Source organism: Streptomyces sp. NPDC059816, assembly GCF_042732055.1.
In the GTDB taxonomy this organism is placed as follows: Bacteria; Actinomycetota; Actinomycetes; order Streptomycetales; family Streptomycetaceae; genus Streptomyces.
Genome location: NZ_JBHWIQ010000009.1, coordinates 116,846 through 173,642, shown reverse-complemented (window position 1 = coordinate 173,642; position 56,797 = coordinate 116,846). Strand labels below are relative to the sequence as shown.

The following is a 56,797-nucleotide window of genomic DNA, read 5'->3' as shown; positions in this document are numbered from 1 at the left end:
GAGCTCAGCTCGGCCGACAACATCCAGGACATCTGGGCCGCCTACCTGGAAGCCTCCAAGGTCTGACTCCGAGAGCCGCTGCGCCGCAGCAAACACGCGGTGCCCCCGTGGCCGCGGGGGCACCGCGCCACCAGCCGAGACGACAGGCCGAGGAGACGATCAGCCGGCGATGGCCACCGACACGACGAAGAGGAAGAGCACGGCGATACCGCTGTGGTTCCCCGTGCTCTTCCTGACCACGTTCACCTTCTCCACGGCCGACCGTGTGATCGCGGGCATGCTGCCCGAGGTCGCGGCCGGCCTCTCCGTCCCCGAGGCGATGGCCGGCCCACTGGTGACGGTCTTCTCCCTCACCGTCGCGGTCGTCACTCCTGTGGCCGGTCTGCTGCTGGCCTCCACCACGCGCAGGACCGTGGTGCTCGCGGCCCTCGCCGTCTTCACCGCCGCCGACCTCCGCGGGCCGCACGACAGCGGCGCCCGCCCGGGCCCGGTCCGGCGAGACGGAGCCGCCCGGTGAGCGTGCCGCCCCCCGACCCGACGCCCGCACCCACCACTCTGGGTGCCCTGCTGCGCCCCGTCCTGGGTCGGCTCGTCCTCACCGCGCTGTGCTCGGCGGTGGCCGCCGTGGCCTCGGTGGTGCCCCTGGTCTGCCTGGTGGAACTCGCCCGGATCCTGCTGCCCGGTCTCACCGAAAACCCCATCGACGAGGGCGCGGCATGGACCGCCGTGGCCGTCGCCGCCGCTGCGCTGGCCCTGCGGCTGGTGCTGCTGCTGTGCGCCTCCACCGTCTCCCACCTGGCCGACGTGCGACTGGGGTCGCTGCTCCGCCGCAGGGTCGTCGGCCACCTGAGCCGTGTTCCGCTGGGCTGGTTCACCCAGCGCAACTCCGGCCTAGTGAAGAAGGCCGTCCAGGACGATGTCGGTGCCCTGCACCACCTGGTGGCGCACTCGGTCACCGAGCTGACCACGGCGCTGGTGGTGCCGACCGTGATCGTCGGCTACCTGCTGCTGTCCGACCCGCTGATGACCGTCATCACCCTGGTCCCGGTGGCGGCCGGCATGCTCGGCCTAAGGATCGCCACCCGGGGCACCACGCACAAGCTCATCGAGTACGCGGGCTCGCAGGCACGCCTCGGAGCCGCCGCCGTGCAGTTCACCGACGGCATCACCGAGGTCAAGACGTTCGGCACCCTCGGCCGGGCGCACGACGCCTACCGGGAGGCAGCCGAGGACTTCGACGACCGCCACCGGGACTGGATGCGCTCCAGTTCCGCCGGGGCGACCTTCATGGAACTGGCCCTCTCGCCGATGACCCTGCTGCTGACCACGGTGCTCGCCGGGGGAGCTCTGGTGCACTCCGGACACCTCGACGGTCCGTCGGAGCTGCTGCCCTTCATCGTCCTGGGGCTGGCGATACCCGCGCCGGTGCTCGCCGTCGGCTTCAACTACCACGCCCTGCTCGCGGCCCGTGGCGCCGCCGCCCGGGTCCGGGAGATCCTCGCCGAGTCCGCCCTCCCCGCACCGGCCGAGCCTGCGACCGCACCCGACGCCGGCGCCGCCCTGCGCCTGGAGGCCGTGGACTTCGACTACGGCGGCCACGCCGCCCTGCGCGGTGTCGACCTGACGCTCCGCCCCGGAACCGTGACCGCCCTCGTCGGTGCCTCCGGGTCGGGCAAGTCGACCCTCGCCAAGCTGGCCGCCCGCTTCCACGACCCGTCCGCGGGACGGATCACCCTGGGCGGCACCGACCTGCGCGCACTCTCCTTCGAAGACCTCTACGCCCACATCGGCTTCGTCTTCCAGGACACCACGCCGCTGCGCATCTCCGTCCGGGACAACATCCGGCTGGCCCGCCCCGGCGCCGACGACACCGAGGTCCTGCGCGCAGCCTCCGCGGCACGGCTCACCGAGGTGATCGAACGTCTCCCCCGGGGCCTGGACTCCGTCATCGGCGACGACGCCGTCCTGTCCGGCGGCGAGTGCCAGCGCATCGCCATCGCCCGTGCCATCCTCGCGGACCGGCCGCTGCTCGTCCTCGACGAGGCCACCTCGGCGGTGGACCCCGACAGCGAGGCGGCCATCCAGCAGGCGCTCAGTGCGCTCAGCTCGGGCCGGACCCTCCTGGTGATCGCCCACCGGCTGCACACGGTACGCGGTGCCGACACCATCGCGGTGCTCGACGGCGGTCGCATCGTCGAACAGGGCACCCACGAGGAGCTCCTGGAGAACGGCGCCCACTACGGGGCCCTGTGGGCCGCCCACCAGGGCGGCGAAGAGCCCCGGCGGCCCGACGACACCACCGAAAGCGAGCTGTCGAACCGATGATCCGCTCCCTGTTCGCCCTGCTCGACCCGGCGGGCCGCCGCCAGCTGCGCGCCCTGCTGATCCGCGTCGGCGTGGCGGCCGTCCTCCAGGGACTTGCCGGCTGCACCCTCATCCCGCTGCTCGGCGCACTGTTCACCGATGACCGGGACGGGGTGTGGACCTGGGCCGCGGTTCTGGCCGGCCTGGTGCTGGCCCACCACACGGTGATGCTGCGCAACCACCGCCACGCCGGTGAGCTCTCCAGCTCCCTGCTGCGGCTGCTCCACGCCCGGCTGGGCGAAGCGCTGACCCGCATCCCGCTGGGATGGTTCGCCGAAGGACGCGCGGCGACCGTCAACCGGCTGGCCACCAAGACCGCCGTCGACGTGGCCACCGCCCCCGCCCACCTGGTGGCCCCGGTGGTGGCGGCGGTGGCCACCCCGGCGACCATCATCGCCGTCACCCTGGCCGTGCAATGGCAGATCGGGCTCGCCCTGCTGCTCGGCACCCCGCTGCCGCTGCTCGCCTACCGTCTCTACCTCCAGGTCATCGAGCGCGTCGAAGACACCTGGGAGGCCGGCACCAACCGCGCCTCCGAGCGGGTCCTGGAGTACGCGCGACAGCAGCCGGTGCTACGAGCCTACGGTGGCGGCGGTGCTCCCCTGGACCGGGCCCTCACCGACCAGGACGCGGGTGCCCGGAGCATGGTCCTGGGCAACTCGGCGGCCACCGCGCCGCTCTTCCTGGCCCTCCAGACGGTGCTCACCGCGGTGCTGGCCCTCACCGTCATGCTCGCCCTCGACGGCGGAGATGACATCGCGGTGCTGATCGCCGTGATGGTGCTGGCCGTGCGTTTCGTGGAGCCGCTGACGGCCGTGGCCGAGGTCGCCGGCGGCCTGCGCATCGCCACCGTGGGGCTGCGGCGCTTCCGCGAGGTACTGGACGTCCCGCCGCTGCCGGAGCCCGGCTCGCCCGCGGCCTCCGGGCCGCCGTCCGTGGAATTCCGTGAGGTGAGCTTCGGCTACGCCCCGGGCCGCCCGGTCCTGCACACGCTGTCCTTCCGCGCCGAGCCCGGCACGCTGACCGCGCTGGTCGGGCCCTCGGGCGCCGGGAAGTCCACCGTGCTCTCCCTGATCGCCCGCTTCCACGACCCGGACAGCGGCACCGTACTCGTCGGCGCCCGGGACGTACGCGAGCTGGGCACCGAGCAGCTGCTGAGCCAGATCGCCCTGGTCTCCCAGCACCCGTACCTCTTCGAGGAGTCCATCGCCGAGAACATCCTGCGTGCCCGGCCCGGTGCCGGCCCCGATGAGCTGGACCGGGTGGTCCGGCTGGCCCGCGTCGACGAGATCGCCGCCCGGCTACCGAACGGCCTCGGCACCCGCGTCGGAGAGGGTGGGGCCACGCTCTCCGGGGGCGAGCGGCAGCGGGTCTCGATCGCCCGTGCCCTGCTCAAGGACGCCCCGATCGTGCTGCTGGACGAGGTCACCTCCTCACTCGACGCCGTGAACGAGCGGCTGGTCCAGCAGGCCGTCACCCGGCTTGCCGCCGATCGCACGGTGCTGGTGGTCGCCCACCGGCTGGAGACCGTCGAGGGCGCCGACCGGATTCTGGTGCTGGACGAGGGCCGCGTCACCGAGTCCGGCTCCCACCAGGAACTCCTGCGGCTCGGCGGCGTCTACAGCCGCTTCGTCGACCGCCGCCGCCAGGCCGCCGCCTGGCATCTCACCGGCACCGGATGAACACCAACCCCCACGGAACGACGAAGCTCCTGGTGGCCCGGGCTCTCGACCGCGATCGCCCGTAGCCACCAGGAGCTTCGTGCGCTGGCACATCCGTCGTCGGTCGACCCGGCGAGTCGCTCTCTGCGGCGTCCGACCGGACGGCTCGCTGTCCGGCGCGAGGGGATCGGGACGCGGTGGTGACGTCTACGCTCGACTCGCCGCCGGACTGCGCGACCGTTGCGCCACCGTCGGAGTGCCGGTGGCCTGCGCCGCGGGGCCCGGCGGAATGACCATCCGACAGCACGGCGTGCCGGCGGGCTTCCGCGGGCCCGGAGTCGAGCCGGCCGGACGCGGCTGCTGCGGCTCGGGACGCGGTCGCCGGCCGGTCAGGCCATGTGCTCCTCGTAGAGCTCGCGGAGTCCGGCCAAGGCCACTTCCCGCACGGCCTCGGGCGGGAAGATCACCTCGACGTCCGTGCCGAACTGGAGCAGTTGGCAGACGGCGGCGGGAACCGGGTAGTCCAGCTCGGCCGTCAGCCACTCGTCGCCGTCGAGCCGCCTTCTGCCCACCCGCACCACCACCCGCAGCCCCGAGCTGCGGTGCTCCACCTCGCGCCGCTGCTCCTCCCACACCCGGGCCAGCTCCACGCCGTCGCGACGGCGCACCGGCTCGGCCGTGACGACGGCGTCCGAGATCCGGTTGGTGCGGAAGAGTCGGGGCCTGCCTCCGCGGTCGGCGACGAGATACCAGGCGCCCGCCTTGGAGACGAGTCCGTACGGATCGAGCGGACCTGGCTGCACATCCTGCCCGTTGCGGTCTTCGCGTCCCTGCAAACCATGGCGCTGCGCGCCCACTTGCGCGTCCGCTGACCCGTACGCCGTCCTCGCGTGTGCCCCGCGGCACCGGCAGCCGGCTGACGTCAACCGGCTACCGGACCGTGTGGTCCCCACGAGACCGCTTCCCCTTGTCCAGCCGCGATTCCGCGCGAGCGTCTCAATCCGTCCCGGGATCGCCACTCATCCGAGCGCCTGTCAAGGCATCAGGGCTACCAGGGCCCGTCCCTTCGGGGGGCAACCGCCGACTGGCCCGCGCACTGCTGACGGTCCGGCCGGTGTGGACCCACTACTGAAGAACGGTCCAGCCCACAAGGTTCTTGCCCTGGCCGGGACCGATTCCGCTCCGCATGGGCGGGCGGACACGGAGTGCAGGAGATTCCAGCGCTCTGCGTACAGTGCAGCCCCAAGACTACGCGGGCGAACCAAGGGGAGAGAACGAACCGGCACCAAGAAAGCGGCTCGCCACATCCACGGTTCCAACTGGCCAGCCGCTAGTCCAGCGCGCCCCCACCGCCCCATCCGCTGCCTGGCACTCCCACAAAGGGGTCTGACTTCATGAGCCGAGATGCGACTAGCCAACAGTCAACAAACGGCAGAACCCCTCTGAAACCCCAGGTCAAAAAGGGTGCTTCCCGCGCGAGCGGGGGTTGGGGCGCCTCCCTTCACTGGGCAGGCGCTCGACAACGCTCGTGCAAGAGAACCGCCGCAGGAACGCGGAAGCGTTACTGGTGCGCGGATGGGGCTTGCCGTCGGGAGAGGGCCAGCCTGCGTCGCTCTCGGTCGATCTCGGTGACGACGACCATGACCTCGTCGCCGGCCTGGACGACCTCCGACGGAGTTTGCACGGGCGTCCAGGTGAGCTCTTGCAGGTGGACCAGTCCCTCGATTCCGTCGGCGACCTGGACGAACACGCCGAACGGGACCAGCTTGGTGACCTGTCCGTGCAGTTTCTGCCCCACCGCGATGCCGTCGGCGAATGCCTGGAAGGGATCCGGCTGCGTCGCCCGCAAGGACAGTCTGGCCTCTAGGTTCCAGGTGTCGAACTGGAGGAAATCGCATGAGACCCGCTGTCCGACCTGCACGACGTCAAAGGCGCTTTCGATGCGCCGCCAGGACAGTTCGTGGACCGTGATGAACCCGACGCCGGGGAAGACAGGGTGGTCAGGGCCTTCGTCCAGGGCTACGAACACGCCGAACCGCTCGATCGCCGTGACGGTGCCGGAAAGGAGTTCACCGCAGTGCAGTGATTCCAGGAACATCCACAATTCTGGGTTCTCAGACCGTCCGCCCATCATGCTCCCAGCCTTTCACGAGGAGCCGTGCCGGACGGGAGGTGCGGTCACGCTGCGGTCTTGAGGGGGCGCCCGCCCCAGCGGACGTTCCTCTCGCTGCGGATGCGGGCGCGTTCCTTGCGTTCGGCGGCCAGGACGTCGCGGTGGCGGGCGTTGGCGTTTCGCCAGTGCAGGTAGGCGTGCAGGGCCTGGGTCTGCACGGTGTGGTGGGGATGGTTCGAGCCCCGCCTGCGTCGGCGCTTCGCGTTCGCGTCCTGGGGACTGGCGGTGCCCGCAGACCTGGAGTCGTGCGCCGCCCTCGGCGCGGCGATGTGGATGCTGTCGCCCGGGGAGGCGTTCTCGTACCTGACCGCGCTGCTCTACTTCGGCTGCGCCGCGATGATGGCCAAGGGCGCTTTCACCTCCGTGAGGCGGGTCCGTGCCGCCCGGCGGGGGACAACCCGGCACGCCACAGCGCTCGCCGACTCCGCTCGCGGGGGCGGCGCTGCGGCGCCGTGCGGATGAGTTGGAGCGGTGGATAACCGGCTCCCGTTCGGCACTGGGGTACCGCATTCTCCCGGCCCCGGCCCGGGAGCTCGGTCGGCAGGTGGTCCGGGAGGCCGAGAGCACCGGCCTCACGCCCACGACCCTGAACCAGGTCACGGCTCTCGTGCGCGCCGTCGCCCCCACCGTCCCGTAGCCCGGTGGCTTCATCGAAGGGCTGAGGCGGGCGGAGCTGTGGTTCAGTCCACGCCGCTGCGTTCGGCGAGGCCGCGTAGTTCCGTCGAGGTGGGTCCAGAAGCCCGCAGGCTGACGCACGCCGGAGCGGCGTTCGAGGCTGGGCAGCGCGTCCAGGGGGATCGTGGAGGCTGCGGCGAGCGCGGTCGGAGGGTCTCCGGCATGAACTTCGGCGCTGACGCGGTGAAGTTGAACGGTGTGGGGGGTGAAGCCGCCGCCGTGGTCCCGCCCTGAAACCCGTCACCAACCTCCATGGACAGAACACCCAGGGCGGGCGTGCCCGGCACGAGCAACCCGTGGAGGAAGCACAGACCACCGGCTCCTCCAAGAGCGTGGGACACACATGGCGGGCACGGGCCGTGTCTCGCACCATGGTGCCGCGCCCTCCGGTGAAACCAGTGGCGGGAATGCGCCCAGGGCTACTGGACGAAGGCGGATCTCAGGTTCACCCGCTTCCCGTCCGCAAAAAAGAGTTGACAGTCACTCACCGGACGTTCCGGTCGTCGAAACATTCCGGTAGCAGCCATGAGGCACGCGAAATCCCCACCCTTGGACGGGGAAGAGATCAGCCAACCTTCGCACCACGACACACAACTTTCCCTTCGGCCACGACGAGCGGAACCAAGGCGTCCGCGCTGAGGGGCCCTTTTCCGCTATGCCGGATTCCCTCGATGTCACCCCCTCTTTCGGCATCCACTTCCGGCAACGATCCGTCGCGACCCGCGTCGGGATGGTGAGTATTGTCGGGAAATATGTGACCGTTACATGTCTATTGTGCGCTGGCTTCACGCCCGGAGACAACACACCTCCGGGATGCGCTAGGACGATCACGTGTGCGAGCCGTGAAAGCGGCGAGCGATCGACAGGTCCCCACGAGAAGCAAGAGGGAATGGTTCAGGCCACCCAAATAGACCCTGTTGTTCCGAGATGAACGGGCACTTATGTTCGGCCAGGACATCGCCGGGGATAATCACGGAAGCGAGACCCCGGCGAGTCAACCACCCATTCCCGAAAGGTGGTTGCATATGCGAACACCACCTTTCCCGTCGGAAGGCTGTGTCATGCGTATCAGAAAGACAGTACTGGCGGGTGCCGTCGCCCTCGCGGGCCTGGGTACCGCATTGTCCACCACCGGTACGGCGCACGCCGGCAGCTCGGGGAGCGCCGCCGTGGAGTGCGCCTCGGGCTATGCGTGCCTGTACTACAACAGCAACTCCTCCGGCGCCATCTACCGGCAGTTGATCTCCGTCCCCGACTACGCCGGTTACACCTTCGTTGCCAGCTCCAAGGGCAACGCCGGCGCCGGTTTGCCGGTGAAGAACAACGCGGCGTCGGTGGACAACTGGGACTTCGCCAATGGCATCCGCATCTACTACAACAGCAACTACGGCGGTGTTTACCAGTCGATCGGCGCCGGAGGAACGGCCAACCTGAACGCCAGCCTGAAGAACCAGAACGCGTCGGGCCGCTTCTACTAGCCGACTCCGCTTCACCCGTGCAACCTGAAACAGGTCCGCACGGATGAGCCCCGAACCAGGTCTGTTCCCCCTCGGAACGGGGTGTGCTGCCCAATGCAGCTGGGCAGCACACCCCTCCGCGCAGTCTAGCCAGTGGCTGTTCCGCCAGAGAGACCCCACGGCACCTCAAGGATGAACATCACCATGCGCAGGCGTCACCCTTCCCTGTCCCTGATCGCCTCCGGTTGCGTCGCCACGGTGCTGGCCGTGACCGGCTGCGAATCCTCCTCCGGCGCGAACGGGTCCGACGGCTCCGGGAGCGAGTCGGTGCCCAGCGCCGCCGCCGCGCCCGAACTGACCTCCTCGACGGACCAGTCGCTGCCCGTCGAGGCGTACATGTACACCAAGGACCAGTCCGACCGGCTGTCCAGCGCACGGACGACGCTCCGCACCCGGTGCATGCGGCGCTTCGGATTCACCTACGAGGACCCAAAGGCCGAGGAGTCGTTCCAGCCCAAGAGCATCGCGCAGTTCCGGTACGGCGTGACCGACGCGGGCGACGCCGCCGTGCACGGCTACAAGCCGGCCGGATCCGAACGCAAGGCCGTCAAGCCCAGTCCGGTACCGCTGGCGCCCGCCGCGAACACCGCGCTCACCGGCACCACCGACACGAACACCAAGCCGGGCTCGGCCGACGCCAAGGGCGGTCAGGACATCAACGGCCAGAAGGTTCCGGCCGGAGGGTGCATCGGTGAGGCCGATCGCAAGCTCGGGGCCGCCTCCGGGCAGGACTTCGCGGACGCGCCGAGCGTGGTGAAGGTCAACAGCGAGAGTTGGGCCAAGTCGTACGACGACAAGCGGGTCCGGGCGGTGTTCACCGAGTGGTCGGCCTGCATGAATGAGAAGGGCTACACCTACGCCGACCCGATGAAGGCCAACGACGACCCCCAGTGGCAGCAGTCCGCCACCGCCACGCGGAGGGAGCAGCAGGTCGCCGCCGCCGACGTCGCCTGCAAGCACAAGTACAACGTCCTCGGTGTCTGGTACTCCGTCGACGTCGCCTACCAGAAGCAGATGATCGAGCAGAACGCCGAGGCGCTGACCGAGGTGAAGAAGCAGATCGACAAGCGTCTGAAACTGGCGGCCGATCTCGCGTAACGCGACGGTCGCTCCGCGGCGTCGAGCGAGAGTGACGAACCGGAGCGCACCCGACCGGCAGGCGGCCGTCACCGGCAGGCGGCGACGGACGAACAGAGCCTATGTGTAAGGGACTTGGCTGTACGGACCCTCGCCGTACAGACACGTGGGCGACAGCAGTCCGGGCATCGGATCGGCCGCACGGGCCCGCTCGGCCGACCGGGGACCGCCCGGTCACGCGGATCCGCCCCGCCCCACCCCAGCCAGTGCAACCGTTCCACCGCTCCACCGCCCTGAGACGACAAGTGCCGGGCGTCACCGACCTGGAGAGACCTGATGATCGAATCCGATGCCCTCGGCAGGCGCGGCGACCCCGAGGAGTACGCCGGTGCCGAGGAGTCCGGCGAGGGCAAGGGGGCCGGCGAGGGTGAGGGGGCGGGTGATCGGACCCCTCTCGGGAGACGCGGCGGGCGACGGCGGGGCGGGACCGGAGGCGGCGACCGGCGGGACGGGGCCCCCGGGTTGGGGCGGCGGCGCCGGGTCGTGGCCCTGGTCGCGGGCGGTGCGCTGGTACTGACCGGGGCCGGCGTCGCCGCCTCCGTGGTGGTCAAGTCCCCCGCCCAGGTGGCGGCCGAGGCCGACGCACCCGAGCAGGGTGTGCTGACCGCGCCGGTGGAGAAGCGGGTGCTGAAGGAATCGGTCGTACTGCGCGGCACGGTGGTCGCCGGGCAGTCCGTGGACGTCACGGTGTCGGCGGCGGGCACCACGGGCGTGAGCCGTGCCGTCGTCACCAAGGCGCCCGAGCCGGTCGGCGCCAAGGTCACGGCGGGGCAGGTGATCGCCGAGGTATCCGGGCGTCCGGTGTTCGCACTCAAAGGACGGGTGCCGGTGTACCGCGACCTGAAGTCCGGGACGAGCGGCGACGACGTGAAGCAACTCCAGGACGCCTTGGACAAGTTGGGGCACGCCTCCAGCCCCGACATGCGCGGCGTGTTCGGCGCCGGTACCCGCCGCGCCCTGGCCGCCTTCTACGCCTCCATCGGCTACGACCCGGTCTCCTCGCAGCCCGACGGAGCCACCGCCGTGCAGGACGCACAGGACGCCGTGACCGCCGCGGAGCGGACGGCGCAGGACGCCGAGGACGCCCTCGACGCTCGTGCGACGCCGGAGACCCGGCGGGCCGCGGAGCGCGCGGATCAGGACCTGGAGCGGGCCCGCACCCGGCTGAGCCAGGCGCAGGCGGAGGCAGGCCCGATGCTCCCGGCCTCGGAGGTGGTGTACCTGTCGGCGTTCCCTGCGCGGGTGGACAGCGTGTCCGCGGTGCTGGGCTCGACCGTCACGGGCACGGTGATGACGGTCTCCGCAGGGCGCCTCGCCGTGGACGGCTATCTCCAGGAGGGCCAGAAGGGCCTGGTGAGGGCGGAGCAGCGGGCGGAGATCCTCCAGGAGCAGACCGGCAAGGTGACCCGGGCGCGGGTACGGTCGGTGGCGAACGCCCCCGCGGCGGCCGGGCAGCCCGCCGACGCCTCGTCGGGCGGCGCCGAGGGCGACGCCCCGGCCTCCGGGCAGCAGCCCGCGGCGCAGGGCTACCGGATGGTCGTGGTGCCCGACACCCCGCTCGCCTCGGGCACCGTGGGCCAGGACGTACGGCTCACCGTCGAGGCGGCGTCCACCGACGGCAAGGCACTCGTCGTCCCGGTCGCCGCCGTCTCCGCCGCGTCGGACGGCGGCACGGTCGTCACCGTCGTCGGTGCTGGGGGCAAGCAGCGCAGGGTCGCGGTCCGCACCGGTACCACGGGCGACGGCCATGTGGAGGTCACGGCGGTGGGCGGCGCGGCCCTCGCCGAGGGCGACCAGGTCGTCACCGGTGTCCGGGCCGGTGCGGGGGACGCCGCGTGAGCGGCGGCGAAGGTGAGGCACGGCCACCCGTCATCGAGTTCCGGCAGGTCGCCCTCACCTATCCGGGGCCGCCGCCGGTACCCGCCCTGCTTCCCTGCGAACTTCGCATCGAACAAGGAGAGTTCGTGACCGTGGTCGGCCCGTCGGGGTCCGGCAAGTCGACGTTCCTGAACATTGCGGGACTGCTCGACGCGCCGACCGGGGGACGGTACCTGCTCGACGGCATCGACACCGCGGCACTGCGCGACGGCGACCGCACCGCGCTGCGCGGACGCCGCATCGGCTTCGTCTTCCAGTCCTTCCATCTGCTGCCGCACCGCAGCGCACGGGAGAACGTCGAACTGGCCATGGTCTACAACGACACCCCGCGCGCCGTACGCGCGGACCGTGCCCGCCAGGCACTGGAGCAGGTGGGGCTCGGCCACCGCCTGGACGCGGTGCCGACCCGGTTGTCCGGTGGCGAACGCCAGCGGGTGGCCATCGCCCGTGCTCTGGTGTCGCGGCCCTCGCTGCTGCTGTGCGACGAACCGACCGGAAACCTCGACAGCAGGAACGCGGAGTCGGTACTCGTCCTCCTGGAGGAGCTGCACCGCTCGGGGATGACGGTCCTCGTCATCACCCACGACCCGGCGGTGGCCGCGCGCGGCGCCCGTACGGTGACCATCCGCGACGGCGTCCTCGACGAACGGCGGGACGAGCCGGTGGACGAGCAGGACGAGCAGGTGACGGTATGAGCCGGCATCGCGACACCGGTACCGGCGGACGCCCGGCCAGGCTGCGCCGGGTCCTGCGGCGTGCCGTTCCTCGGTGGCCGGGTCGGGGCCGCCGAGGAACGGCCGTCGAGCCCTCCGTGCTCACCGCCCGTGATCTGCTCGGCGAGTCCCTGGCCGGGGTGCTCCAGCGCCCGGCCCGCTCCGTCCTCACCGCGCTCGGCACCGTTCTCGGAGTCGGTACGTTCGTGGCGATCCTCGGCCTCACGGCAACGACGTCCTCGCAGATCGACTCCCGGTTCAACGCGCTGACCGCGACCGAGGTCAACATCGAGGACGTGGCCCTTGAACAGAACGAGTTCGTCCGCCTCGCCTTCCCCGATGACGCCGACGCGCGGGTGGAACGGCTCGCCGGAGTCGAACACGCGGGCGTGTACTGGACGGTGGACACCCGCGGCACCGACGCCACCGTCCGCTCCTCGCCGGTCGGCGACGCGGCGGACGGGGAACGGGCGGGCATCACCGCCGCCTCACCGGGGGCCGTCGAGGCGGCGGTGCCGCACATGGCCGAGGGCCGGATCTACGACGCGTACGCGGAGCGCACCGCCCAGCCCGTCGTCCTGATCGGCGCCGGGATGGCCCGGCGGCTCGGCATCACCACCCTGGAGACCAGGCCCGCGCTGTTCATCGGCGACCAGCCGTTCACCGTCGTCGGCATCATCGACGACGTCGAGCGCAAAGCGGACCTGCTGCTCTCGGTCGTCGTCCCGCTCTCCACCGCGCTGAAGACTTGGGGCGAGCCGAAGTCCGGCGGCGCCAGGATGCTCGTCGCCACGGAGATGGGCGCGGCCCGCCAGGTCGCCCGCCTAGCCGCGACGGCCCTGCGCCCCGACCACCCCGAGTACTTCAAGTCGGTCCCACCGCCCGATCCGCGTACCCTACGCGGGAACGTGACCGACGACCTCCAGCAACTGTTCCTGCTGCTCGCCGCGATCTGCCTGGTCATCGGCGCCGTGGGCATCGCCAACACCACCCTGGTGGCGGTGCTGGAGCGCACCGGGGAGATCGGGCTGCGCCGTGCGCTCGGAGCCCGCGGCGGGCACATCACGGCGCAGTTCCTCGCCGAGTCCGGGGCGATGGGGGCGCTGGGCGGGCTCATCGGAACGAGTCTCGGCACCCTGACCGTAGTAGGGGTCGCCATCGCCCGGGACTGGACGCCCGTACTGCACACCTCGACCGTGGCGGCGGCGCCGCTCATCGGTCTGGCGACCGGAGTGGTGGCGGGCCTGTACCCGGCGTGGCGGGCGGCTCGTATCCAGCCCGCGGAGGCGCTGCGCCGCTGAACCCGCACCGGGCGGCAACCCTCGCACTCGGGGCCTTCGGACCAGCCGCGGTCCGAAGGCCCCGAGTGCGTCCGCGTACGCCAGGCGTCGGACGACCGTGGCCGGTGGTGACTGACGGACGTCACGGTCAGCGGTCGATCGGGAACACCTGGTCCAGGCCAGTCTCGCGAAGGACCTGCTGGACGGTGTCGTCGAGGGTGCTGGCCGCGTCGACTCCGTCCCCAGTGTGTCGAGCAGCAATCCTTCTTCCGGAACCAGTCGCTGCGACGGTCGGGAGTGACGTGCTGGAGATACTCGGAATCGGCTTTCGTCGCGTGCCGGCACCGTTCCCGATCCTCCTGGCGGAGCTGCGAGTGGCGGGGCTCTTGGAGATGGACGATGCGGCCGTCGACGGCTCCCATGTCAGAGCCCTCAAAGGGGGGGCTCACACCGGACCTTCGCAGGTCGACCGCGCACGTCCGGGCAGCAAGCACCACCTGATCACCGACCAGCACGGCACCCTCTTGGCCGTCTCGCTGACCGGTGGAAACAGGCATGACGTCACCCAGCTGATTCCCCTACAGCGGACCGCGTTGAAGAAGGCGTGGGCGAAGGGGTGGGGCCCGGTCGTCAACCGGCACTGGGCGACACGCGGGATACGGACGCCCCGGCTCTGAACGGGGCGTGGGAGCTTGAGAGGTGGCATGAACCCCGTACCGGGCAGAAGCATGGTTCGGTCCAGGCCGCTCCGCTTGGCGAGGCCACTCTGCCAGGGCGTGGGGCGGCAGGCCGGAGCGCAGAACCTCGGTGTTCGGGCCGAGCATCAGGGTGCTGCCGACCGTGAGGACCGCGTCGCGGCCGTCAGACCGGGCGGTGCGAAATTCGTGACTGAGAGGCACACCCAAGTACATGGTGGCGCAGCCGTCGGGGAGCGCCGGATCGGCGACGTTCCCGTTGTCGGTGAGGCACCAGGCGTGCTCGATCGCGGCGGTGGGCCAGGTGCCGGGGACCAGTGCGTAGCCCTCGACGTACGTCCAGCCCGTGCGGTCGGCCCAGGTGTGGGCGGCTTCGACGCAGCGGCGCCGGGGTGTGCTTCCACGGGTGTGCGCTGGGCCAGGGGGCGGGCGCGTACTGGCCCTGCGCGGTCTGGGGCTGAAGACGCTCGATCCGTATCTCGCCGGGTGGCGCCGTCGGGTGGTCCCGGCGCTCGGGCACTTCCCCGTACGGATGATCAGCAACGGCGCTGTCGACCGCACCGTTCACGGCTGGATCGCCGACGCAGGCGTCCCCGCCCACCTCAACCCCGTCCGCGCACCCCTCAGCCTGGCCGCCCAGCCCGTCCCCGGAAGGCGCCGCTAGACCGCGTGGTCCCCAAGTCAGCCACATACGTCCTGATGCTCGTCTGCGACGGCCTGAAGGGCCTGCCGGACGCGGTCGGGACGGTCTGGCCTCGAACTGTCGTTCAGACCTGCATCGTTCACTTGATCCGCAACAGCATCCGCTACGTCGCCCGCCCGGACTGGGACAAGGTCGCCAAGGACCTCCGTCCTGTCTACACCGCGCCGAGCGAGGCCGCCGCGACCGTGAACGCCCGCATCCGCAAGGCCGTGCGGGCCCGCGGCCACTTCCCGTCCGAGAATGCCGCCCTGAAGTGCGTCTACATAGCGCTGATGAGCCTCGACCCGACCGGCAAGGGCCGGCACCCCTGAACGCCGCCCAGATCGCCTTTGAAGGCCGCCTCACCCCCACCACCAGCCACTGAACCTCAACAACCAAGATCAGCCGTTGATTGGACACTCCCCTACGACAAGACGACTTCAAGGTCAGTAGCAGTGGGCCGATCGACTGATCTCTAGCAATCGCGGGTTGAGATTCCAACCGCGGGTAGGTCCCGGTCGAGCGGCGTGGCCGACTTCCGCTCCGCTAAAGGCGATCAACTCCCTTACTCTGCACGGTAGTCTCGGCGGGGTGAATGGTCTCGCACCCATTGGTCCACCGGAGATCCTCGCTTCGCTCGGGGTGTCCTTCCGATTGCACGAGCACTCTGACGTGACCAGCCCGGTGGAGGTCTGCGCCGCGTTGGGCGTTCCGCTGGGGCGGACGGTCAAGACCTTGGCATTCGTCACTCCCGAGGACCGTCTCCTGCTGGCGGCGTTGCCCGGCCATGCACGGCTGCGGTATGGCGCCCTCGCCCGCGCAGCCGGGGTCCGCCGAGGCGACCTCTCTCCTGCCGATGCCCGGCGGCTGGCGCGGGCGGGGATGCAGCCGGGCGGGGTGTGTCCTGTGTCCGCGGACCGGGCTGCGATGGTGGTGTTCGACAGATCGGTCAGCAGCCTGGGGCGTGTGCACTGCGGCAGCGGTCGGGCCGACAGCAGCATAGAAATCGAGGCGGCAGAGCTCATGGCAGCCGTCCCGGGGGCCGCTACGGCGTCGATCGCCGATCTCTCGGCAGACGAGCCGGCATGACGACCATCCGTGACGCCACGCCCTCGGACGCCGATGACATCTACCGTCTGCTGAGCGGGTTCGTGACGAGCTATCGGCCCGACCGAGTGGTCTTCGACGGCGCCACGTTCCCCCAGATCATCGAGGCCGCCTCGGATGGCAACGCTGAGTTCCTGGTCGCCGAGCAGGACTCGTGCGTGGTCGGGTACCTGCTCGCGGTGTGCATGCCCCCACCCTGTTCGCCGGCGGAACGATCCTCGAACTGCTCGAACTCACCCTGGCCCAGCCGATGCGGGGCCGTGGTACGGGTTCCGCGCTGATCCGGGCCGCACAGGCAAAGGCCCGAAAGGCGAAGGACGTCGAAGTGACCGTGCCGACCCGCAGAGCGGCCGACCTCTATCATGCTCTTGGGTTCCACGAGACCGCTGTTCATCTCAAATGGTCCAGTACATGATCGGGAATCTGTCGACCAATCGGCCAGGAAGCGATCGCCGAGCGGGCTTTCGCCGCAGCCACTCAGAGTGGAGGAGGCCGACGACCGGACGATCGGCCATGAGGTGGAGCCCGTCACCAACTCCTTTGGGCGTAGCCAAGGGTGATGACCGATCAAGCAACTTGTGTGCCAGCCAGCGTCAGGACCGACCTTCTATGCAGGTGGCAACCGGCGACATCCCAGGAATCCGGGGGGCACGCCAACCTCAGCCCTATGGTTAGGAGATGACCTCATTCCGTGACAGGGGACGCCGGATGCTGGGAGAGATCGACGATCTGGCGGCAGCGAAGTTACCTCTGGAACAGTTCTTCCGGCAGCTCCTCACCGTCCTCAGGCCCGCTCTCGGGTGTGAAGCGGGCTGTCTGCACGGGGCCGATCCGGTCACCGGCTTCCTGACCTCCACCGTTGCCGAGGGCCTGCAGCCGACCCCCTTCGAGCACGCCATCTGGTTGGAGATGTGGTCCGAAGACACCACTCGGTTCGTCGACATCCGGGCCGCCGGCCGCATCGTGGAGACCGTCCACCGCGCCACCGGTGGCCGCCCTGAACGCAGCGTGCGCTACCGGGAGTTGCTTGCCGAATACGGGCTCGGCGACGAGCTGCGGATGAACTTCGATGTCGGCGGCGGGTTATGGGGAGCCGCCGCAATGATGCGCGAGGCCGGATCGGCGCCCTTCGGCGTGAGCGAGCAGAGACTGGCCGAACGGGCCGCCCGGGCTGTGGCCGCCGCCCTGCGCGACTATGCGCGGCCCACCGCAGGCACCCCTCACGGGCAGAACCTCAGAGCGGACCCGCAGCACGGACCGTACTGGATGGGGGTCGCCGTCATCGGCCCCACCGGTCGGCTCACCTCCGCGGACTCCGGGGCCCGGCAACTGTTCGAGGAGCTCTCCGAGACGCAGTACCGCCCCGCCGGAGTACCGACCGCACTGGTCTACCTCTCCGAGCAAGCCCGCGCCCACGCGACCTCCGGGAAGGCGGGCTCCCACGCCTGGACCCGGCTGCGCCGCCCCAACGGTCAGTGGCTCTCCGTCCACGCCTCGCTGCTCGACGAGTGCCCGCGGGGCAGCGTCGCCCTGGTCGCCCAGCCCGCGAGCCCGGTCGAGGTCATCCCGCTGTCCCTGCTGGCACACCGGTTCTCCCCCCGCGAGCAGGAGGTGGTCCTTCAGGCAGTACGGGGTTTGAGCACCAGGGACATAGCACAGCGGCTCTTCCTGAGCCCGGCCACCGTCCAGGACCACCTGAAGTCGGCCTTCACCAAGACCGGCGTACGCAGCCGCCGCGAACTCGTCGCACTCCTCGCGGCCCCGTACAACGCCGGACTCGGCCGCCCCCCGGCCTGACGCCCCGCCCGACCATCCCCGCCCCAGCTCTACCCACCCCACCCCGAGACCCGGCACGAGCCCCGACAGAACGAAAGCCCCAGGCCGTTGAACTGGGGCTGTGTCGAGGAACGGTCCGCAACAGGTTGTCTCCGTACCACAGGGAAGAGGTCGTCGAGCCCTCCCCCGTTACCCTATTCGTGGCCCGGCAATGGGGCGCCTGGCTTCCGGGCCCGGTATGGCTGTGTGCCCCCTGTCGAAGTGGATGACCTCGGGGGTGTTGCCGCCGGGCTTCGGGGCACCGCTTGACCGCTGATGAGGGGCCCGACGACCGCCTGGCCCGGCGCAACGCCGGACCTGTTCAACGGGTGCGGATGTCTACTTAACGTGGTTGCCGGCGTGTGGTGCCGCGGGGACGGCCAGGAGTTGAGCAGAGCGAGAGGCGAGAGGCACGCGCACACGGTCGACACCACCGCGATGGATCTCTTCATTGGCCTGGACCTGGTCAAGGAGTTCCACCACGCCCATGGCCGCACCGGGGATGGCAGAACTGTGCACGATAAACGGCTGCCGAACACCGAGCGGAAACTGCTGAAACTGTTCAACAAGCTGGTGGAGATGTTCGGCACTGTGCTGGTGGTCGTGGACCAGGTCGCCAACATCGGCGCTCTGCCGCTGACGGTGGCCCGTGCGGCGGGCTGCCGGGTCGCCTGCCTGCCTGGACTGTTGATGCGGTGGGCCGCCGACCAATACCCGGGCGAGGCCAAGACCGATGCCCGCGATGCCTTCGTGATCGCCGAGACGGCCCGCACGATGCCGCACACCCTGCGTGCGATCGACCTGGATGACGAGACGCTGGCCGCGCTGACCATGCTCACCGGCTACGACAACGACCTCGCAGGGAAGGTCAACCGCACCACCAACCGGCTGCGCGGCCTGCTCTCCCAGATCCGCCCCTCCCCGGAACGGGTTCTGGGCAAGCGCCTGGCCTACCCCCCTACATCCAGGCACTCTTGACCCGGCACAGCTCGCCCGCGAAGATCAGGAGCTGGGGCGGGTCAGGGCCGAGGCCCTGCTCAGGGCGCACGGCTGGCGCAAGGCCCATCACCTCACCAGCGAGATCTTCGAGGCGCTGGACGAGCAGGAGATCGCCGCCCTGCGGAGACCCTCCCTCTCTTCCGCCTCCTGACGTCGCCGCCCGGTATGGGCGTCAGGACTTCCGCCGCCGTGATCGTGGCGATCGGAGACGGCACCACCTTCCCCACCGCCGGACACCCGGCCTCCTGCTCCGGGCTGGCTCCGGCCGTCAAGTCCTCGGGCACCTCGATCCGCGGTGAGCACGCACCCCACCGGGACAACCGGCTCCTCAAACGGGCCCTGTTCCAAGCCGCGTTCGCCGCGATCGGCTGCAAGAGCGACCCGTCTTCCCGGATCTACTGCGACCGCCAGCGCGCCCGCGGCAAGACCCACACCCAGGCCGTGCTCCGCCTCGACCGGCAACGGGTCAACGTCATCCACGCGATGATCCGCACCGGCAGTTGCTACGAACCCCGCGCCCTCACCCTCGCGGCCTGACAACCCGCCCGCTCTGCCTGCTCCAGCGCACCGCACCCGACCCGCCGGGAACCCCAGCGAATCCACCCCACCAGGGTTGACGAAGCAGATAGGCCCCCCGCAAACCTGGGATGTCACCGGTCGCCGCCGAATGGGAAAGTCTGTCCCGGTGCACCACCCCTGCAACGGGGTCCGCCGCCCCGCACCCATGACAGTTCCCCGGCAGAGGAGTTCCCGCCCCATGCCACGTGTCCCTCACCCCGGAGCCCCCGCCGACCGGTCAGACCCCCGCCCGGCCTCCCGCACCGCCGAGTGGCCCGGCCACCCGAGGGTGACCGGGCCACTCGTACGGGAGCCCTCGCGCCGTGCCCCAGGGGCTCCGGACCGAAACCGGAATCGACGGCGGTACGGCCGGGCGGACGACTCACTGCCCGCCCGGCCGGTCACGCTACTGTGCCGCCGTCAGTTCCAGGGGTTGGCCTGCTGGTCGTTGATGGCGGTCCAGAAGCGGGCATTGGGGGCGATGTTGCCGTATGCCCAGAAGCTCCACCCTCCGACGTTCTCCAGGTCCGCACCGTAGCGGCCGTCGTGGAACTCGGCCTGGCGCCAGCCGATGCCGAAGGCCGCCGAGCAGACGCTGTTGGCCGCGGCCTGGCTGTTCAGCCGGGAGCCCTTCACCGACGGGCTGAGCGCGACGGTGCCGCCGGCCCAACCGTTGTAGAAGCCCAGGCTGATGCCCTCCGGCGCCGGGCTGCCGTCCACGTTGATGCAGAGGACCGGCAGCGAGACGGACGGAAGGGTGTCGCCGTTGTACGGGTCGCTCGGCGTCAGGTGCGCCGGACCGCCGACCCGGACGGTCCCGTCGGGGCCCGTGCCCAGCGTCTGCCAGGTCATCCCCTTGTGGGTCGCCGGCCCGGCGGCCTGCGCGGTACCCACCGAGAGGGGAACCAGGGCCAGGCCAAGGGCGACGGCCAGGGCTGCGGTCCGCTTCACACGCTTCATCCGACTGCTCCTTGAGTGTGAGGAAACCGGCCCTTGCGGGGCCAGTGGAAGAAGACTCCCAAGCACCTGCACGAAGCTGACACGATTCCGTCACCGAGTGGTCACGGGGCTTCGAAAGCACTGAGTCGACTCGACGTCGGCCAACCACGAGAGGGACAGATGGAGTTCAGGATTCTGGGGCCACTGGAAGTGTGGACGGACGACGGAAGGCGGGCCCGGACGGAAGGGGCCAAGCAGGAGCGTATGCTCGCCGTCCTGCTGCTGAACGCCGGCGCCGTCGTCCCTGTGGACCGACTGGTCGACGCGGTCTGGGACGACGAACCGCCGGCCACGGCGCACCGCCAGGTACGGAACCTGGCAGGGCTGCTGCGGCGCAAGCTCGCCACAGCCCAGGACGGGCCGCCGGCGCTGCTCACCGACGGACCCGGCTACCGGATCGCACCGGACGGTCACCAGGTGGACGCCCGGACCTTCGCCCACCGGGTGTCGGTGGCGCGCCAACTGGCCGAGCACGATGAACCCGTCGCCGCAGTAAAGGAGTTCCGCTCTGCGCTGAGCCTGTGGCGCGGCCCGGTGCTGGACGGGCTGTCCGGCAGCCTGCTGGCCGCCGGTTCGGTGGCACTGAACGAGCTTCGACTCACCGCCTGGGAGAACTGCCTCGACCTGGAGGCCGAACTGGGCCGGCACCGCCAGATCGTCCCGGAACTGACCGCACTGGTCGCCGAACACCCACTCCGGGACCGCTTCGTGTCACAGCTCGTCCGGGCCCTGCACCGGGCGGGCCGACAGGCCGACGCGCTCGCCGCATACGGCCGGTTCGCCCGACGGCTGGCCGACGAACTGGGCCTCGACCCCGGCCCTGAACTCCAGCTCCTGCAAAGGGAGTTATTCAAGGGCGACCACGCCCCGGCCACCCCCTCGACCCGCCCCCGGCAGCAGGCCCCCAGGCCCGCCCAACTGCCGCCCGCACTGACCACCTTCGTCGGACGGAGAGCGGAACTCGGTGCCCTCGACGGCGGCCTCGCCGGCCCGGCCGTCGCCGCCGGCATCGACGTGGTGACCGGCGGCGCCGGGACGGGCAAGACCGTCCTCGCCGTTCACTGGGCCCACCAGGTCCGCGAGCATTTCCCTGACGGCCAGCTCTACGTCAACCTGCGCGGGTACGCCTTCGGCCCGCCGCTGGCCCCGTACGAGGCGCTGGCCCGCTTCCTGCGGGCCCTCGACACCGGCCCCGAGCGGATACCTGGCACCATCGACGAGAGCGCCGCCCTGTACCGGTCGCTGCTCGCCGACCGCAGGGTTCTGGTACTGCTCGACAATGCCCACAGCGCCGAGCAGGTCCGGCCACTACTGCCCGGCTCCGCGGGCTCGCTGGCCCTGGTGACCAGTCGGGACGGGCTGGCCGGGCTCACCGCCTGCGACGGCGCCCGGCGGCTGGTGCTCGATGTACTCCCCCAGCCCGATGCCGTGGAACTGCTCGCCCGGATCACCGGAGCCGACCGCACCCGCGCCGAACCCCGCGCCGCCGCCGAACTCGCCGCCGCCTGCGGCCACCTGCCGCTCGCCCTCGGCATCGCCGCGGGCCGCCTAGCGGAACGACCCCACCGCACCCTGGCGGAACACGCAGCCGAACTGCACGACTCAGAAAATCGCCTGACGGCTTTTCAGATTGACGGCGACGCCACCTCCGCCCTCCGGGTGGCCTTCGACCTCTCCTACCGCGCCCTGCAACCCGCCCCCCAGCGGCTCTTCCGACTACTCGGCCTGGCCCCCGACAGCTGCATCAGCACGGCCGCGGCCGCCGCGCTCTCCGGCTCGGCCACCGCCGGGACCAGGCCGGTACTCGAACATCTCGCCGCCACCCACCTGGTCAACCCCGCCGGACCGGACCGCTACCGCCTGCACGACCTGCTGCGCTGCTACGCCGCCGAACGTGCCACCGCCGAAACCGGCCCCGACGAACGCGCCGCCGCCCGGGAACGCCTCTGTTCCTGGTACCTGCACCACGCGGAGGCCGCGGCACGCCTGCTCACCCCGCAGCGCCAGCGCCTGCCGCTCACCGTCGTGGGCCCCTGGTACGAGCCGGCGAATTTCACCACTCCGGCCGAGGCGCGGCGGTGGTGCGAGATCGAGCACTCCAACCTGCTGGAGATCGCCCGGTACGCCGCCGAGCACGGCCTCGACGGCCACGCCGGGCAGCTGCCCGTGGTGCTCTGGAGCCACTTCCAGGCTGGCCCGTACCCGGCGGACCGAGTGGAGGCGGACCGGTCGGCGTCGCGACGGCACGCCGGACCGGCGACCGCAGCGGCTAGGGCCACACCCGCAACAACCTGGCCACCACCCTGAGCGTGCAGGGCCGGTACGAACCCGCACTAGGGGTTGTCGTCAAAGTGTCAGGCCCACCTCAACCCCGTCCGCGCACCCCTCGGCCTGGCCGCCCAGCCCGTCCCCGGAAGGCGCCGCTAGACCGCGTGGTCCCCAACTGGTCCCCAGGGACAACGAAAAGGCGGTACCGGATTCCTCCGATACCGCCTACGACCTGCGTACATGCAAGTCGGGACGACAGGATTTGAACCTGCGACCCCTTGACCCCCAGTCAAGTGCGCTACCAAGCTGCGCCACGTCCCGTTGCGTTTCGCGCGGTGTTCCGCGTGATCACGCAGAAAGAACTTTACCCCACCTGAGCGGGTGCCCGGTGCCAGGGCGGCCCGGTGGTGGCGGAGCAGTTCGCCCGGCCGCACGGGACAATCGGCGGATGACTCAGGGCGCAGGGCGGCGGGACGATCGACGGGACCGGGACGAGGCGGGCCGGGCGCGCAGCAGTCGCCCGCGGGACGGGCTCGGGCGGCCCCTGCCGTACGGGGCGGCGGGGGTCGCCCGACAGCCGGAAGGGGTGGTGCGGACGCCCGGGGAGACCGTGGCCGAGGCGCAGCGGCTGCTCGGGCGGGGGATGCCGTTCCACGCGCACGAGGTGTTCGAGGACGCGTGGAAGAGCGGCCCCGAGGAGGAGCGCGCACTGTGGCGGGGGCTCGCCCAGCTGGCCGTGGGACTGACGCACGGCGCGCGGGGGAACGCGAAGGGCGGCGCCCTGCTGCTGCGGCGCGGGGCGTCGGTGATCGAGCAGTGGTCGGCGGGGCCGGAGAAGTTGCGCACGCACGGGCTCGACCTCGTGGGATTGGCCCGGTGGGCGTACCGGCTGGCGGACCGGCTGGAGGCGGATCCGGCTCCGGTGGACGCCGCGGCGCACGCGCCCAGGCTGACCGGTTCCGGCTGACCGGCCGGCGGGGCCGGCGTCCGTGGGGCCGCCCCGGTGCGGCACACTCGGGGGGTGCGACACATCCACGTCATCGGCATCGGTGCGGGCGACCCCGAGCACCTCACCCTCCAGGCGGTCAAGGCGGTGCGGGGCACCGACGTGTTCTTCCTGCTGGACAAGGGAGCGACCACGGCCGACCTGTTGCGCTTGCGCCGGGACGTGCTCGACGCGCATCTGCCGGACCCCTCGGCGCACCGGGTGGTCTCGGTGCGGGACCCCGAGCGGGACCGGCGGGCGGACGGGGCCGCGTATCCGGCTGCCGTGGACGACTGGCGGGCGCGTCGGGCGGAGGTCTGTGCGGAGCTGATCCGCGGGGAGCTGAGCGAGAACGGGGTGGGCGGGTTCCTGGTGTGGGGTGACCCGGCCCTGTACGACAGCACCCTCGCGGTGCTCGACGAGGTGCTCGCGCGGGGTGCGGTGGAGTTCACGTACGACGTCGTGCCCGGTGTCAGCAGCGTCTCGGCACTGGTGGCGCGGCACCGCACGGGGTTGACCCGGGTGGGTCGGCCGGTGCAGATCACCACGGGGCGGCTGCTGGCCGGGGGGTTCCCCGAGGGGGTGGACGACGTGGTGGTGATGTTGGACGGGCAGCAGGCGTTCCGGCAGCTGTACGCCTCGGCCGAGGCGGAGGGCCTGGAGGTGTACTGGGGCGCCTACCTCGGGACGCCGGACGAGATCCTGGTGTCCGGGCCGCTCGCCCGGGTGGGCCCGGAGATCGAGCGGGTGCGGGCCGAGGCCAGGGAGCGCAAGGGCTGGATCATGGACACGTACCTGTTGCGGCGACGTCCGGGCGCGGCCGGGTCGTAGCCGGTCCGGGGCGGCACCGGAGCGGCCGGGTGCCGCTCGTCACCGGGACGGATGGCCCCGGGTGCGCCGGGGGGCACGGGGTGTGACGCTGCTGTGCGTGACCACCACCGACGACCCGGCCGCGTCCGTTCGGCCCGCGGCCGTGTCCGCGCCGGTCCTGGACCGGCGGAGCAGGAACGTCGTCTTCGTGACGATCCTGCTGGGGGTGCTCCTGGCCGCGCTCGACCAGACGATCGTGGGGACGGCGCTGCCGACGATCGTGTCGGAGCTCGGGGGCGCCGACCACATGTCGTGGGTGGTGACCTCGTACCTGTTGGCCGAGACCGTGGCGACGGTGCTCGTCGGCAAGTTCGGTGACCTGTTCGGGCGCAAGGTCGTCTTCCAGGTGTCGGCGGTCGTCTTCATCACGGGTTCGTTCCTGTGCGGGTTGGCGACGAACATGACGTTGCTGATCCTGTGGCGGGGGGTGCAGGGCGTCGGCGCGGGCGGGCTGATGGTCACGTCGATGGCGCTGATCGCGGATGTGATCCCGTTGCGGGAGCGGGGCAAGTACCAGGGTGCGATCGGCGGCGTGTTCGGGGTGGCGACGGTCATCGGGCCGTTGATCGGCGGGTTGTTCACCGACCATCTGACGTGGCGGTGGGCGTTCTACGTCAATGTGCCGATCGCGATCGTGGTGGTGATCGCGGCTGCCCGGACGATCCCGGTGGTGCGGTCGGCGTCCCGGCCGGTCATCGACTACCTGGGGATCGCGCTGGTCGCGGTGGGGGCCAGCGCGTTGATCCTGGCGACGAGTTGGGGCGGCAACGAGTACGCGTGGGGCTCCGGGGTGATCGTGGGGCTCTTCGTGGGCGGGGTGGTGGCGCTCGGGGGGTTCTGCTGGGTGGAGTCGCGGGCCGCGGAGCCGATGCTGCCGATGCGGCTGTTCGCCGATCCGGTGTTCACGGTCTGTTCGGTGCTGAGCTTCATCGTGGGGTTCGCGATGCTCGGCGCGATGACGTTCCTGCCGACGTACCTCCAGTACGTGGACGGTGACTCCGCGACGGTGTCGGGGGTGCGGACGCTGCCCATGGTGATCGGGCTGCTCATCGCGTCCGTCTTCAGCGGCAACGTGGTGAGCCGGACGGGGAGTTACCGGATCTTCCCGATCGTGGGTTCGCTGGTGATGGCGGTGGGCCTGTACCTGCTGTCGCTGATGGGGAGCGGAACGAGTACGTGGCTGGCGTCGCTGTACATGTTCGTCCTCGGCACGGGGATCGGCCTGTCGATGCAGGTGCTGACGATCGCGGTACAGAACACCGTGGACTACGCGGATCTGGGTACGGCGACGTCCGGGGTGACGTTCTTCCGTACGTTGGGCAGTGCGTTCGGTACGGCGGTCTTCGGCACGATCTACACCAACGCGCTGCGGCCCAACCTCGCGGACGGGGTGGCGGAGGCGGCCCGCACGGGCTCCGTGGACGCGGCGACGGCGGGGCGGGCCGCGATGAGTCCGGAGGGGCTGCACCGGCTGCCCGCGGATGCGGCGGCGCCGATCGTGCACGCGTACCAGGAGTCGCTGCAAACGGTGTTCCTGTGGACGGTTCCCGTGGCGCTGCTCGGCTTCCTGGTGGCGTTGTTCCTGCGTGAGGTGCCCTTGCGGGACAGTGCCCGGATGGGGTCGTCCGACCTGGGCGAGGGCTTCGCGCAGCCGTCGTCGGGGGACTCCCAGCGGCTGTTGGAGGTGGCGGTCGCGAACGTGCTGCGGACGGCGGGGCCCGATACGGCGCGGCGGATCGTCGTCGAGTCGGACACCCGGCTCGATCCGGCGGGCGCGTGGGCGGTGATGGAGGTCGAGATGCTCCACCGGCTCGTCGGGCACGCCAGCCTCGGGCTGATCGCGGCCCGTCGGCACATGCCGCCCGAGGTGTTGGTGCCGGTCTTCGAGCGGATGGTCGAGGAGGGGTTCCTCACCCGGTCCGGGTCGTTGTTCTCGCAGACGGCGGCCGGGGAGCGGGAGGCCGCGGCGATCACGCGGGCGTGGGCGCAGTGGCTCGACGAACGGTTGGAGCGGGACGGTGACCGTCCGCCGGACACCGCGCTGCGGGCCGCGGTGGACAGCATTTCCAAGCGGCTGCTGACCGAGGACATGTCCGGGGTGCCGCTGGCGCGCGCGGCGTCGGGGTAGGCGGGCCCGCGCACCTCGGGCGCGGTCGGAGGGGAATCACGCACCGCTTGCCGATGGATACCGGGTGGGGGTATAAAGATCAGGACGGGAGATACCCCCTAGGGGTTTCTCGGGGGGCGTTGGCCTCCTTCCGTCCGCACCCCGTCCGCACCTGCTTTCCCGGAGGAACCACCATGTCGTCCTGCTGCTCCACCGACGGCTCCTGCTCGACCGGCGAGACCATCGAGATCACCGCCGACAGCCGCACCACCGCCTACCAGGTGTCCGGCATGACCTGCGGCAGCTGCGAGTCCTCGGTCTCGAAGGCGGTCGGCGCCCTCGACGGCGTCCTGGCCGTGGCGGTCGACGTCCGGGCGGGCGTGGTCACGGTGACCACCGGCGCCGAGCCGGACGACGCCGCGGTCTCCCGCGCGGTCGAGGAGGCCGGGTACGCGGTCACCGGTCGGGCCGCCTGAAACGGCGCCACGGGTGCGGGTCCCGGCCGGCAGCCGGGACCCGCACCGCCCCGTCCCCCCGAGGAGGGCGCCGGAGAACGGTATGACCGCCTATGGCAAGAGCTGCCTCAAGTGACGGGTATGTCATGGTGGAGGCGTGCTCGACGACATAGACCGCAGGATCGTGCAGACGCTGACCCGTGACGGCCGGACCCCTTACACCGGTCTCGCACGGGATCTCGGCGTGTCCGAGACGACGATCCGCCAGCGGGTGGCGCGGCTCCAGGAGAGCGGCGTCCTACGGATCGTGGCCCTGTGCAATCCGCTGACGCTGGGCCACCAGTCGGTGCGCCTGATGATCCGGGTCCGGGACCTCACCCCGCGCGCGGTGGCGAAGACGCTGTCCGGGATGCCGATGATCAACCGGGTGGCGCTGTGCGCGGGCAGTCAGGACATCTTTCTGGACGGCACCTGTCGCGACCAGGCCCAGCTCGTCCAACTGCTGGACGACATCCGCATGCTGCCCGGCGTGTCCCGGGTGCAGGTGTTGTTGCTGTTGGAACTGTTCAAGGACTACTCGTGGAGCGGCCTGGCCAGCGCCGTGGGACAGGGAGTCACCGCGGACCAGGACTGAAGCGGCCACGTCCGCGCGGGACGGCTGCACCCCCGGGTCAGCCGGGGATGATGCGCTCCCCGGGCTGCACCGGCACCTCCCGGAAGCCGGCCCACAGGTACGAGTCCTTGATGACCTCCAGCACGGTCAGCGCCTCCGCGTGGGCGACGCCGTTCACCCGGCGCACCCGTTCGGTCAGCAGCTCCGCGAGGTGCTCCAGATCGCGACAGCGCACGTCCACGATCAGGTCGTAGGGCCCCACGCAGGACGCCACGTAGCGCACCTCCGGCATCCGTGAGAGTTCGCGGGCCACCAGCGCCACCGGGATGTGGTGGACGCGCACCGCGAGGTGCACCTCCATCTCCCCCATGCGCACCGGGTCGACCATGCCGACCACCTGGAGCACGCCCTTGCGCTGGAGCCGCTGGTAGCGGGCGCGCACGGACGCCTCGGAGAGGCCGATGGTCCGTCCGACCTCGGCGAACGAGCGGCGACCGTCCACCCTCAGCTGATCGATGATCTGCCGGTCCAGGTCATCGATCATGAGGCGCCTCCAGCCATAGGTGGTTCACGCATCAATTATCCCCCGGACGTCAAGGGTCGCCCGTCGCCGCTTCCCTCCACTACGAGATCCGTGGAAATAACCGCCACTTTCCACGGGATTCGTTCCTCCTTCATCTTTTCGGCCAGTGGCCAATCATCGACGCTGTTCTCCAACACGAACCCGCCCCGGACCTAGGAGAACCGCGACATGCACTCGACCCCTCCGCCCGACCGGACCGGCCGTCGGACGTCCCGGTGACGGCGACCGCCCCCCGGCCCGCGGGCCGGACCGCCGTGACCACCGCGCTGCTGGCCCCGGCCGGCATCACGGTGATCGGCCTGGTGCTGGTGCCGCTGTTCCTCGTGGTGCGCAACAGCTTCGCCTCGGCCGACGCGTACGGCGGGGTGACGGGCGGATTCACCCTCACCAACTACCAGGACCTGATGGAGCCGATCTACCTCAAGGTCTTCGGCTACAGCCTCGGCATGGCGGCCCTCAACACGGCCGTCTGTCTGGTCCTCGGCTACGTGGTCTCGTACTACCTCGCCAGCCGGCCCCCGCAGCGCCAGATGCTCCTCCTGCTGCTGATCATCGTGCCGTTCTGGACCGACTTCCTGGTCCGGACGTTCGCCTGGATCAACCTCCTGAGCCCCGGCGGGCCGGTCAACAGCCTCACCGACGCCATCGGCTTCACCGACGGGCCCACCCAGTGGATACCCAGCCAGGGGGCGTCCTTCATCGGGCTGGTGTACGCGTTCCTGCCCACCGCGATCTTCCCGATCTACGCCTCGTTGCGCGGGGTCGACAACTCCCTGGGCGAGGCCGCACGGGACCTCGGCTGCGGCTGGTGGCGGGTGCACACCCGGGTCCTGCTCCCGATCGCCCGTCCGGGCATGCTCGCGGCGGCACTGCTCACCTTCATCCCGACCCTGGGCGTGTTCGTCATCCCCGTCCTGCTCGGCGGCGGGCGCGACCAACTCGTCGGCAACCTGATCGTGACCCTGTACACCGAGTTCCGCAATCAGCCGATGGGCGCCGCGGCCTCCGTGGTCCTGCTGGTGCTGATGGTGGCCTCGATGGCGGTCTTCGGACTCGCCGCCCGGCGGCTGAGGAGGAAGACCGCATGAAACACGCCCTCGACACCGTGACCGCCTGGCTCGCCCGGGGCGTCATCGCCTTCCTCTACATCCCCATCGTCGTCGTGGTCGTGCTGTCGTTCAACGACTCCGAGGTCACCTACAAGTGGGCCGGGTTCTCCACCCGCTGGTACGGAACGCTCGCCGACAACACCGAACTGCTGGCCGCCCTGCGGGTCAGCGCGGAGGTCGCCCTGATCTCCGCGACCCTGGCCACGCTGTGCGGGCTCCTGTCCGCCATGGGCATGGCCCGGCTCGCGACCCGGTGGAAGGCCGTGTTCTCGGGCGGGCTGTTCCTCCCGCTGATCATTCCGGAGATCGTGCTGGGCGTGGCCCTGCTGTCGGTCTTCGGCGCGATGAGCGCGACCCTCGGGATGACGACCCTCGTCCTGGGCCACCTGGTGGTGACCCTGCCCTACGCCGCCCTGATCGTCCTCGGCGCGTACAACGCGCTCGACCCCTCCCTCAAGGAGGCCGCGACCGACCTGGGTTGCGGACCCTGGCAGGCGTTCCGGCGGGTGACCCTGCCGCTGCTGCGGCAACCGCTGCTCGCCGCGTGGCTGCTCTGCTTCACCATCTCCTTCGGCAACATCGTCATGTCGACGTTCACCAACGGCATCGGCTCCACCACCCTCCCGCTGCGCGTGTACTCGATGCTCAAGGGCGGGCTCACGCCGGAGATCAACGCGCTCGGCACCCTGCTCGTGCTCTTCACCCTCCTGATCATCCTGGGCGTGGGCCTGCGCCAGATGCGTCAGGTGCTGCTCGGCGGCAAGCGCGGCTAGGCCCCCTCCCCGGCCCGCTCGCCGTCCCCTCCCCTCCTCCCCCGGCCTTCCCACACCGGCTCCGCGAAAGGCACCCTCATGCGCAAGAAGAGCGTCTCCAGAACCCTGTTGGCCGCTTCCGTCGCCACCGTCACGGCCCTCGTCGTCACCGGTTGCTCCGACTCCGGCTCCGATGCCGGTTCGGGCGGCGGCAAGAAGCTCAACATCTACGCCTGGGCCGGGGAGATCCCCGAGTCGGTGGTGAAGAAGTTCGAGCAGGAGACGGGCATCAAGGTCACCCTCGACACCTTCGACAGCAACGAGACCATGACCGCCAAGCTGAGCTCCGGTTCGGCGGGGTACGACCTGGTCGAGCCCAGCCAGTACACGGTCCAGCAGCTCGTCGGACAGAAGCTGATCCAGCCCCTCGACCACTCCCGCATCAAGGGCCTGGACAACCTCGCGGACAAGTTCCGGGACCCGACCTACGACCCGGGCAACAAGTACAGCATCCCGTGGATCTGGGGCACCACGGGCTTCGCCTACAACGACAAGTGCATCGACTCGGCGACCAGTTGGAAGACCCTGTTCGACAAGGAGCACCGCGGCAAGGTCTACATGCTGGACAACATGCTGGCCGCCTACATCGCCGGCCTCCAGGTGACCGGCTCGCGCGCCACCAGCACCGACGAGGGCGAGATCGCCGCCGCGACGAAGGCGCTGGAGGACCAGAAGGACATCCTCGCGGGCTACAACTCGACCAACTACCCGCAGTTGCTCTCCTCCGGCCAGGCGTGCGCCGCGCAGGCGTGGAGCGGGACCGCGATGGCGAAGGTCGTCGCGGCCAACGAGAACGTGCACTACGTCATCCCGGAGGAGGGCGGCTCGATCTGGACGGACGGCCTGTCCATCCCGAAGGGCGCCAAGAACACCGACGCGGCGTACGAGTTCATCAACTTCACCCTGCGCCCCGAGATCGCCGCGATGGCCACCGACGACGGCGGCAGCGCCAGCACCAACGCCAAGGCCCGGGACCTCGTCAAGGACAAGAAGGCCCTGGACAACCCGGCGATCTACGCGTCCGACGAGTCGATCAAGAACGCGGACTTCCTGCTCGACCCGGGGACCGCGATGAAGCACTTCCAGCAGGGCTGGACCAAGGTGAAGGCGTCCTGACATGACAACGACCGCCATCGAGCCGACCGGCCGCACCGGGACCGACGCACCCGCCGTCCGCCTCACCGGGGTCGGCAAGTCCTTCGGCGGCATCCCGGCCGTCCAGGACGTCACCCTCGACATCCGGAGCAACGAGTTCTTCTCGATCCTCGGGCCGTCGGGCTGCGGCAAGACCACGCTGATGCGGATGATCACCGGGTTCGAGACGCCGACCGAGGGCACCGTGGAACTGGGCGGGGTCCCCGCGACGGGCGTCCCGCCGCACAAACGGGACCTCAACATGCTCTTCCAGAGCTACGCCCTGTTCCCGCACCTCAGCGTCCACGACAACATCGCCTTCGAGCTGAAGGTGCGCAAGTCGCGGCCCAAGGCGGAGATCGGCGCGGCCGTGCGGGAAGCCCTCGCCCTGGTGCGCCTGGAGGGGTACGGGGAGCGGTCCATCGCGCAGCTCTCCGGCGGTCAGCGCCAGCGCGTCGCCATCGCGCGGGCCCTGATCGGTCGGCCCTCGCTGCTCCTGCTCGACGAACCCCTCGGCGCCCTCGACCAGAAGCTCCGGGCCGAGATGCAGTTGGAGCTGAAGAAGATCCAACGCGAGGTCGGCGTCACCTTCGTCACGGTCACCCACGACCAGGAGGAGGCGCTCACCATGTCCGACCGCATCGCGATCATGGACGGGGGGCGGGTCCTCCAGGTGGACACTCCGGAGGCGATCTACGAGCGGCCCGCCACCCGCTTCGTGGCCGACTTCATCGGCACCTCCAACCTCCTCACCGGAACCCTGGGCGGTCACCGGCTCGGGGTGGCGCAGCTCGGCAACCTCACCGTCCCGGACGGCCACGGACTGGCCGACGGCACCGAGGCGCACCTCGCGGTCCGCCCGGAGAACGTCCGGCTCGCCCCGGCGGGCACCGCACCGGACGGCGGCGAGGTCACCGTGGACGGCGCCCTCCAGCAGGTGGTGTACCTCGGCAACGCCACCCGCTACCACCTCACGCTGGCCGACGGCTCCGACTTCGTCGCCGAGGCGCGGGGGGCGGACACCAGCGGGCTCGCCCTCGGTGATCCGGTGACCGCCGGTTGGGCGGTCCGGCACTCCCGGGTGCTGGCCGAATGACCCGCCGACCGCGCCCCGCAACCGCACCGTCCCCGCGCACCAAGGAGATACGGCCGTGAAGGTCGCAGCAGCCCAGTTCGCCCCGACCGCCGACGCGGCGGCCAATCTCGCGGTCATCGAGGAGATGACCCGTGAGGCCGCCGCGGCCGGTGCCCAACTCGTCGTCTTCCCCGAGGAGTCGATGGTCCCCTCGGACGCCGACGAGAACGGCGACGTCCCGTTGCGGGAGCTCGCCGAGCAGCACTGGCCCGCCTTCCTGGAAGGGATCACCCGCATCGCCGCGACGTACGGCACCGCGGTGATCGCCGCCGGCTACGAGGACAGCGGCGAAGCCCTCCCCTACAACACCATCGCCGCCGTGGACGCGAGCGGCGAAGTCCTCGGTCTCTACCGCAAGATGCACCTGTACGACGCCTTCAACTACCGGGAGTCGCAGAAGGTCCAGCGCGGTGACACCGGGCCGGTCGTCGTCCGCATCGGCGACTTCAACGTGGGCCTGGTGAACTGCTACGACGTCCGCTTCCCGGAGTTCACCCGGTCGTTGGTGGAGATGGGCGCCGACCTGCTGTCGGTCTCGGCCGCCTGGGTCAAGGGCCCGCTCAAGGAGGACCACTGGACGACGCTGCTGCGCACCCGGGCGATCGAGAACACCTGCTGGGTGATCGCGTCCTCGCTGACCACACCCGACTGCATCGGCATGAGCATGGCCGTCGACCCGCTCGGAGTGGTCCGCGCGGCCCTCGGCGAGGAGGAACGGTCGATGCTGGTCGTCGACGCCGACAAGGACCGCATCGACCGGGCCCGCACGATCCTTCCCGTGCTCCGCAACCGCCGCATCATCATCGGACCGAGGTGACCCGTCCCATGCCGCTCGACCTTCGTGACCTGCCCGCCGCCCCCGACGCGGACCTGCTCGCCAAGCTCCGCCGGGTCGACTTCCCAACCCTCGGCCATTACCTGGAGGAGGGCTTCTGCGCCCCGGAACTCCAGCGCATGGCCGGGACGGAACGGATCGTCGGCCGGGCCGTCACCGTACGGATCACCGCGACCGACTCGACGATGCTGCACCATGCGGCCGGACTGGTGGAACCCGGAGACGTGGTCGTCGTCGACTGCGGCGGTGACCGTCGGCACGCCCCGCTCGGTGAGGTGGTCGTCAACGCGCTCGCCTCCCGACGCGCGGCCGGCGCCGTGGTGGACGGACTCTGCACCGACATCGACGCCCTGCGTGCGCTCGGACTCCCCGTGTACGCGTACGGCCGCACCCCGCTGACCACCAAGCTGCACGGCATCGCCGACGGCTCCCTGTGCGCCCCCGTCACCTGCGGCGGGGTCCCCGTGCACGCGGGTGACCTCGTCCTCGGTGATGCGAACGGGGTGATCATCGCCCCCGCGGAGCGGCTCGCCGCCGTGATCGACGAGGCGTTGGCCGATGACGCCGAGGAACCCGAGCTCGTGGCGCAACTGTGGGCGGGCGAGCCCCTGGGTTCGCTCACCGGAGCCACCGACACCCTCCAACGGCTGGGCTGAACCACCGCGTTCGCGGGCCCCGCACCGCACCCCACCCCCATACCCCCCGAAAGGACCATCGTGTTGCTGAAAGCCGCCGTCAACGGCGGGCGCTCCCAGGCCGAGCAGCCCACCGTCCCCGTCACCGCAGCGGAGATCGCCGCCGACACCGTCGCGGTGCTCGCGGCCGGAGCGGACGTCGTCCACTTCCACGTCCGCACCCCGGACGGGGGACAGACCATCCGCCCCGACGCCCTGGCCGAGGTCCTGTCCGCGATCCGTGGCGCCGCCCCGGGCGCGGTGGTCGGGACGACGACGGGCCTGTGGACCTGCTCGGGCCCCGTGGAGCGTTACGACCTGGTCAAGGCATGGGAGGTGCTGCCGGACTTCGCTTCCGTCGCGTTCAGCGAGGAAGGTGCGGCCGAGACGGCCCGACTGGTCCTGGACCGGGGCATGGTCCTGGAGAGCGCGGTGTGGACGATGGACGACGTGCCGCGGCTGCTCGACTCGTCGACCCTGCACGACAACGTGCGCATCCTGATCGAACCCGTCGAGGAGGACCCCGTGCGGGCGGTCGCCGAAGCCCGGGCCATGGCCGCGCGGGTGCGGGCGGCCGGGGTGCGCTGCCCGATCCTCTACCACGGTGACGGCCCCACGGTCTGGCCCCTGGTGCGGGCGGCGATCGAGGACGGCCACGAGACCCGGGTGGGCTTCGAGGACGGCACCGACCTGCCCGACGGGTCGCCCGCCGCCGACAACGCCGCCCTGGTGCGCGCGGCCCGTGCCCTGGCCGCTTCCTGAGCACCACGATCCCCGGGCCCGGCCCGGTCGCGTTCCCCCCACGGGAACGGGACCGGGCCGGGTGCCGTTTCAGGGTCGGCCGAGGATCTGCCTGGCCCGGTCGAAGGCCGTGTCGCGGTCGGCGGCGAACTCCTGGTCGGTGAAGACCGGCGTCCTGATGTCGGCGGGGATGCCGGGGCCCTCGAAGGACCGGCCGCGCGGATCGGTGTACCGCTCGTTGGAGAGCGTGAACTGCCAGCCGTTCGGCAGCTCCCGCCCCAGCGTGTCCGAGAAGACTCCCTGGGTGTTCTCACCGATGAGAGTGGTGAGCCCGGGGCGCTCCTGAACGGCGTGGGTGAACGTCTCCCCCGCACTGACCGTCGCTCCGCTGATGAGCAACGCCACCGGTCCGTCGTAGCGGGGCGTTCCCGGGGCGGCCGGCTGCACCCGCACGGTCCGTCGACGGGTGAAGCGGGTCTCGTCCCGGGGGTCGTTGCGGGCCTGCTTGGTGAACGCGGTGTAGGAGCGGTCGGTCAGGCGGGAGGCGATGGCCAGGCCGAGGGGGTCGTACCCGCCGGCGTTGACCCGGACGTCGATGATCAAGCCGCGCCACCGGCCGGGTCCGGCGGTGCGCGCCCGGGTGACGATCCGGTCGAGCACTCGTTCCAGCTCGGCGGCGTCGTCGTCGTACCGACCGCGGTTGTCGACGTAGCCGGCGAACCGGCTGATGCGCAGGTAGCCCAGGCCACCGGGCAGGTCTGCGTAGCCGATCACCCCTTGCGCATGGGACTCCAGGGGCCGCCCTGCGAGGTCGCGGCGCTCGATGAACAGTCTGGTCTTCTGCTCGTACGCTTCGTCCGGTGCGACGGTGCCCGACCGGATGCCGTCGGCGAAGCGCTGGAAGTCCGGGGAGTTCGCCGCCAGCGCGACGTGCGAGTCCTGGAGCGGCGCGGTCATCTCCGCCAGGATGTCGAAGAGTTCGGCGGGGCCGGTGCGCGCGGTGACCCGGGGGCGGTAGGTGGCGCGTGCCCGGTTCCAGTCGACGCCGCGGCTCTGGAAGAAGGCGTACTGCTCCGCGAAGGTCTGCCAGAACACGTCGAAGTCCGCCACCGGCCCGGTGGCCCCGGGGCGTCCGCAGTGCGGGGGCAGCGCGGAGATGCGGCGCAGATCGCGGTCGGCCGCGGTGCCGTGGACCAGGAGGGTCGCCCGGTCCTTCGCCTGCGGGCGGACGGTGAACGCCATGTCGTCGGCCTCGAAGCGGACGGCTCCGTCGGGGCCGGCGGCACCCTGTTGGGGCGCGTTCAGGGCCGGCCGGCAGCTGATGGCCGTGGTGTCCCAGCTCCGCAGCACTCCGTCCTGGATGCGGAGGACCATGCCGTAGCCGTCCATCCGCCACAGGCCGTCCGTCGGGTGGCCGGTGCCCCCCGCGCCCCGCTGACGTGGTGCGGCCACCGCGGTGGCGCCGAACGTCCCGGACAGGGCGAGGGCGGTCCCCGCCGCCATGAGTACGGACCGCCGGCCGGGCCGCGCGGCCCGGCGTCCGTCGTCCTGGCCGCCGTCGGCCGGCGTCGTCACTGGTGTCACTTGGTGCACGATGTTTCCCCAATTCGTCGTCAACGCGTCGTCATCATGGCTGTCGGAACGGGGCAGGCGCGTCATCCCCCGGACGGCTGCGGGGTCAACCGGCAGGTGGACGGTGGGGGTTGTCCGCCCCTAGGGGAGTCCCGGAGGCGGCCTTCCCCTCAGGTGGGGGACAGCGGGGTGCGAATCGGGACGGGCCAGGCGTGCTCATCTCGCGCTGTGTGCAGGGCAGTTGAAACGCGTCAGCGTTTCCGTACGATCACTCGGATGCCGCCCGGCCCCAGGGGCGGCCGTCCGTCTCAACCGTTCAGGAGAGGCAGCGTCATGAGAAGACCCCCACACACCCGGTTGCGTTCCGTCGCGGCCGGCGCACTCGCCACGGCCCTGGCCGCCGTCGGGCTCGCCGCACTTCCCACCGCCGCCCAGGCCGCCACCGGCGGACTCGCCGTGCAGTACCGGACCAGTTCGTCCGGCGCGAGCGCCTCGCAGACGGCGCCCTGGTTCAAGGTGCGCAACACGGGCGCGGCGGCCGTGCCGCTCAGTGAGGTCAAGCTCCGCTACTACTTCAAGGCCGACTCGGCGACGACCACCTACCGGTTCGCCTGCGACTGGGCGGTGAAGGGCTGCTCGAACGTCACCGGCTCGTTCGGCACCCTCGCCAACCCCACGGCCACCGCCGACCGTTACCTGGAGGTCGGCTTCACCGCCGGTGCCGGTTCGCTGGCCGCGGGCGCGGACACCGGTGACCTCCAGCTACGGTTCCACCGGACCGACTGGCAGCAGCTGGTCCAGAGCGACGACCACTCCTTCGGCGCCGGACAGAGCGCCTACGCCGACTGGTCGAAGGTCACCGCCCGGGTCTCCGGCACCACCGTGTGGGGCACCGAGCCGGGCGGCTCCACCGAACCTCCGCCCGGTCAGGCCCTGTTCGACGACTTCGCCTACACCTCGGGCAGCGATCCCAAGCTCAGCGCCAACGGCTGGCAGTTGCGTTCCTGGGGCGGTGGACCGGGCGTGTACGGCGCGACCTGGTCACCGAAGAACGTCACGTTCTCGCAGGAGGCCGGGTCCTCCCTGATGACCCTGAAGGCGGGCACCTCCGGCACGGCGGCCAGCACCGAGCACGCCGAGATCTCCACGACGTCGATGAAGTTCAAGAACGGCACCTACGCGGCCCGCGTCAAGTTCAGTGACGCGCCGGTGCAGGGCCCGGACGGCGACCACGTCGTGCAGACGTTCTTCGCCATCAACGACCTGAAGTCCCCGATGGCCGACGACTACGCCGAGTACGACTTCGAGTACCTGCCCAACGGCGGCTGGGGCGAGACGTCGAACGCCTTCTTCGCCACCTCCTGGGAGACCTACCACCCCACCACCGGGCAACTCGTCAACACGCACACGGTGGCCCGCAGCAGCCACGGCGGCTGGCACGACCTGGTCTTCACCATCGACGGCAACGACATCCGGTACTACCTCGACGGCCGGCTGTTCGGCACCCACGGGGCCGGCTTCCTGCCCGAACGGGCGATGCTGATCAGCTTCAACCAGTGGTTCACCGACCTGGCCGGACAGACGAGCACCGCACCCCGCAGCTACGAGCAGCAGGTCGACTACGTGCTGCACGTCAAGGACCAGGTGCTGACCCCGGCGCAGGTGGCCACCAAGGTCGACGCCTACCGCGCGACGGGCACGGCCTTCGCGGACACGGTCACCGCGGGCTGACCCGTACGCCGTCACGACCGTGCCGTGCCCGCCCGGGCGCGGCACGGTCCCCGGCGCCGTGCGTACGGAGACCGGGTCCGGGCCGCCCGTACGGCTCTGTGGAGGTGCCGCGCGCCGGGGCGTGTCGGAGTCTGGACCGGGAGCGTGGTGCGCGTGCCCGCGCCCGAGGAGGCGAGGTCCCGGATGGCCCAGGCGGCGGAGCCCGGCCCGGCACGCCCGGTCGGCGAGGTGCTGCGGGACCCGGGGTACCTGCGGTTGCTGCTGCTCGCGACGGTGCTGGGGGTACCGCTGTCGCTGGTGGCGTTCGGCTTCCTCGCCCTGGAGCACGCCGCGCAGAACGGCCTCTGGGAGCATCTGCCGCACCACCTCGGCTACGCGGTTGCCCCGTGGTGGTGGCCACTGCCCCTGCTGACCGTCGGGGGGCTGCTGGTGGCGTGGATCGTCACCCGACTGCCGGGCGCCGGTGGGCACGTACCGGCCCGGGGGTTGAACCCGGCGGCGACGGAACCGTCCGCCCTGCCCGGGGTGGTACTGGCCGGGCTGGCCTCCCTGGCCTTCGGCGCGGTGCTGGGGCCCGAGGCGCCGCTGATGGCGATCGGCAGCGGCCTGGCCCTGCTGGCCGTCCGGTCGGCGCGCCGCGCCGGATCGCCGCAGTTGGTCGCCGTCCTGGGGGCGGCCGGCTCGGCGACCACGATCTCCACCGTGTTCGGCAGCCCCCTGGTGGCCGCGGTCCTGATCATCGAGGCGGCCGGGCTCGGTGGCCCGGGACTGCTCGCCCTGATCCTGCCCAGTCTGCTCGCCAGCGGGGTGGGCGCCCTGGTCCTCACCGGGTTCGGTCGGTGGACGGGACTCGACACGGGTGGACTGGCCCTACCGTCGGTGCCGCCCGACGATCCCCTGGAAGCGGGGGACTTCCTCTGGGGGGTGCCGCTCGCGGTGGTGATCGCGGTCGTGGTGCGGGGTGCGGTCGCCCTGGGCGGTCGGGTCGCCGACTGGACGGCCAAGCACCCCGGTCCGCGGACCCCGCTGTGTGCGGTGGTGGTCGGGGCGGCGCTGGCCGCCTACGGGCTGTGCACCGGTCGGTCGCCCGAGGAGGCCGCCCTCTCGGGTCAGGCCACTCTGGCGGAGTTGGCCGCCGACCCGGGTGCCTGGCCGATCTCCGTCCTGCTCTGGCTGCTGCTGTTCAAGGGGCTCGCGTGGTCGGTCTCCCTCGGCGCGCTGCGCGGCGGCCCGATCTTCCCTGCGTTGCTCATCGGACCGGTCCTCGCGCTGGTCTTCGCGGGCCTGCCGGGCTTCGGGACGACGACCGCGCTGGCGGTGGGCATCGTCTCGGCAGCGGCGGCGGTGACCCGGCTGCCCGTGACGGCGTCGGTGCTGGCCACCCTGTTGCTCGGCCGGGACGCACCCGAGCAGATGGCGGTCGTCCTGGTCTGTGCGGTGGTCGCCTTCGCCACCGGGGAACTGCTGCGCTCGCGCCGTCGCCACGGAACCCCGGCGGACGCGGCGCCCTCGCCGCGCGGGTAGCCCCCGGCCGGGCGCCCGCGGGTCGCGCCTCGGGTGCGGTGGGTCAGACGGTCTGGGCGGGGAGCCGCCCGGACTTGACCGCGGCGACCAGGGCGGCGTGATCGCGTTCGTTCTGGTCGGCGTACTGCTCGGCGAAGTCGGCGACGGCCCGGTCGAAGACGTCTCCGCGCCCCAGATAGGCGGCGATGGCGATCCGGTCCCCCGACCTGGCGTGGGCCCGGGCGAGGTTGGCTCCGCAGAGCTCGCCGAAGACCGCCATGCCGCGGGGCACCATCAGCTGGGGCTCCATGATGCCCTTCCAGTCACGCAGTTGGCGCACGTAGAAGTCCCGCTGCTCGCCGTCGGGCGCGCGGACCCGCTCCCAGCCGAGGAAGATGTCACTGGCCGCCTGCATGAGGCGCTGTCCGGCGACCACCCGTTCGCCCTGGGTGCGGAACTCGCTGTCGCCGGCGTAGGGAGCGAGCACGGAACGGTCGGCCTCCTTGGCCTGGAGGAACAGGGGGTCACCGCTGTCCCGCCCGATCAGCAGGACGATCCAGCAGCGGGTGCCGACGCTGCCGACGCCGACCACCTTGCGCGCCACGTCCACCACGGTGAACTGGCTCAACAGCCGGCGGCGGTCCGTCGGCAGGCTCTTCCCGTAGCGGGCGATGAGGTCGTCGATCATGGTGGCGAGTTCGCTGCGCTCCCGGTCCGGGAGCAGGTCGGCGGCGGGCATGACGACCGGGGGCGCGGGGACGATCCGCCGTTCGCCGTCCACCAGACGGGTGAGCTTGTCGAACGCCTGGAGGCTGTCCCGGGTGCGGGCCTTGGCGAGGGTGCGGGACAGCATCTTGCGGCCCCGTCGCTGCAACCGTCCCGAGGCCAGGAGTTCCAGTTCCTCGGCGTCGGCGATCGTGTACCAGACGGCGAGGTTCGACATCCCGGCGAACAGGCGCATCCGCTCGCGGTAGGCGCGCACGGTGGCGCGGACGATCGCTCGGCGCTCGGCCGTCGTGAACCCGTTCTCACGGCCGGCAATGACGAAGCTGGCGGCGAGGCGTTTGACGTCCCATTCCCACGGGCCGGGCAGGGTCTCGTCGAAGTCGTTGATGTCGAAGATGAGTTTGCGCTCCGGGGAGCCCAACAGTCGGAAGTTCAACAGATGGGCGTCGCCGCAGAGTTGAGCGTACAGTCCGGTGGTCGGGGTGGTGTCGAGGTCGGCGGCCATGATGGCCGCGGCACCGCGGTAGAAACGGAACGGGGACTCCGCCATGCGTGCGTAGCGGATGGGCACGAGGTCGGGCACCCGGGTGGCCGACTGCGCTTCGATGACCCGTAGCGGGTCCACGGACGTGCGGGTGAACTCCGCGTGGCTGGAGCGCGGGGTCTTGGACCGCACCGCCCTGCCCCGGGCCGCCCGCTGGTCGGGCGGGAGCCACGGTCGGTCACCGGACGCGTTCGACCTGATCCCCTTGTTGCCCTTGTTGCCCTTCCTTCCGCTGCTGCCGCTGCTCCCCTTGTCACTGCTGTTTCTTTTGGTTCCGCTGTTCCCGGGCATCACAACACTCCTCACCGGACGCCCCTGGCTGGCGACGGACTCGGTACCGGGGCGCACGGGGGTCGGTCCCGTCCCCTCCACCATCCCACTCCCCCGCCCCGCCGGCATCACCCGCGCGACCGGGCCGGGCGTTGCGGACTCCGCAACACCCCTGCAACACCTCGGAAGCGGGTCCCGCACGGCGCGGAACAGGGGCGCGCACCGTGCACACGGGGGTGCGGGCACGACCGACGTTGCCGATCCGGGGGTTACCGTGCGCAACGGGCCGCACACCCTCCATGCTGTGCCTCGTCCCGCAGCTCCGTCGGGCGCAACGGCTGTCGTCCCGGCGGGTGCGACGGCCCGAGGAGGAGGTCACCATGGACCGATCGCTGCTCACGGTGAGGACGGCGCTGGTCCTGCTGCTCGCCGTGCTGGCCGGTACGGCGGTGGGGGTGCTCAGTGTGCTCGCAGGGGAGGGCGCCGCGCGGGGAGTGCTCGCCGCGCTGACCGCGGCGGCACTCTCGCTGCCGCTGGCGCACCGGATGATCGCGCCCGAGCCGAGCGGGGGGCAACGCCCGGGGGAACCCACGGGGAGGAGGGACGGGCATGGCTGAGCTGCGTCCGCTGGCCGGGGACCTCTCCCGGGAGTCCCGGGCGCTGGCCCAGGCGCTGCGGGAACTGTTCGACGGGCTGGACGTGTCGGTGCGACGGTACGCGGCCCGGCGCAAACGGGACCCGGGGACCTTCTCGCGTTATCTGAGCGGGACCCGGGTGCCGCCCTGGGAGGTGGTGACGGACCTCTTCACCGACCTGGCGGAACACCGGGGCAATGCCGCCACTCCACGGGCGATGGAGCTCCTGCGCGCGCTGCACCGGGCCGCCGTCGCCACGGGCTCCTCGCCCCGTCACGCGGTCGAGGTCCTGGAACGGCAACTGGCGGACGCCGACCGTGACGCCCGCCGTTCCACCGCGCGGGGCGACGTACTGGGTGATGCACTGCTCGACCGGATGCACCAGATCGCCGATCTGGAGGTGCGGCTGAACCAGTTGGAAGCCGAGTGGGGCAACGAGCGGGAACGGGCGAACGCCCTGGAGGCGGCCTGCCCGGACATCTCCGAGTTGCTGCGGGAGCGTGACGCCCTCCAGAGCGAGGTGGCGCGGCTGGCCGCGGACCTGCGGGCGGCCCGGGACCGGCACGAGGAGGCCGAGAAGCGGTGCGCCCTGCTCGAACGCCAACTGGAGGCGGTCGAAGCGGTGCAGCGGGGCGCCGCGCTGTCCGCCGCACCGCCGGGCACCCGGTGCCTGCCGAAGATCCTCGTGGTGGACGACCAGGCGGACAACCTCCTGGCCATGACCGCGGTACTGTCCACGCTGGACCAGGAGTTGGTGGCCGTGTCCTCGGGGCGGGAGGCCCTGAAGGCCCTGCTCAACGACGATGACTTCGCCGTCATCATCATGGACGTCCAGATGCCCGACATGGATGGGTACGAGACCGCCGCGCACATCAAGCGGCGGCCCCGGACCCGGGACGTGCCGATCATCTTCCTCACCGCCATGGGCGTCGATGCCGAGCACTCGGCCCGGGGCTACGCGGCCGGCGCCGTCGACTACCTCGGCAAGCCCTTCGACCCGTGGGCACTGCGGGCCAAGGTGGCGGTCTTCACCGGCATCCATCTGGAGCGTCGGGCCGGCGGCCGATGAGCACCCGCCCGGATGGGCACCCCTTCCGGCGCCCTCGGCTCCCCTCACCCGCTTTCGTCGACGGGCCTCCGGCCAGGGCACTAGCGTGAGTTCATGACCCATGCGCTCTCCCCCTCGGCCCCGGACCCGTGGTACCGGGGCACGAGGGGCCTTTCCCGTACGGGCCGTGACACGGTGACGTGGTCGCTCTATCTGCTCACCGCGCCGGTGACCGCCGCGGCCGGGCTGCTGGCCGTACTCGGCGGCGTGTGCGTCGCCGCGATCGGTCTGCTGCTGCCCGGCGGTTCGCCGGTCGTGGCCCGGGCCCTGGCACCGGCACGGTGGTTCGCCGACGTGGAGCGGTGGCGCATCGCCCGGGTGCGTCCCGCGGTCACCGGAGCCGGTCCCGTCGCCCTGCGGCCCGAGCCGAAGGGGAGCCCGGACGCGTCCGGCCCCGGGCGGTGGCTGGACGCGGCCCACGCGGTCGCGGTGGTGCCCGTCGCCCTGGTCACCTCGGCGCTGACCGCGCTGTGGTGGTTCGTCGGCATCGGCAGCGCCACGTGTTCCCTGCGGTACGAGTACGCACCGGCCGAGCCGCTGCGGCCGCTCGCCCTGAATCTGGGCGACGCCCAGTCGCACATCACGGTGAGCCTCGGGTTGTCGTCCCCGATCGAACGTGTCGTGTTCGGGACCGCACTGGGTCTGCTGACGCTGTTCACCCTGCCCCTGGTGGCCCGCGCGTGCGTCGCCGTCCAGACCGGGCTGGGGCGGACCCTGCTCGGTGACGCGTCCGCTGTGCACCGCACGACCAGCGGGCTGGAACACGAGCGGGACACGGCCCGCGCACGAACGGTCGCCGCGGCCGAGGCCGAGGCCACCGCGCTGCGCCGACTCGAACGCGACATCCACGACGGGCCTCAGCAGCGGCTGGTACGGCTGGCCGTGGAACTCGGCCGCGTCCGGCACCACTTCGACCGACGGCCCCAGACCGCCCGGGAGGCCCTCGCCGACGCGATCGTCCAGGCCCAGGAGGCGTTGGACGAGCTACGGGCGCTCTCCCGCGGCATCGCCCCGCCGATCCTCGTCGACCGCGGTCTGCACGAGGCACTCGCCGCCCTCGCCGTGCGGTCCACCACCCTCTCGGAACTCGACGCCGTTCCCCTGGACCACCGGCCGAAGGAGGCCGTCGAGACGGCCGCGTACTTCGTCGTCGCGGAGGCCCTGACCAATGTGGCCAAGCACAGCCGCGCGCAGCGGTGTGTGATCGGGCTGCGCCACGGTGAGGGCGTCCTGAGGGTATGGGTGAGGGACGACGGGGTGGGCGGCGCGGCACTGGACAAGGGGCACGGCCTGCGGGGGCTGGAGGACCGGCTGATCGCGCTCGGCGGCCGGTTGCGGATCAGCAGTCCCGGTGGCGGCCCGACGACGATCACCGGGGAGCTGCCGTGCTGTTGACGCCCCGCGGGGCGGCGCCCGGACCGTCACCGGATGCGGCTGCCCGGAGTGCGCTGCGCATCGTCGTGGCCGATGACTCGGTCCTGCTGCGCGAGGGCCTGGTGCGGCTGCTCGTCGAGGACGGCCATCGGGTGGTGGCCGCGGTCGGCGACGGTCCCGCTCTGGTCGCGGCGGTGCTCGACCACCGTCCGGACGTGTCGATCGTCGACATCCGGATGCCTCCGACCCACACCGACGAGGGCCTGCGCGCGGCGATCACCGCCCGTCTGCACCTGCCCGGCACTCCGGTGCTGATGCTCAGCCAGTACGTGGAGCCTTCCTACGCGGGCGAGCTACTCGCGGACGGCTCCGGCTCGGTCGGCTACCTCCTCAAGGACCGGGTCGCCCGGGTCGAGGAGTTCCTGGACGCGCTGGACCGGGTCGCGCGCGGCGGGACGGTGCTCGATCCCCAGGTGATCGGCCAGCTGCTGACCGGGCGGCACCGGGACAGCGCCCTCGGGTCGCTCACCGCACGAGAACGGCAGATCCTGGCGCTGATGGCCGAAGGCCACTCGAACACGGCCATCACCCGGCGACTCGTGGTCTCCGCCAGCACCGTGGAGAAGCACATCGGCACCATCTTCGCCAAGCTCGGCCTGCCGCCCGACGACGCCCGGCACCGTCGGGTACTGGCCGTCCTGGCCTATCTCAGGGACTGACGACGGCCCGGTTCGGCCTGCGGGGGCCGGTGGGCTCCCGCCCCCGACGGGGGCTTGCCCCCGGGCCGGGGTGGGGGCCTGCCACACCCCCGGGTGTCCGGCCTGCTCCGGTGATCGGGAGGCGTCGGTGCGCGAGCGTGGTCGGCATGACGGCAACACGACGTCCGCCGTCCCCGCACCCGACCGAGCCGAAGGAACGTCCTTGTCCCGCTCCCCAGCCCCGTCGCGATCCGCGCGTGCCCGCGCTCACGCCGCCGCCGTGCTCACCGCCCTCGCCACCGCCCTCGTCACCGCCTTCGTCCTCGCCCCGCGCACGCTGGCGGCGAACGGGCCGCACCACGCTCCCGCCGACCGGGACGACCTCGTCCGAGCCGTCCGCGAGGCGTTCGTCGGGTACTGGAGTTCCGGTGACCGGGAGTTCTCGCCGCAGCTGGAGGGGGTCGTCGACTACTGGTTCCGCTACCACGTGGCGAAGGCCGTGATCGCCGCGCTCCTGACGATCGTGCTGTTCGCACTCGGCGTCCTCCTGGGGAAGGCGCTGCTGCGGGCCGGTGGTCTCGGCAGGGGCAGGAGGGCGGCCCTCGCGTCGGGCACCGTTCTGGTGACGGCGCTCGCCCTGTTCTCGTTGGCGGTGGTGATGGCCAACCTCCAGGGCGCGGCGGCGCCCTTCGCCTCGCTGTTGCCGATGTTGGGGGTCACCTCGGCCGACGGAGAACTCGGCACGACGCTCGACGAGATCAGAGGGCTCCTGGCAGCTCAGCCGGGTGCGGGTGACCGAACGCCCCCTGCCATCGAGGTGCTGATCAGCGACTTCGACCGGTACCACATGGCCATGGCCGTGCTCGCCTCGACCGTCGTGGTCGGCCTCGTCGGCGTGAGCGTGCTGCTGTGGAAGAGGTTCGCGGCAACGGAGTCGTCCGAGGGCCGAACGAGGCGGGTGTGGGCGTCGTTCGGAGCGCTGTCCGTGGTGCTGTCGCTGTGCGTGCTGGTGGTCGCGGTGGCGAACTTCGGCACCGCGGCGGACCCGGCACCGGCGTTGCTGGCCTTCTTCGAGGGCGGATGGTGACACGGCCCCTCGTGCACGCCGACCGTTCGGGTCGCTCGCAGCCGCCGGGCCCGTCCCGGCTGGGGCAGCCGGTCAGGCCCCGGCCCGGGCCGCCCCGACTTCGCGCTCCCCCGCGTCCGGGGGACCGATCGGCACGGCACGGGCGCTGACCAGGAGGTTGACGGGTTCCTCGATGCCGGGGGGCAGGCCGTCCAGGGGCTCCCACACCACCTCGCCGAAGCCACTCGCCTGCAACGCTCGCTCGATCGCCTCACAGCTCCAGTAACGCGCGGGCAGGGTGGTGGGCGGAGTGGTGGGGATCGTGAGCGGAGACGGGTCTCCGTCACGGGCGTTCTGCGGTCGGTGGACGACGAGACCGTTCATCTGCGCCGTGTCGGCGGGCAGCCGCGGGTTGCCGACGAAGGCGACGAACCGCCCGCCGGGGACGAGGTTGGCCCGGATCCGCTCCAACATCCGGGCCAGTGCCTGCCGGCTGTCGGCGTAGTGCAGCACCGCGACCGCGACCACCACGTCGAAGGCGCCGAGCACCGGCATGTCCACGGCGTCGTGCACCTCGTAGCGCACCCCCAGCGGCTCGCGTTCTTCGAGCCGCCGCGCCACGTCCACCATCCCGGCGGACAGATCCACGCCGAGCACCCGTTCGGCTCCCCGACGTCGCAACAAACGGCTGTAGGTGCCGGATCCGCATCCGACGTCCAAGACCGTGGCACCGTCCACCGGACCCAGCGCCCGGGTCAGTGAGGGCACCTCGATGAGGCTGCGGTACGTACTGAACACGCGCTCCACGTCGGTGTAGTCGCTCGCGATTTCGTCGTACTGCTCGGTGAGTGTCAACTCGGGTCTCCTTGGAAGGAAGGACGGCGGCCAGGGACGGTCCGTGGACCGCTGCGGTGCGGGACGCACCACGAGGAATCCCTGGCGGGGGTTGCGGCTGAGAGCGCCGAGCCCTTCGAACATCTCCTGGGCCACCGGCATCAACTTGTGGTAACAGGTGACCGACGAGGGAACGTCGAGGATGGCGGGCGTGTCCAACAGGAACGGCAGTTCCGCACGCAGGTAGGCGAGCCCCGCCTGCATCTGGGCGGCCACCAGGACGGGTTCCGCGGGGCTGGGCACGTGCGACACCAGCAGATCGCGGACCTGTGCCTGGGCCGAGCCCATGAGGGAGCCCTCCGCTCCGAGGTCCGGTTCGATGCGGCGCAGCACCTTCTCGTACTGCGGCAGGCCCTCGTACGCGGACAGGGGATGCACCCGGATCCGGCCGTGTTCGGCGCCCGATGTCATCTCCAGGGCCCGCCGGATCCTCCGCCGCACGTCCTTGAGCATGCTCTTGGTCCGCCTGCGGGCCTGCGCGGGGGGCAGTCCCGTCGCCACCAGCATGGCGTCGATGTGGGTGTCGATGTACAGGACGTCCACCAGGCTGAAGTGCTGTTCCGCCCAGACGAGCAGGGACCCCAGCCGGTCCTGACTGAAGTAGCTGTTCCCGGTGCTGACCCCGATCAGCGCGTGGTCTCCGCGCTCCAGGACCCTCTGGCAGGTACGGGTGAGGGGCATTACCTCGAACATCGTCTTGTCGTCTCTCCTCGGCCGGCCGCCCTCTCCGCCTCAGCTGGCGACGGCGGGGGCCGCGCGCTGGATCAGATCGGAGTCCCTGAGCAGCACGGTGAATCGTCCGCACACCTCGTCGAGGAAGGCGGGCAGGTCCCTCGGAGTCATGGGTCCGCACATGAAGTCCTCCAACTGCTGCTGCACGGATGCCAGTTCCTCGTGGGCGACGCCACGGTCCCGCAGCATCACCAGCACCCTGCGGGCCGCGTCGATACAGCGGAAGGGGCCGTACTGCTGCGGCTCGTCGAGGAGGCCGCGGCCGCTGCTCAGCAGGTAGGCCGCCAACAGGAGGAGTTCTTCATCGACGGGCCAGGGTGTGGTTTCCCCAGAACTCATAGCTGACTACCTCGACTCGGTTTCGGCGTGGTGGTGATGCGAGCGGCCTCTTCGGATACCCGACCGGCACCATGAGGAGGGGTTCCAGATGTTCGGGCAGCCCCAGCAGCGTGCGGGCGGCGTGCCGGCGGAAGCTCGCCGCAGGGCAGCCGCCCAAGCCGAGGGCGTGCGCCGCGAGCAGCAGGTTCTGCACGGCCATGGCCACGCACAGCAGTCCCTCGTCCCAGAACTCCCCGTCGTCCTTGACCGCCCGTGACCGGTCGAAGCAGGCCACGACGACGAGGGGCGGGGGTTCGATGATCCCCGGTGAGAAGGCCCTCAACAGCCGCAGGGTGCGCGGGTCCCGGACCGCCACGAAGGCCCACGCCTGCTTGTTCCCGCCGGTGGGGGCGGCCAGTATCGCGTCCAGCAGACGGTCCAGCGCGTCGTCGTCGACGGGCTGGGGGGTGTACTGCCGCACCGCGCTGCGGGTCCGCAGCACCTGGACGAGGTCTGATGACTTCCGCGTGGACAACCGCTTCCTCCCTGGACTCCGCTGACCGGGCACGCGGGAACGACCCGTTCCGGGGAGCGCGCCGAGGAGTTGAGTGGGACGCCGTGGGGGGACGGCGTCCGGAGCAAGACTGTGGCACGCACGGGGAGCTCTGTGATCGGCCGCTGGTGATGTTCACCCGGGCGGGGGGCTAAGTCCTCTTTTCCGCACGGCCCGCCCGCACGGAGCGCCCGCACGGCCCGCCTACACGGAGCGCCCCGCGCGGACCGTCTGCGGGGGCGGCCTCACCCGGTGCCGCGCACGTAGGCGAGGACCGCCCTGACCCTGCGGTGGTCGTCGGGGGCGGGCGGCAGGTCGAGCTTGAGGAAGATGTTCGCGATGTGCTTCGCCACGGCCGCCTCCGTGACGACGAGCGCCCTGGCCACCGCCGCGTTGGAGCGGCCCTCGGCGATCAGTCCGAGCACTTCCCGTTCCCGCCCGGTCAACCGGTCCAGCGGATCGCGGCGGCGGGCCAGGAGTTGCCGGACGACCTCGGGATCGATGACGGTACCGCCGGCGGCGACCCTGGTCACCGCGTCCATGAACTCCTCGACGTCACCGATCCGGTCCTTGAGCAGGTAGCCGGTGCCGGCACCGGCACGGGACCCGAGGAGCTCATCGGCGAAGGTCTGCTCGACGTACTGGCTGAGCACGAGCGCGGCGAGGCCGGGGCGCAGCCGGTGCAGGGTGCGTACCGCGCGCAGACCCTCGTCGGTGTGGCCGGGGGGCATGCGGACGTCGGCGATCACCACGTCCGGTCGGTGCTCGGTGGCCGCGGCCACCAGGGACGGCCCGTCCCCGACGGCCGCGGCCACGGTGTGCCCGAAGCGTTCGAGGAGCCCGACGAGCCCTTCGCGCAGCAGCACCGCGTCCTCGGCGATCACGATCGTCAACCGGCTCATGCGTGGGCCTCCACCGGGATCTCGACGCGGACGAGGGTCGGTCCGCCGGTCGGGCTGGACAGCAGCATGCGTCCGTCGACGGCGGCCACCCGGTCCGCCAGTCCGACCAGTCCGGTGCCGCCGTCCGGCCGTGCACCGCCCCGACCGTCGTCGGACACCTCCACCACGAGTGCGCCGCGGGTGAGGCTCCCGGTCACCCGGCACCGCTGCGCTCCGCTGTGTCGGGCGACGTTGGTGAGCGCTTCGGAGACCGCGTAGTAGGCGGCGACCTCCACCGCGGTGGGCAGCCTGCGTGCCAGGTCGATGTCGAGGTCGACGGGGACGGGCGAGCGGCCCGCCACGTCCCGTACGGCGAACGGCAGTCCGCGCTCGCCGAGCACGTGCGGGTGGACCCCGCGGATCACCTCCCGCAGTTCCTCCAGCGTCTCCTTGGCCATCCGGTGCGCCGCGGCGACCTCCCCGGCCGCCCGCGATCCGGGCGGTAGGTCGAGTGCGGCGAGGCCCAGCTTCACGGTCAGCGCCACCAGACGTTGTTGGGCGCCGTCGTGGAGGTCCCGTTCGATGCGGCGCCGCTCCGACTCGTAGGAGTGCGCCAGTCGGGCGCGGGAGCGGCGGACCTCCTGCAACTCCCCTTCGCGGGGCGCCAGTACGGCGCGTGCAACGGCGGCCCGTGCTCCCGCCCAGACGGTGACGGGGTAGGCGGCCACCGGCAGCAGCAGCGCACCGGCGACCGGACCGGCGATCGAGGCCCACGGCGGGGCGGTGGGCTGGAGGGGCGCGGTGAGCAACACCCCGGGGATGCCCGCCGCCACCAGGAGCAGCGCGAGGTCGGCCCATCCCACGGCGAGCACCGACACGGCTCCGTACCCGGTGGCGCGCCAGGGGTCCCGCGTCGGTGCGCCGTCCGGTGGTCGGCGTGCGTCGACGGTGACGATCCGCAGGCGCCAGCGCTCCAGCGGCCCGGACGCGGCGGCCACGAAGGCGAGCACGGCGACGGCCCCCGTCGCCGCCGCGACCGCTCCGATCCGCGACCAGGCGGCGGCCAGGCCGCCGACCGCGGTCCACGCGGCCACCCCGAGCAGTCCGCCCGGCAGGAGGTAGCCCAGGGACCGCCAGGGCCAGGAGGTCAGGAGAAACCGCAGGGGCTGTCGGGTCAGCGCCTCCAGCGCCGTTCGTGGCATCACCCGTCGACGGTATCCATGGGGGACGGGCGGGCGCAGTAGTGCCAGGTGGAGTGTGCGGACTAGTCCGGCCGCCCGTGTGCTTCGACCGGTGCACGGCTTGACTCGATGCATGCTCACCACCGTTCCTCCATCGACGACGGCGCACCCCGTCGAACTGCGCGCACTCACCCGGCACTTCGGTAGCGGTGAGGGCGCGGTGACCGCGCTCGACTCGGTTGACCTGGCGTTCGCGCGGGGCACCCTGACCGCGGTCATGGGGCCCTCCGGCTCCGGCAAGTCGACGCTGCTGCACTGTGCGGCGGGCCTCGAACGACCCACCTCCGGGCGCGTCGTCCTCGACGGCACCGACCTCGCCGGGCTGGACGAGACGGGCCTCACCCTGTTGCGCCGCGACCGGATCGGCTTCGTCTTCCAGTCGTTCAACCTGGTCTCCGCGCTCACCGCGGAGCAGAACGTCGCCCTGCCCCTACGGCTCGCAGGCCGTCGTCCCGATCCGGCCGTCATCGCCGCGGCACTCGACGAGGTGGGTCTGGCCCGGCGTGCCCGGCACCGACCGAGTGGACTGTCCGGGGGCCAGCAGCAGCGGGTCGCCGTCGCCCGGGCGCTGATCGGTGACCCGGCGGTGGTCTTCGCCGACGAGCCCACGGGCGCCCTCGACACCAGGACCTCCTGGCACGTCCTCACCCTGCTCCGCCGGCTGGTGGAGGAGCGGAGCCAGACGATCGTCATGGTCACCCACGACCCGGTGGCCGCGTCGTTCGCCGACCGGGTGGTCTTCCTGGCGGACGGCAGGATTGCCGACGAGCTGACCGGGCGCACGAGCGCCACGGCCATCGCGACCCGGACGGCGACGCTGGAGGCGGGCGCATGACGTTCCTGCTGGCCTCGCTGCGCGAACGGCGGAGCACGTTCGTCGGGGCGTTCGTGGCGCTCTGCCTGGGCGCTGCGCTCTTCACGATGAGCGCCCTGATCCTGTTGTCGGGCGGTGCCGGAGTGCCCGAGCGGTACGCGGCGGCCCCGGTCGTCGTCCACAGCGGCGCCGCGGACCCGGCGACCTTCCTGGAGGCGGCGCCGTTCGCACCGGCGGACACCGAGCGGCTGGCCCGGCGGTTGGGCGCGCTCCCCGGGGTGCGGGCCGCGGTGCCCGACCGTTCCTTCGCCGCGCAGGCGCTCGACGGTGGGCGCCCGGTCGGTGAGCAGCGCCCGGGTGACCGGCTGGGCCGCGGTTGGTCGAGCGCGGCCCTCGCCCCGTACCGGCTCGTGTCGGGCCGGGCTCCGCGGCAGGCCGACGAGGTGGTGGTCGACCGGTCGCTGGGGTTCGCGACCGGCCGGCGGATCACCCTGCTGACCGCGTCCGGACCCGGTGCGTTCACCGTGTCCGGCACGGTCGGGGGGCCCGGCTACTACGTCACCGACGCCCGTGCCGCGCAACTGGCGGGCGGGGTGCGGGTCATCGCTCTGCGACTCGACGACCCGCACCCCGACCCCGGGACGGTGGCGGCGGTGGCTTCGGCGGCCGGCCGGGCGGTCGACGGAACGGGGCGGGTGCTCCACGGGGAGGAACGGGAGGCCCTCGCCGCCGGCGCGGACGAGGAGGTCCGCTGGATCGGTGGGCAGGTCGTCACCGCCATGACGGCGCTGTCCGCGTTCGTCACGGTCTTCGTCGTGTCCTCGGCCTTCGCCTTCACCGTCGCCCGTCGGCGCCGCGAGTTCGGCCTGCTGCGCACGGTGGGCGCTTCGCCCCGGCAGGTGCGACGCGCGGTGTACGGGGAGGGCCTGGCGATCGGCGCGGTGGCCTCCGGCGCAGGTGTCCTCATCGGCACCCTGGGGGCGCCGGGGTTCGGTGCGGTGCTGGTCGGGACGGGTTTCCAGCCGCGCGGCTTCGCCGTCGAAGCGCGGCCGTGGGTGTCGGCGCTGTCCTTCGTCGTGGGGGTCGCCGTGGCGTTCGCCGGTGTGTGGGCGGCCTCGCGCAGGGCCTCGCGCATCGGGCCGATGGAGGCCCTGCGCGAGGCGGCCGTGGACGACCGGCCGTTGCCGCCGGTGCGGCGGGCGATCGGGCTGCTGTGCGTCGCGCTCGGGGTCGGCGCGGCGATCGCCAGCGCGGCGGTGGAACCCGGAGACATGATCACGACGGCGCTGTTGACGGCCGCGGGGTTGATCACCGGAGTGGCGCTGCTGATGCCGGCGTTGGTTCCGCCGCTCGCCCGGCTGGCCACGCGTCCGCTGGCACGCCGACGGGGCGCCACCGGGATGTTGGTGCGCGCCTGGCTCCTGACGGCGGTGCGCCGGACCGCGTCGACGGTCGCACCGGTCCTCGCGACGGTCGCGTTCACCGTGCTGATCACGGCCAACACGGAGACGACGGCGCAGGCGTACGAACGTCGGGAGGCCGCCGCGGTGCGTGCCGAGGGGACCGTCGTTCCTGACGGAACGCCGGGACTCACCGATGCGGAGGTCCGACGGATCGACGGCTCGGCGATCCTCCCCACGTTGATCCACGGCGGCCCCGGACGCTCACCGCTGAAAGCGATCGGCGTCGAACCGGGGCCGTACGCCGAGGTCCACGGCCCGGTCGAGACCGTCCACGGTGACCTGGCCGCAGTGTCGGAACCCGGCACGATGGCCGTCTCCCGGTCGGGGCTCGCCGCACTGGGGGCTAGCGCGGGCGGTGCGGTGCCGGTCACCTTCGAGGACGGGTCCACCGCGTCGCTGCGGATCGTGGCGGTGGTGGAGGACCGTCATCTGCCGTACGGTGCGCTGCTGTCGCGGGCGCTGGTACGGGAGCACGACCCGTCCGCCCTGACCTCGGCCGTGCACCGCACCGGTGCACCGCGGGCGGTGTCGGGCGGCCGGGAGATCTCGGTCGAGGAGTACGCGGGGCTGGCGGACGCGGAGGAGGACCGGTTGATCCGGGTGTTCACGGTGTTGTTGGTCGCCGTGTCCGCGGGGTACACCGGGATAGCCGTGGTGAGCACGTCGCTGATGTCCACCGCCGACCGCGCGGGCGACCTGCGGGTGCTACGACGGTCCGGCGCGAGCTCGCGCCAACTGCTGGGCGCCCTAGCCGTGGAGACGGTGCTGGTGGTGCTGATCGGCACGGTGACGGGGATGTTGGCGGCCCTGCCCTCACTTCTGGGCATCCGGGCGGGGCTCAGCGGCACCTTGGGTGTTGCGGTGCCGCTCGTCGTCCCCTGGGCGCCGGTGGGCGTCGCGGTGGGGGCGACACTGCTCCTCGCGCTGGCGGCGACGCTGCTCCCGGCCCGCCGGGTGATGCGTGGCTGACCGTGCCCGGTGGGGTGCCCCTATGGGTTTGGTCAAGGTGGTGGGGTGGTGCCAGGCGGAAGACCGCCTGGCAGGCTGGCTGTCATGAGCGACTGACGGGGTGTGCGGGATTCGGCTGGTGAGGGCATGCGGCCGCGTGACCGCTCGACCGCCCCGCCCTGCGCGGATTCCCGACGCGAACGGCCACGGCCCGGAGGCGCCTTGCACGGTGTTGCCGACAACGGCCGGCGGCCCCGCCCGGGGCACCGGGCCCGCACCCCCATTACCTCCCGCGTCATGGACGAGGCCCCGCCCCTGGATGCAGCCTTCTCCCACCGGAACCCGGGCGGCGCACTCCGTCCGGGGGCCGGCCCCCTCGGGGTCCAGAGCTCCGGGACCCGCACCGATGTCACGACTCCGCAGGAGGCCGAACACCATGTCCGCAACGTTCCTGACCGGCATCGCCCGCACCACCGAGCCCCTGACGATGCTGCGCCGCTTCCTCGCCGTCGACGCCGTGGTCACCGCCCCCACCGCGGCGGTCTACCTCGCCGCCTCCGGCCCGGTGGGCAGACTGCTCGGGGTGGACCCGGACGTCCTCCTCGGCAGCGGGGCCTTCCTCGTCCTCTTCACCATCGGTGTCGCCCTGATCGTGGCCCGCAGGGAGCCGCCCGCCGGTGCGGTCAAGGTGGTGATCGAAGTCAATCTCGCATGGACCGCCGTCAGTCTCGCCGCTCCCTTCCTCTGGCTGGACCCGAGCGCCGTCGGCACCGTCTGGATCGTCGTCCAGGCCCTCGTGCCCGCCGGACTCGCCGGTCTCTACTGGGGTGCGCTGCGGGCCGGGTCCGGAATCAGGCGCTGAGGGAACGCAGGTGGTCGACGGTCGCCGCGTCCGCCGGGAGGAAGGTCTCGATGGCCAGCTCGGCGACCGTCACGTCCATCGGGGTGTTGAACGTGGAGATCGACGACACGAAGGACAGCTCCCGTCCCCGGTGCGCGATCCGCAGCGGCAGCGCGAAGCACGGCATCGCCGGTCCGGGGCCCGGGTCGCCCGACGCGTCGGCCCCTCCCGGACCGTGGTCCGGATGGCCGTCGGGGAAGGGGTACGAGGCCACCTCGTCGTACAGCTTGCGCAGCGGGTCCGAACGCACCAGGGACATCTGGCTCTCCATCTGGTGCAGCAGATGGGAACGCCATTGGCGGAGATTCAGGATCCGCGGGGCCATGCCTTCCGGATGCAGCACGATGCGGATCCCGTTGAGCGGTGGCGTGAGCAGGTGATCGGCGACCCCCTCCAGCAGCCTGGTCATCCCCAGGTTGGCCGCGACCACGTCGTAGACCCCGTCCAGCACGATCGCGGGGTACGGCTCGTAGCCGTGGAGCAGCTGCTGGAGTCCTTCGCGCAGGGCGCCCATGGAGGGGTCGTCGTACGACGTCTCGGTGTACCGGGGGGCGTAACCACCGGCGAGCAGGAGCGCGTTGCGTTCCCGTACGGGGACGTCCAGGTGCTCCGCGAGCCGCAGGATCATCTCCTCGCTGGGGCGGGAACGCCCGTTCTCGACGAAGCTGATGTGCCGGGTCGAGGAGTCGGCGCGCAGGGCCAGTTCGAGCTGGCTGACCCGCCGCCGCTCCCGCCAGCCCCTCAGCAGGGGACCCACACCGGTGTCGGACGCGAGAGTAGTCATGCCCCCGACCGTAGTACGGCCGGCGGCCCGCTCCACCGGTGCATTTCCTCGCGCCGCGCGGGTGACGGGCCGGGTGCCTCCCCGGGTGTCCGTCCGCGGACCAGCGACGGAAGCGACCGTTCCGGACGGCCCGCCCCCGGCGGAGCCCGTCCGGGCCGCAGGCGCCGGTCTCCCGCCTGCGGCCTTTCGGCCGACTGCGGTCCCTGCCGACCTTCCGCTCCCCACTGTTCCTGCTGTTCCCGAGGTCTCGGCGGGCCGAGGTCTCGGAGGGCCTGAGGCCCTTCGGCCCGTTTGCGGTGCCGGGTGGTCCAGGTCGGGCCGGCCGTGCCCCGGCTCGTGCCCCGTGGGCGGTCTCCTCCCGGCCCCCCGGACCGCGGTCGCCCGGTGCGGGCGTCCTCCGGGTGCCGCCCGGTCAGCCGTTCGCCTGGCGCAGTAGCTCCGCCAGCCCCGCATCCATGTCTCAGACGTCTTGATCCCCTGGCGACGGTGTGGGCGTCTAGGTGGTGGACCGGGCGCGGCGCGGTTGCCCTTGGTGCACGGTCATCGTAGCGACCGCCCGGGCCCGGGGCGGTGCGCCCGGGCGGGGCGGGGGGCGCTCACGCCTCGTCCCAGTCGTCCCAGCGGGGGCGGTTGAGGATGATGCTGAAGGTGTACGCGGTGTCGTTCGCGCGTACGGGGCGGACGATCGGCGCGTGCTGGTGGGTGGTGAGGAACTCGCGGACGGTCAGGCCGGCGTGCGTGCTGTCGTCGGCGGGGCGCTCCAGGGGGGATGCGGTGTGCGGGGTCGCGGCGCGGTGCCGCCTGTCTCGGTGGTCAGTTCATGGCGCTCGCCCGGTCGAGTGCGCTGCCGATGGCCTCGCGCACTCGGTCGTGCCGTGCGCCGAGTCGGTGGCGCGGGTCGGCCCACCGGTCACGCGGGTAGCTCCACACGGGGACGGTCACGTGCTCCTCGGGCTCCCACGCGTACCTCGGCCAGACATGGGCGTGGAGGAAGGGGTCCTTGTTCCCCAGGATCTCCAGGTTGACCCGGCGGAACCCGGGGTCGAGGCTCCGGCAGGCCCGCTCGACGGCCTCGCCCAGCTGGTCCATCGCGGAGAGGAACGCCAGCCGTGCGGGCCGCGGTAGGTCGGAGAGTCGCTCCGCGCCGGGCACTTCGGTCAGGAGGACGCAGTACCCGGGGAGGAACTGCACGTCCCCGATGACCGCGAATCCTCCGTCGAGGCGACGGAGCACGGTCGGGTTCTCTCCTCGGAGCGCGGCACCGACCCGGTCCCCACGCCAGTCTTCGCTCATGGCCCCAACCTACCTCCGAGGTCGGGGCCGAGACCCCGAGCCGGTCGGGAGGGCACGTTCCCCCATCCGGCCCGGGGGCCGGTTCGTTGATCCGCGCGGGGGGGGCCCCCCCGCCCGAAACCACCCCGGGGCCCGGGGCGGGCCCAAATGGCCCAAAAAAACCCCCCCGAACAG

At 71.6% G+C, this 56,797-nt stretch carries 51 protein-coding genes, 1 tRNA gene and 4 pseudogenes (1 of these 56 only partly in view); 41 read left to right on the top strand and 15 right to left on the bottom strand.

Annotated elements, in window-relative coordinates:
* From ACFV88_RS14765 to ACFV88_RS14750, 4 genes are all read left to right on the top strand, one after another.
* A protein-coding gene (locus tag ACFV88_RS14765) for an ABC transporter substrate-binding protein (protein WP_385490459.1) crosses the window boundary here: on the top strand, positions 1–66 show its end. It extends 927 nt beyond the left edge of the window; the window shows 66 of its 993 coding nt (coding positions 928–993); its start codon lies off the left edge, out of view; it ends in the stop codon at positions 64–66.
* Between the two features lie 103 nt (positions 67–169).
* On the top strand, positions 170–517 hold the full coding sequence (locus ACFV88_RS14760; RefSeq protein WP_385490457.1) for a hypothetical protein: 348 nt from the start codon (positions 170–172) through the stop codon (positions 515–517).
* Entirely contained in the window at positions 514–2,325 is a 1,812-nt protein-coding gene (locus tag ACFV88_RS14755) for an ABC transporter ATP-binding protein (protein ID WP_385490454.1), read from the top strand. Before ACFV88_RS14760 ends, ACFV88_RS14755 begins: the two co-directional genes overlap by 4 nt.
* Positions 2,322–4,046: an ABC transporter ATP-binding protein gene (locus tag ACFV88_RS14750; RefSeq protein WP_385490451.1), complete on the top strand. Its 1,725-nt coding sequence runs from the start codon at positions 2,322–2,324 to the stop codon at positions 4,044–4,046. The genes ACFV88_RS14755 and ACFV88_RS14750 overlap by 4 nt, the downstream gene beginning before the upstream one ends.
* Before the next feature lie 368 nt (positions 4,047–4,414).
* On the opposite strand, the gene ACFV88_RS14745 is transcribed toward ACFV88_RS14750, so the two are convergent.
* The 3 genes and pseudogenes from ACFV88_RS14745 to ACFV88_RS14735 form a co-directional block, all read right to left on the bottom strand.
* The gene (locus ACFV88_RS14745) at positions 4,415–4,828 is read right to left on the bottom strand and encodes a helix-turn-helix transcriptional regulator (protein WP_385490448.1); all 414 of its coding nucleotides are present in this window, start codon (positions 4,826–4,828) and stop codon (positions 4,415–4,417) included.
* A 758-nt stretch (positions 4,829–5,586) separates the two neighbouring features.
* A complete protein-coding gene (locus ACFV88_RS14740) occupies positions 5,587–6,123 on the bottom strand; it encodes a S1 RNA-binding domain-containing protein (RefSeq protein WP_385490445.1) in 537 nt (178 codons plus the stop codon).
* Between the two features lie 80 nt (positions 6,124–6,203).
* Positions 6,204–6,377 (bottom strand): annotated as a pseudogene (locus tag ACFV88_RS14735) (IS630 family transposase); the annotation flags it as partial.
* Between the two features lie 46 nt (positions 6,378–6,423).
* On the opposite strand from ACFV88_RS14735, the gene ACFV88_RS14730 reads away from it, so the two are divergent.
* The 14 genes and pseudogenes from ACFV88_RS14730 (at position 6,424) to ACFV88_RS14665 (ending at position 19,233) form a co-directional block, all read left to right on the top strand.
* Positions 6,424–6,660: a hypothetical protein gene (locus ACFV88_RS14730; protein ID WP_385490442.1), complete on the top strand. Its 237-nt coding sequence runs from the start codon at positions 6,424–6,426 to the stop codon at positions 6,658–6,660.
* A 1,274-nt stretch (positions 6,661–7,934) separates the two neighbouring features.
* Positions 7,935–8,351, top strand: a complete 417-nt coding sequence (locus tag ACFV88_RS14725) for a peptidase inhibitor family I36 protein (protein WP_385490439.1) — start codon at positions 7,935–7,937, stop codon at positions 8,349–8,351.
* Between the two features lie 183 nt (positions 8,352–8,534).
* Positions 8,535–9,488 carry a hypothetical protein gene (locus ACFV88_RS14720; RefSeq protein WP_385490437.1) on the top strand — a complete coding sequence of 318 codons (954 nt, stop codon included), beginning with the start codon at positions 8,535–8,537 and terminating at the stop codon, positions 9,486–9,488.
* Positions 9,489–9,803: 315 nt separating this feature from the next.
* The gene (locus ACFV88_RS14715; protein ID WP_385490435.1) at positions 9,804–11,366 is read left to right on the top strand and encodes a peptidoglycan-binding protein; all 1,563 of its coding nucleotides are present in this window, start codon (positions 9,804–9,806) and stop codon (positions 11,364–11,366) included.
* A complete protein-coding gene (locus tag ACFV88_RS14710) occupies positions 11,363–12,100 on the top strand; it encodes an ABC transporter ATP-binding protein (RefSeq protein ID WP_385490433.1) in 738 nt (245 codons plus the stop codon). Before ACFV88_RS14715 ends, ACFV88_RS14710 begins: the two co-directional genes overlap by 4 nt.
* Positions 12,097–13,419, top strand: a complete 1,323-nt coding sequence (locus ACFV88_RS14705) for an ABC transporter permease (RefSeq protein WP_385490430.1) — start codon at positions 12,097–12,099, stop codon at positions 13,417–13,419. The genes ACFV88_RS14710 and ACFV88_RS14705 overlap by 4 nt, the downstream gene beginning before the upstream one ends.
* 270 nt (positions 13,420–13,689) lie before the next feature.
* A pseudogene (locus tag ACFV88_RS14700) lies at positions 13,690–13,979 on the top strand (transposase); the annotation flags it as partial.
* Positions 13,980–14,499: 520 nt separating this feature from the next.
* Positions 14,500–14,757: a hypothetical protein gene (locus tag ACFV88_RS14695; RefSeq protein WP_385490427.1), complete on the top strand. Its 258-nt coding sequence runs from the start codon at positions 14,500–14,502 to the stop codon at positions 14,755–14,757.
* A 29-nt stretch (positions 14,758–14,786) separates the two neighbouring features.
* Positions 14,787–15,160 (top strand): annotated as a pseudogene (locus ACFV88_RS14690) (transposase); the annotation flags it as partial.
* 269 nt (positions 15,161–15,429) lie between these two features.
* Positions 15,430–15,864, top strand: coding sequence for a YbaK/EbsC family protein (locus ACFV88_RS14685; RefSeq protein ID WP_385490425.1), 435 nt, complete (start codon positions 15,430–15,432; stop codon positions 15,862–15,864).
* Entirely contained in the window at positions 15,861–16,163 is a 303-nt protein-coding gene (locus tag ACFV88_RS14680) for a hypothetical protein (protein WP_385490629.1), read from the top strand. The genes ACFV88_RS14685 and ACFV88_RS14680 overlap by 4 nt, the downstream gene beginning before the upstream one ends.
* Positions 16,133–16,297 carry a GNAT family N-acetyltransferase gene (locus tag ACFV88_RS14675; RefSeq protein ID WP_385490618.1) on the top strand — a complete coding sequence of 55 codons (165 nt, stop codon included), beginning with the start codon at positions 16,133–16,135 and terminating at the stop codon, positions 16,295–16,297. Before ACFV88_RS14680 ends, ACFV88_RS14675 begins: the two co-directional genes overlap by 31 nt.
* A 263-nt stretch (positions 16,298–16,560) precedes the next feature.
* Positions 16,561–17,679, top strand: coding sequence for a LuxR C-terminal-related transcriptional regulator (locus ACFV88_RS14670; protein WP_385490422.1), 1,119 nt, complete (start codon positions 16,561–16,563; stop codon positions 17,677–17,679).
* 456 nt (positions 17,680–18,135) lie between these two features.
* Positions 18,136–19,233 (top strand): annotated as a pseudogene (locus ACFV88_RS14665) (IS110 family transposase).
* A gap of 441 nt (positions 19,234–19,674) precedes the next feature.
* Here the strand turns inward: ACFV88_RS14665 and ACFV88_RS14660 are convergent.
* Positions 19,675–20,214 carry a hypothetical protein gene (locus ACFV88_RS14660; RefSeq protein ID WP_385490419.1) on the bottom strand — a complete coding sequence of 180 codons (540 nt, stop codon included), beginning with the start codon at positions 20,212–20,214 and terminating at the stop codon, positions 19,675–19,677.
* Between the two features lie 243 nt (positions 20,215–20,457).
* Between ACFV88_RS14660 and ACFV88_RS14655 the strand changes: the two genes are divergently transcribed.
* The gene (locus tag ACFV88_RS14655; RefSeq protein WP_385490417.1) at positions 20,458–22,560 is read left to right on the top strand and encodes a BTAD domain-containing putative transcriptional regulator; all 2,103 of its coding nucleotides are present in this window, start codon (positions 20,458–20,460) and stop codon (positions 22,558–22,560) included.
* A gap of 208 nt (positions 22,561–22,768) precedes the next feature.
* On the opposite strand, the gene ACFV88_RS14650 is transcribed toward ACFV88_RS14655, so the two are convergent.
* Positions 22,769–22,842, bottom strand: a tRNA-Pro gene (locus tag ACFV88_RS14650).
* Positions 22,843–22,969: 127 nt separating this feature from the next.
* Here ACFV88_RS14650 and ACFV88_RS14645 point away from each other — a divergent pair.
* From ACFV88_RS14645 to ACFV88_RS14625, 5 genes are all read left to right on the top strand, one after another.
* A complete protein-coding gene (locus ACFV88_RS14645) occupies positions 22,970–23,488 on the top strand; it encodes a DUF309 domain-containing protein (protein WP_385490415.1) in 519 nt (172 codons plus the stop codon).
* A 54-nt stretch (positions 23,489–23,542) separates the two neighbouring features.
* Positions 23,543–24,337 (top strand): precorrin-6A synthase (deacetylating), encoded by a 795-nt coding sequence (gene cobF / locus ACFV88_RS14640; protein ID WP_385490412.1) that lies wholly within the window; start codon positions 23,543–23,545, stop codon positions 24,335–24,337.
* A 97-nt stretch (positions 24,338–24,434) separates the two neighbouring features.
* Complete coding sequence (locus tag ACFV88_RS14635; RefSeq protein ID WP_385490409.1) at positions 24,435–26,504, top strand: MDR family MFS transporter; 2,070 nt, start codon at positions 24,435–24,437, stop codon at positions 26,502–26,504.
* A 173-nt stretch (positions 26,505–26,677) separates the two neighbouring features.
* A complete protein-coding gene (locus ACFV88_RS14630; RefSeq protein WP_385490407.1) occupies positions 26,678–26,959 on the top strand; it encodes a heavy-metal-associated domain-containing protein in 282 nt (93 codons plus the stop codon).
* A gap of 136 nt (positions 26,960–27,095) precedes the next feature.
* Positions 27,096–27,572, top strand: coding sequence for an Lrp/AsnC family transcriptional regulator (locus ACFV88_RS14625; protein WP_385490405.1), 477 nt, complete (start codon positions 27,096–27,098; stop codon positions 27,570–27,572).
* 37 nt (positions 27,573–27,609) lie between these two features.
* Here ACFV88_RS14625 and ACFV88_RS14620 read toward each other — a convergent pair whose 3' ends face one another.
* Positions 27,610–28,095, bottom strand: coding sequence for an Lrp/AsnC family transcriptional regulator (locus tag ACFV88_RS14620; protein WP_385490402.1), 486 nt, complete (start codon positions 28,093–28,095; stop codon positions 27,610–27,612).
* A 254-nt stretch (positions 28,096–28,349) separates the two neighbouring features.
* Here ACFV88_RS14620 and ACFV88_RS14615 point away from each other — a divergent pair, with 254 nt between their 5' ends.
* From ACFV88_RS14615 to ACFV88_RS14585, 7 genes are all read left to right on the top strand, one after another.
* Complete coding sequence (locus ACFV88_RS14615; RefSeq protein ID WP_385490399.1) at positions 28,350–29,222, top strand: ABC transporter permease; 873 nt, start codon at positions 28,350–28,352, stop codon at positions 29,220–29,222.
* Complete coding sequence (locus ACFV88_RS14610; protein WP_385490397.1) at positions 29,219–30,016, top strand: ABC transporter permease; 798 nt, start codon at positions 29,219–29,221, stop codon at positions 30,014–30,016. Before ACFV88_RS14615 ends, ACFV88_RS14610 begins: the two co-directional genes overlap by 4 nt.
* A 78-nt stretch (positions 30,017–30,094) precedes the next feature.
* A complete protein-coding gene (locus ACFV88_RS14605; RefSeq protein WP_385490394.1) occupies positions 30,095–31,171 on the top strand; it encodes a PotD/PotF family extracellular solute-binding protein in 1,077 nt (358 codons plus the stop codon).
* Position 31,172: 1 nt separating this feature from the next.
* Entirely contained in the window at positions 31,173–32,285 is a 1,113-nt protein-coding gene (locus ACFV88_RS14600) for an ABC transporter ATP-binding protein (RefSeq protein ID WP_385490391.1), read from the top strand.
* Positions 32,286–32,340: 55 nt separating this feature from the next.
* Entirely contained in the window at positions 32,341–33,141 is an 801-nt protein-coding gene (locus ACFV88_RS14595) for a carbon-nitrogen hydrolase family protein (RefSeq protein ID WP_385490389.1), read from the top strand.
* 8 nt (positions 33,142–33,149) lie between these two features.
* On the top strand, positions 33,150–33,815 hold the full coding sequence (locus tag ACFV88_RS14590) for an RraA family protein (protein WP_385490386.1): 666 nt from the start codon (positions 33,150–33,152) through the stop codon (positions 33,813–33,815).
* Positions 33,816–33,875: 60 nt separating this feature from the next.
* Complete coding sequence (locus tag ACFV88_RS14585; protein ID WP_385490383.1) at positions 33,876–34,595, top strand: 3-keto-5-aminohexanoate cleavage protein; 720 nt, start codon at positions 33,876–33,878, stop codon at positions 34,593–34,595.
* Positions 34,596–34,664: 69 nt separating this feature from the next.
* On the opposite strand, the gene ACFV88_RS14580 is transcribed toward ACFV88_RS14585, so the two are convergent.
* The gene (locus ACFV88_RS14580) at positions 34,665–36,158 is read right to left on the bottom strand and encodes a S41 family peptidase (RefSeq protein ID WP_385490380.1); all 1,494 of its coding nucleotides are present in this window, start codon (positions 36,156–36,158) and stop codon (positions 34,665–34,667) included.
* Between the two features lie 321 nt (positions 36,159–36,479).
* Here ACFV88_RS14580 and ACFV88_RS14575 point away from each other — a divergent pair, with 321 nt between their 5' ends.
* Positions 36,480–37,877: a cellulose binding domain-containing protein gene (locus ACFV88_RS14575; protein WP_385490377.1), complete on the top strand. Its 1,398-nt coding sequence runs from the start codon at positions 36,480–36,482 to the stop codon at positions 37,875–37,877.
* 153 nt (positions 37,878–38,030) lie between these two features.
* Positions 38,031–39,401, top strand: a complete 1,371-nt coding sequence (locus ACFV88_RS14570) for a chloride channel protein (RefSeq protein ID WP_385490374.1) — start codon at positions 38,031–38,033, stop codon at positions 39,399–39,401.
* A 43-nt stretch (positions 39,402–39,444) separates the two neighbouring features.
* On the opposite strand, the gene ACFV88_RS14565 is transcribed toward ACFV88_RS14570, so the two are convergent.
* On the bottom strand, positions 39,445–40,941 hold the full coding sequence (locus tag ACFV88_RS14565) for a DUF2252 domain-containing protein (RefSeq protein ID WP_385490371.1): 1,497 nt from the start codon (positions 40,939–40,941) through the stop codon (positions 39,445–39,447).
* Between the two features lie 359 nt (positions 40,942–41,300).
* Between ACFV88_RS14565 and ACFV88_RS14560 the strand changes: the two genes are divergently transcribed.
* The 5 genes from ACFV88_RS14560 to ACFV88_RS14540 all read left to right on the top strand — a co-directional run bounded on the left by ACFV88_RS14560 (position 41,301) and on the right by ACFV88_RS14540 (position 45,822).
* Entirely contained in the window at positions 41,301–41,537 is a 237-nt protein-coding gene (locus ACFV88_RS14560) for a hypothetical protein (RefSeq protein ID WP_385490369.1), read from the top strand.
* Positions 41,530–42,624, top strand: a complete 1,095-nt coding sequence (locus ACFV88_RS14555) for a response regulator (RefSeq protein ID WP_385490366.1) — start codon at positions 41,530–41,532, stop codon at positions 42,622–42,624. Before ACFV88_RS14560 ends, ACFV88_RS14555 begins: the two co-directional genes overlap by 8 nt.
* A gap of 93 nt (positions 42,625–42,717) precedes the next feature.
* Complete coding sequence (locus ACFV88_RS14550) at positions 42,718–44,058, top strand: sensor domain-containing protein (RefSeq protein ID WP_385490363.1); 1,341 nt, start codon at positions 42,718–42,720, stop codon at positions 44,056–44,058.
* A 53-nt stretch (positions 44,059–44,111) separates the two neighbouring features.
* Positions 44,112–44,756, top strand: coding sequence for a LuxR C-terminal-related transcriptional regulator (locus ACFV88_RS14545; RefSeq protein ID WP_385490616.1), 645 nt, complete (start codon positions 44,112–44,114; stop codon positions 44,754–44,756).
* Positions 44,757–44,958: 202 nt separating this feature from the next.
* Positions 44,959–45,822: a hypothetical protein gene (locus ACFV88_RS14540; protein WP_385490361.1), complete on the top strand. Its 864-nt coding sequence runs from the start codon at positions 44,959–44,961 to the stop codon at positions 45,820–45,822.
* A 72-nt stretch (positions 45,823–45,894) separates the two neighbouring features.
* On the opposite strand, the gene ACFV88_RS14535 is transcribed toward ACFV88_RS14540, so the two are convergent.
* The 5 genes from ACFV88_RS14535 to ACFV88_RS14515 form a co-directional block, all read right to left on the bottom strand.
* Entirely contained in the window at positions 45,895–47,388 is a 1,494-nt protein-coding gene (locus ACFV88_RS14535) for a tRNA-dependent cyclodipeptide synthase (RefSeq protein ID WP_385490358.1), read from the bottom strand.
* 39 nt (positions 47,389–47,427) lie between these two features.
* Positions 47,428–47,766, bottom strand: a complete 339-nt coding sequence (locus ACFV88_RS14530) for a DUF6092 family protein (RefSeq protein ID WP_385490356.1) — start codon at positions 47,764–47,766, stop codon at positions 47,428–47,430.
* Positions 47,729–48,280: a nitroreductase family protein gene (locus ACFV88_RS14525; RefSeq protein WP_385490353.1), complete on the bottom strand. Its 552-nt coding sequence runs from the start codon at positions 48,278–48,280 to the stop codon at positions 47,729–47,731. The genes ACFV88_RS14530 and ACFV88_RS14525 overlap by 38 nt, the downstream gene beginning before the upstream one ends.
* Before the next feature lie 263 nt (positions 48,281–48,543).
* The gene (locus tag ACFV88_RS14520; RefSeq protein WP_385490351.1) at positions 48,544–49,200 is read right to left on the bottom strand and encodes a response regulator; all 657 of its coding nucleotides are present in this window, start codon (positions 49,198–49,200) and stop codon (positions 48,544–48,546) included.
* Positions 49,197–50,381 carry a sensor histidine kinase gene (locus ACFV88_RS14515; protein ID WP_385490613.1) on the bottom strand — a complete coding sequence of 395 codons (1,185 nt, stop codon included), beginning with the start codon at positions 50,379–50,381 and terminating at the stop codon, positions 49,197–49,199. Before ACFV88_RS14515 ends, ACFV88_RS14520 begins: the two co-directional genes overlap by 4 nt.
* Before the next feature lie 112 nt (positions 50,382–50,493).
* Here ACFV88_RS14515 and ACFV88_RS14510 point away from each other — a divergent pair, with 112 nt between their 5' ends.
* The 3 genes from ACFV88_RS14510 (at position 50,494) to ACFV88_RS14500 (ending at position 54,507) form a co-directional block, all read left to right on the top strand.
* The gene (locus ACFV88_RS14510; protein WP_385490348.1) at positions 50,494–51,255 is read left to right on the top strand and encodes an ABC transporter ATP-binding protein; all 762 of its coding nucleotides are present in this window, start codon (positions 50,494–50,496) and stop codon (positions 51,253–51,255) included.
* The gene (locus ACFV88_RS14505; protein ID WP_385490345.1) at positions 51,252–53,666 is read left to right on the top strand and encodes an FtsX-like permease family protein; all 2,415 of its coding nucleotides are present in this window, start codon (positions 51,252–51,254) and stop codon (positions 53,664–53,666) included. The genes ACFV88_RS14510 and ACFV88_RS14505 overlap by 4 nt, the downstream gene beginning before the upstream one ends.
* Positions 53,667–54,081: 415 nt before the next feature.
* Positions 54,082–54,507, top strand: coding sequence for a hypothetical protein (locus ACFV88_RS14500; protein ID WP_385490343.1), 426 nt, complete (start codon positions 54,082–54,084; stop codon positions 54,505–54,507).
* Here the strand turns inward: ACFV88_RS14500 and ACFV88_RS14495 are convergent.
* Positions 54,497–55,330 carry a helix-turn-helix domain-containing protein gene (locus tag ACFV88_RS14495; RefSeq protein WP_385490340.1) on the bottom strand — a complete coding sequence of 278 codons (834 nt, stop codon included), beginning with the start codon at positions 55,328–55,330 and terminating at the stop codon, positions 54,497–54,499. The two genes, ACFV88_RS14500 and ACFV88_RS14495, sit on opposite strands and share 11 nt — an antisense overlap.
* 813 nt (positions 55,331–56,143) lie before the next feature.
* Positions 56,144–56,623, bottom strand: a complete 480-nt coding sequence (locus ACFV88_RS14490; RefSeq protein ID WP_385490337.1) for an HIT family protein — start codon at positions 56,621–56,623, stop codon at positions 56,144–56,146.
* Positions 56,624–56,797 lie beyond the last annotated feature (174 nt).

Excerpts from the sequence above, each read along its gene's own strand:
- ACFV88_RS14560 (WP_385490369.1), top strand. The coding sequence starts at position 41,301 with ATGGACCGATCGCTGCTCACGGTGAGGACGGCGCTGGTCCTGCTGCTC.
- ACFV88_RS14505 (WP_385490345.1), top strand. The coding sequence starts at position 51,252 with ATGACGTTCCTGCTGGCCTCGCTGCGCGAACGGCGGAGCACGTTCGTC.
- ACFV88_RS14515 (WP_385490613.1), bottom strand. The coding sequence starts at position 50,381 with ATGCCACGAACGGCGCTGGAGGCGCTGACCCGACAGCCCCTGCGGTTT.
- ACFV88_RS14605 (WP_385490394.1), top strand. The coding sequence starts at position 30,095 with ATGCGCAAGAAGAGCGTCTCCAGAACCCTGTTGGCCGCTTCCGTCGCC.
- ACFV88_RS14510 (WP_385490348.1), top strand. The coding sequence starts at position 50,494 with ATGCTCACCACCGTTCCTCCATCGACGACGGCGCACCCCGTCGAACTG.
- ACFV88_RS14535 (WP_385490358.1), bottom strand. The coding sequence starts at position 47,388 with ATGTTCGAGGTAATGCCCCTCACCCGTACCTGCCAGAGGGTCCTGGAG.
- ACFV88_RS14500 (WP_385490343.1), top strand. The coding sequence starts at position 54,082 with ATGTCCGCAACGTTCCTGACCGGCATCGCCCGCACCACCGAGCCCCTG.
- ACFV88_RS14720 (WP_385490437.1), top strand. The coding sequence starts at position 8,535 with ATGCGCAGGCGTCACCCTTCCCTGTCCCTGATCGCCTCCGGTTGCGTC.
- ACFV88_RS14565 (WP_385490371.1), bottom strand. The coding sequence starts at position 40,941 with ATGCCCGGGAACAGCGGAACCAAAAGAAACAGCAGTGACAAGGGGAGC.
- ACFV88_RS14600 (WP_385490391.1), top strand. The coding sequence starts at position 31,173 with ATGACAACGACCGCCATCGAGCCGACCGGCCGCACCGGGACCGACGCA.
- ACFV88_RS14645 (WP_385490415.1), top strand. The coding sequence starts at position 22,970 with ATGACTCAGGGCGCAGGGCGGCGGGACGATCGACGGGACCGGGACGAG.
- ACFV88_RS14750 (WP_385490451.1), top strand. The coding sequence starts at position 2,322 with ATGATCCGCTCCCTGTTCGCCCTGCTCGACCCGGCGGGCCGCCGCCAG.
- ACFV88_RS14520 (WP_385490351.1), bottom strand. The coding sequence starts at position 49,200 with ATGAGCCGGTTGACGATCGTGATCGCCGAGGACGCGGTGCTGCTGCGC.
- ACFV88_RS14660 (WP_385490419.1), bottom strand. The coding sequence starts at position 20,214 with ATGAAGCGTGTGAAGCGGACCGCAGCCCTGGCCGTCGCCCTTGGCCTG.
- ACFV88_RS14575 (WP_385490377.1), top strand. The coding sequence starts at position 36,480 with ATGAGAAGACCCCCACACACCCGGTTGCGTTCCGTCGCGGCCGGCGCA.
- ACFV88_RS14670 (WP_385490422.1), top strand. The coding sequence starts at position 16,561 with ATGACCTCATTCCGTGACAGGGGACGCCGGATGCTGGGAGAGATCGAC.
- ACFV88_RS14530 (WP_385490356.1), bottom strand. The coding sequence starts at position 47,766 with ATGAGTTCTGGGGAAACCACACCCTGGCCCGTCGATGAAGAACTCCTC.
- ACFV88_RS14555 (WP_385490366.1), top strand. The coding sequence starts at position 41,530 with ATGGCTGAGCTGCGTCCGCTGGCCGGGGACCTCTCCCGGGAGTCCCGG.
- ACFV88_RS14630 (WP_385490407.1), top strand. The coding sequence starts at position 26,678 with ATGTCGTCCTGCTGCTCCACCGACGGCTCCTGCTCGACCGGCGAGACC.
- ACFV88_RS14495 (WP_385490340.1), bottom strand. The coding sequence starts at position 55,330 with ATGACTACTCTCGCGTCCGACACCGGTGTGGGTCCCCTGCTGAGGGGC.
- ACFV88_RS14740 (WP_385490445.1), bottom strand. The coding sequence starts at position 6,123 with ATGTTCCTGGAATCACTGCACTGCGGTGAACTCCTTTCCGGCACCGTC.
- ACFV88_RS14760 (WP_385490457.1), top strand. The coding sequence starts at position 170 with ATGGCCACCGACACGACGAAGAGGAAGAGCACGGCGATACCGCTGTGG.
- ACFV88_RS14715 (WP_385490435.1), top strand. The coding sequence starts at position 9,804 with ATGATCGAATCCGATGCCCTCGGCAGGCGCGGCGACCCCGAGGAGTAC.
- ACFV88_RS14705 (WP_385490430.1), top strand. The coding sequence starts at position 12,097 with ATGAGCCGGCATCGCGACACCGGTACCGGCGGACGCCCGGCCAGGCTG.
- ACFV88_RS14725 (WP_385490439.1), top strand. The coding sequence starts at position 7,935 with ATGCGTATCAGAAAGACAGTACTGGCGGGTGCCGTCGCCCTCGCGGGC.
- ACFV88_RS14680 (WP_385490629.1), top strand. The coding sequence starts at position 15,861 with ATGACGACCATCCGTGACGCCACGCCCTCGGACGCCGATGACATCTAC.
- ACFV88_RS14490 (WP_385490337.1), bottom strand. The coding sequence starts at position 56,623 with ATGAGCGAAGACTGGCGTGGGGACCGGGTCGGTGCCGCGCTCCGAGGA.
- ACFV88_RS14590 (WP_385490386.1), top strand. The coding sequence starts at position 33,150 with ATGCCGCTCGACCTTCGTGACCTGCCCGCCGCCCCCGACGCGGACCTG.
- ACFV88_RS14550 (WP_385490363.1), top strand. The coding sequence starts at position 42,718 with ATGACCCATGCGCTCTCCCCCTCGGCCCCGGACCCGTGGTACCGGGGC.
- ACFV88_RS14610 (WP_385490397.1), top strand. The coding sequence starts at position 29,219 with ATGAAACACGCCCTCGACACCGTGACCGCCTGGCTCGCCCGGGGCGTC.
- ACFV88_RS14655 (WP_385490417.1), top strand. The coding sequence starts at position 20,458 with ATGCTCGCCGTCCTGCTGCTGAACGCCGGCGCCGTCGTCCCTGTGGAC.
- ACFV88_RS14675 (WP_385490618.1), top strand. The coding sequence starts at position 16,133 with ATGCGGGGCCGTGGTACGGGTTCCGCGCTGATCCGGGCCGCACAGGCA.
- ACFV88_RS14620 (WP_385490402.1), bottom strand. The coding sequence starts at position 28,095 with ATGATCGATGACCTGGACCGGCAGATCATCGATCAGCTGAGGGTGGAC.